Annotated in this window: 54 protein-coding genes and 3 pseudogenes (2 of these 57 only partly in view); 36 read left to right on the forward strand and 21 right to left on the reverse strand. The window is 35.1% G+C overall.

Annotated features, from left to right (window positions below; genetic code table 11):
* The 6 genes from JO40_RS08895 to JO40_RS08920 all read left to right on the forward strand — a co-directional run.
* On the forward strand, positions 1 to 328 hold the 3' end of the coding sequence (locus tag JO40_RS08895; RefSeq protein WP_044979027.1) for a ribonuclease Z. The gene continues 599 nt to the left of window position 1, outside the view; only the last 328 of its 927 coding nucleotides appear in the window; the start codon falls outside the window, past its left edge; its stop codon occupies positions 326 to 328.
* 149 nt (positions 329 to 477) lie between these two features.
* Entirely contained in the window at positions 478 to 1,407 is a 930-nt protein-coding gene (locus JO40_RS08900) for a helix-turn-helix transcriptional regulator (protein ID WP_044979028.1), read from the forward strand.
* Positions 1,408 to 1,586: 179 nt separating this feature from the next.
* Positions 1,587 to 2,339 (forward strand): hypothetical protein, encoded by a 753-nt coding sequence (locus tag JO40_RS08905; RefSeq protein ID WP_044979029.1) that lies wholly within the window; start codon positions 1,587 to 1,589, stop codon positions 2,337 to 2,339.
* Positions 2,340 to 2,546: 207 nt separating this feature from the next.
* Positions 2,547 to 3,335 carry an ABC transporter permease gene (locus JO40_RS08910; protein WP_044979030.1) on the forward strand — a complete coding sequence of 263 codons (789 nt, stop codon included), beginning with the start codon at positions 2,547 to 2,549 and terminating at the stop codon, positions 3,333 to 3,335.
* A complete protein-coding gene (locus tag JO40_RS08915; protein ID WP_044979031.1) occupies positions 3,316 to 4,347 on the forward strand; it encodes an ABC transporter ATP-binding protein in 1,032 nt (343 codons plus the stop codon). The genes JO40_RS08910 and JO40_RS08915 overlap by 20 nt, the downstream gene beginning before the upstream one ends.
* Complete coding sequence (locus JO40_RS08920; protein ID WP_044979032.1) at positions 4,344 to 5,135, forward strand: ABC transporter permease; 792 nt, start codon at positions 4,344 to 4,346, stop codon at positions 5,133 to 5,135. Before JO40_RS08915 ends, JO40_RS08920 begins: the two co-directional genes overlap by 4 nt.
* Positions 5,136 to 5,152: 17 nt before the next feature.
* Here the strand turns inward: JO40_RS08920 and JO40_RS08925 are convergent, their stop codons facing one another.
* A complete protein-coding gene (locus JO40_RS08925) occupies positions 5,153 to 6,100 on the reverse strand; it encodes a helix-turn-helix domain-containing protein (protein ID WP_044979033.1) in 948 nt (315 codons plus the stop codon).
* Between the two features lie 199 nt (positions 6,101 to 6,299).
* Between JO40_RS08925 and JO40_RS08930 the strand changes: the two genes are divergently transcribed.
* The 6 genes and pseudogenes from JO40_RS08930 (at position 6,300) to JO40_RS08960 (ending at position 13,114) form a co-directional block, all read left to right on the forward strand.
* Entirely contained in the window at positions 6,300 to 8,087 is a 1,788-nt protein-coding gene (locus JO40_RS08930; RefSeq protein WP_044979034.1) for an ABC transporter ATP-binding protein, read from the forward strand.
* Positions 8,087 to 9,831 (forward strand): annotated as a pseudogene (locus tag JO40_RS08940) (ABC transporter ATP-binding protein). Before JO40_RS08930 ends, JO40_RS08940 begins: the two are co-directional and overlap by 1 nt.
* A gap of 19 nt (positions 9,832 to 9,850) precedes the next feature.
* Positions 9,851 to 10,450, forward strand: a complete 600-nt coding sequence (locus tag JO40_RS08945; RefSeq protein ID WP_002685735.1) for an MptD family putative ECF transporter S component — start codon at positions 9,851 to 9,853, stop codon at positions 10,448 to 10,450.
* A gap of 3 nt (positions 10,451 to 10,453) precedes the next feature.
* On the forward strand, positions 10,454 to 11,170 hold the full coding sequence (locus JO40_RS08950; RefSeq protein WP_044979036.1) for an energy-coupling factor transporter transmembrane component T family protein: 717 nt from the start codon (positions 10,454 to 10,456) through the stop codon (positions 11,168 to 11,170).
* On the forward strand, positions 11,161 to 12,585 hold the full coding sequence (locus JO40_RS08955) for an ABC transporter ATP-binding protein (protein WP_049992355.1): 1,425 nt from the start codon (positions 11,161 to 11,163) through the stop codon (positions 12,583 to 12,585). Before JO40_RS08950 ends, JO40_RS08955 begins: the two co-directional genes overlap by 10 nt.
* A gap of 97 nt (positions 12,586 to 12,682) precedes the next feature.
* On the forward strand, positions 12,683 to 13,114 hold the full coding sequence (locus JO40_RS08960) for a GNAT family N-acetyltransferase (protein WP_044979038.1): 432 nt from the start codon (positions 12,683 to 12,685) through the stop codon (positions 13,112 to 13,114).
* A gap of 88 nt (positions 13,115 to 13,202) precedes the next feature.
* Here the strand turns inward: JO40_RS08960 and JO40_RS14200 are convergent, their stop codons facing one another.
* The 12 genes from JO40_RS14200 to JO40_RS09015 all read right to left on the reverse strand — a co-directional run bounded on the left by JO40_RS14200 (position 13,203) and on the right by JO40_RS09015 (position 26,873).
* Positions 13,203 to 13,424 carry a hypothetical protein gene (locus JO40_RS14200; protein WP_201771177.1) on the reverse strand — a complete coding sequence of 74 codons (222 nt, stop codon included), beginning with the start codon at positions 13,422 to 13,424 and terminating at the stop codon, positions 13,203 to 13,205.
* Between the two features lie 65 nt (positions 13,425 to 13,489).
* Positions 13,490 to 13,771 (reverse strand): DJ-1/PfpI family protein, encoded by a 282-nt coding sequence (locus tag JO40_RS14205; protein ID WP_201771178.1) that lies wholly within the window; start codon positions 13,769 to 13,771, stop codon positions 13,490 to 13,492.
* A gap of 111 nt (positions 13,772 to 13,882) precedes the next feature.
* Positions 13,883 to 14,245: a nuclear transport factor 2 family protein gene (locus JO40_RS08970; RefSeq protein ID WP_044979039.1), complete on the reverse strand. Its 363-nt coding sequence runs from the start codon at positions 14,243 to 14,245 to the stop codon at positions 13,883 to 13,885.
* A 20-nt stretch (positions 14,246 to 14,265) separates the two neighbouring features.
* Positions 14,266 to 14,463, reverse strand: coding sequence for a thioesterase family protein (locus tag JO40_RS15350; protein WP_420864568.1), 198 nt, complete (start codon positions 14,461 to 14,463; stop codon positions 14,266 to 14,268).
* On the reverse strand, positions 14,436 to 15,434 hold the full coding sequence (locus tag JO40_RS08975; protein WP_044979040.1) for an ORF6N domain-containing protein: 999 nt from the start codon (positions 15,432 to 15,434) through the stop codon (positions 14,436 to 14,438). The genes JO40_RS15350 and JO40_RS08975 overlap by 28 nt, the downstream gene beginning before the upstream one ends.
* Positions 15,435 to 16,049: 615 nt before the next feature.
* The gene (locus tag JO40_RS08985; protein WP_044979042.1) at positions 16,050 to 16,628 is read right to left on the reverse strand and encodes an MptD family putative ECF transporter S component; all 579 of its coding nucleotides are present in this window, start codon (positions 16,626 to 16,628) and stop codon (positions 16,050 to 16,052) included.
* A gap of 226 nt (positions 16,629 to 16,854) precedes the next feature.
* The gene (locus tag JO40_RS08990) at positions 16,855 to 18,813 is read right to left on the reverse strand and encodes an ATP-binding cassette domain-containing protein (RefSeq protein ID WP_201771179.1); all 1,959 of its coding nucleotides are present in this window, start codon (positions 18,811 to 18,813) and stop codon (positions 16,855 to 16,857) included.
* A gap of 12 nt (positions 18,814 to 18,825) precedes the next feature.
* Positions 18,826 to 19,446 carry a TetR/AcrR family transcriptional regulator gene (locus JO40_RS08995; protein WP_044979043.1) on the reverse strand — a complete coding sequence of 207 codons (621 nt, stop codon included), beginning with the start codon at positions 19,444 to 19,446 and terminating at the stop codon, positions 18,826 to 18,828.
* Between the two features lie 112 nt (positions 19,447 to 19,558).
* Entirely contained in the window at positions 19,559 to 21,547 is a 1,989-nt protein-coding gene (uvrB, locus tag JO40_RS09000; protein ID WP_044979044.1) for an excinuclease ABC subunit UvrB, read from the reverse strand.
* A gap of 6 nt (positions 21,548 to 21,553) precedes the next feature.
* On the reverse strand, positions 21,554 to 23,068 hold the full coding sequence (locus JO40_RS09005; protein WP_044979045.1) for a bifunctional ADP-dependent NAD(P)H-hydrate dehydratase/NAD(P)H-hydrate epimerase: 1,515 nt from the start codon (positions 23,066 to 23,068) through the stop codon (positions 21,554 to 21,556).
* A gap of 13 nt (positions 23,069 to 23,081) precedes the next feature.
* Positions 23,082 to 24,953, reverse strand: a complete 1,872-nt coding sequence (locus JO40_RS09010; protein WP_044979046.1) for a ribonuclease catalytic domain-containing protein — start codon at positions 24,951 to 24,953, stop codon at positions 23,082 to 23,084.
* A 48-nt stretch (positions 24,954 to 25,001) separates the two neighbouring features.
* The gene (locus JO40_RS09015; protein ID WP_044979778.1) at positions 25,002 to 26,873 is read right to left on the reverse strand and encodes a hypothetical protein; all 1,872 of its coding nucleotides are present in this window, start codon (positions 26,871 to 26,873) and stop codon (positions 25,002 to 25,004) included.
* A gap of 213 nt (positions 26,874 to 27,086) precedes the next feature.
* Here JO40_RS09015 and JO40_RS09020 point away from each other — a divergent pair, with 213 nt between their 5' ends.
* The 6 genes from JO40_RS09020 to JO40_RS15255 all read left to right on the forward strand — a co-directional run bounded on the left by JO40_RS09020 (position 27,087) and on the right by JO40_RS15255 (position 29,334).
* Entirely contained in the window at positions 27,087 to 27,371 is a 285-nt protein-coding gene (locus JO40_RS09020; RefSeq protein ID WP_044979047.1) for a type II toxin-antitoxin system Phd/YefM family antitoxin, read from the forward strand.
* Entirely contained in the window at positions 27,361 to 27,702 is a 342-nt protein-coding gene (locus tag JO40_RS09025; RefSeq protein ID WP_049992356.1) for a type II toxin-antitoxin system RelE/ParE family toxin, read from the forward strand. Before JO40_RS09020 ends, JO40_RS09025 begins: the two co-directional genes overlap by 11 nt.
* 117 nt (positions 27,703 to 27,819) lie before the next feature.
* The gene (locus JO40_RS09030; protein WP_044979049.1) at positions 27,820 to 28,077 is read left to right on the forward strand and encodes a type II toxin-antitoxin system Phd/YefM family antitoxin; all 258 of its coding nucleotides are present in this window, start codon (positions 27,820 to 27,822) and stop codon (positions 28,075 to 28,077) included.
* Positions 28,070 to 28,330 (forward strand): Txe/YoeB family addiction module toxin, encoded by a 261-nt coding sequence (locus JO40_RS09035; RefSeq protein WP_044979050.1) that lies wholly within the window; start codon positions 28,070 to 28,072, stop codon positions 28,328 to 28,330. Before JO40_RS09030 ends, JO40_RS09035 begins: the two co-directional genes overlap by 8 nt.
* Positions 28,331 to 28,398: 68 nt before the next feature.
* Entirely contained in the window at positions 28,399 to 28,872 is a 474-nt protein-coding gene (gene coaD, locus JO40_RS09040; RefSeq protein WP_044979051.1) for a pantetheine-phosphate adenylyltransferase, read from the forward strand.
* Positions 28,873 to 28,905: 33 nt separating this feature from the next.
* Positions 28,906 to 29,334 carry a hypothetical protein gene (locus JO40_RS15255; protein ID WP_044979052.1) on the forward strand — a complete coding sequence of 143 codons (429 nt, stop codon included), beginning with the start codon at positions 28,906 to 28,908 and terminating at the stop codon, positions 29,332 to 29,334.
* Here JO40_RS15255 and JO40_RS09050 read toward each other — a convergent pair.
* From JO40_RS09050 to JO40_RS09075, 7 genes and pseudogenes are all read right to left on the reverse strand, one after another.
* Complete coding sequence (locus JO40_RS09050) at positions 29,312 to 29,683, reverse strand: type II toxin-antitoxin system HicB family antitoxin (protein ID WP_044979053.1); 372 nt, start codon at positions 29,681 to 29,683, stop codon at positions 29,312 to 29,314. The two genes, JO40_RS15255 and JO40_RS09050, sit on opposite strands and share 23 nt — an antisense overlap.
* Positions 29,684 to 30,042: 359 nt before the next feature.
* The gene (locus JO40_RS09055; protein WP_044979054.1) at positions 30,043 to 31,827 is read right to left on the reverse strand and encodes an ABC transporter ATP-binding protein; all 1,785 of its coding nucleotides are present in this window, start codon (positions 31,825 to 31,827) and stop codon (positions 30,043 to 30,045) included.
* Positions 31,824 to 32,872: pseudogene (locus JO40_RS15355) on the reverse strand (DUF4135 domain-containing protein). Before JO40_RS15355 ends, JO40_RS09055 begins: the two are co-directional and overlap by 4 nt.
* A 38-nt stretch (positions 32,873 to 32,910) precedes the next feature.
* Entirely contained in the window at positions 32,911 to 33,381 is a 471-nt protein-coding gene (locus JO40_RS12895; protein ID WP_049992359.1) for a hypothetical protein, read from the reverse strand.
* 622 nt (positions 33,382 to 34,003) lie between these two features.
* The gene (locus JO40_RS09065; protein ID WP_044979055.1) at positions 34,004 to 34,651 is read right to left on the reverse strand and encodes a YoaK family protein; all 648 of its coding nucleotides are present in this window, start codon (positions 34,649 to 34,651) and stop codon (positions 34,004 to 34,006) included.
* A gap of 26 nt (positions 34,652 to 34,677) precedes the next feature.
* Positions 34,678 to 35,229 (reverse strand): DUF2764 family protein, encoded by a 552-nt coding sequence (locus JO40_RS09070; protein WP_002671416.1) that lies wholly within the window; start codon positions 35,227 to 35,229, stop codon positions 34,678 to 34,680.
* Between the two features lie 3 nt (positions 35,230 to 35,232).
* Positions 35,233 to 35,850, reverse strand: a complete 618-nt coding sequence (locus JO40_RS09075) for a V-type ATP synthase subunit E (RefSeq protein ID WP_044979056.1) — start codon at positions 35,848 to 35,850, stop codon at positions 35,233 to 35,235.
* A 144-nt stretch (positions 35,851 to 35,994) separates the two neighbouring features.
* Here JO40_RS09075 and JO40_RS09080 point away from each other — a divergent pair, with 144 nt between their 5' ends.
* The 3 genes from JO40_RS09080 (at position 35,995) to JO40_RS09090 (ending at position 40,724) form a co-directional block, all read left to right on the forward strand.
* Positions 35,995 to 36,348 (forward strand): ArsR/SmtB family transcription factor, encoded by a 354-nt coding sequence (locus JO40_RS09080; protein WP_044979057.1) that lies wholly within the window; start codon positions 35,995 to 35,997, stop codon positions 36,346 to 36,348.
* Entirely contained in the window at positions 36,349 to 38,631 is a 2,283-nt protein-coding gene (locus JO40_RS09085; RefSeq protein ID WP_173402614.1) for a heavy metal translocating P-type ATPase, read from the forward strand.
* A 257-nt stretch (positions 38,632 to 38,888) separates the two neighbouring features.
* A complete protein-coding gene (locus JO40_RS09090; RefSeq protein WP_044979058.1) occupies positions 38,889 to 40,724 on the forward strand; it encodes a methyl-accepting chemotaxis protein in 1,836 nt (611 codons plus the stop codon).
* Here JO40_RS09090 and JO40_RS09095 read toward each other — a convergent pair.
* A complete protein-coding gene (locus JO40_RS09095; RefSeq protein WP_044979781.1) occupies positions 40,713 to 41,630 on the reverse strand; it encodes an RluA family pseudouridine synthase in 918 nt (305 codons plus the stop codon). The two genes, JO40_RS09090 and JO40_RS09095, sit on opposite strands and share 12 nt — an antisense overlap.
* A gap of 61 nt (positions 41,631 to 41,691) precedes the next feature.
* Here JO40_RS09095 and JO40_RS09100 point away from each other — a divergent pair, with 61 nt between their 5' ends.
* The 15 genes and pseudogenes from JO40_RS09100 to JO40_RS09170 all read left to right on the forward strand — a co-directional run.
* Complete coding sequence (locus JO40_RS09100) at positions 41,692 to 42,180, forward strand: divergent PAP2 family protein (RefSeq protein WP_044979059.1); 489 nt, start codon at positions 41,692 to 41,694, stop codon at positions 42,178 to 42,180.
* A 5-nt stretch (positions 42,181 to 42,185) separates the two neighbouring features.
* The gene (locus JO40_RS09105; protein WP_044979060.1) at positions 42,186 to 43,643 is read left to right on the forward strand and encodes a hypothetical protein; all 1,458 of its coding nucleotides are present in this window, start codon (positions 42,186 to 42,188) and stop codon (positions 43,641 to 43,643) included.
* Positions 43,640 to 44,926, forward strand: a complete 1,287-nt coding sequence (locus JO40_RS09110; protein ID WP_044979061.1) for an SLBB domain-containing protein — start codon at positions 43,640 to 43,642, stop codon at positions 44,924 to 44,926. The genes JO40_RS09105 and JO40_RS09110 overlap by 4 nt, the downstream gene beginning before the upstream one ends.
* A complete protein-coding gene (locus JO40_RS09115) occupies positions 44,923 to 45,957 on the forward strand; it encodes an RnfABCDGE type electron transport complex subunit D (RefSeq protein ID WP_044979062.1) in 1,035 nt (344 codons plus the stop codon). Before JO40_RS09110 ends, JO40_RS09115 begins: the two co-directional genes overlap by 4 nt.
* Entirely contained in the window at positions 45,950 to 46,447 is a 498-nt protein-coding gene (locus JO40_RS09120; protein ID WP_044979063.1) for a hypothetical protein, read from the forward strand. The genes JO40_RS09115 and JO40_RS09120 overlap by 8 nt, the downstream gene beginning before the upstream one ends.
* Positions 46,448 to 47,041: a hypothetical protein gene (locus JO40_RS09125; RefSeq protein ID WP_044979064.1), complete on the forward strand. Its 594-nt coding sequence runs from the start codon at positions 46,448 to 46,450 to the stop codon at positions 47,039 to 47,041.
* Entirely contained in the window at positions 47,038 to 47,583 is a 546-nt protein-coding gene (locus JO40_RS09130; RefSeq protein ID WP_044979065.1) for a hypothetical protein, read from the forward strand. The genes JO40_RS09125 and JO40_RS09130 overlap by 4 nt, the downstream gene beginning before the upstream one ends.
* A gap of 83 nt (positions 47,584 to 47,666) precedes the next feature.
* Entirely contained in the window at positions 47,667 to 49,550 is a 1,884-nt protein-coding gene (locus JO40_RS09135; protein WP_044979066.1) for an alpha-amylase/4-alpha-glucanotransferase domain-containing protein, read from the forward strand.
* Between the two features lie 47 nt (positions 49,551 to 49,597).
* Complete coding sequence (locus tag JO40_RS09140) at positions 49,598 to 49,996, forward strand: hypothetical protein (RefSeq protein ID WP_044979067.1); 399 nt, start codon at positions 49,598 to 49,600, stop codon at positions 49,994 to 49,996.
* Positions 49,987 to 51,129 carry a nucleotide-binding protein gene (locus JO40_RS09145; RefSeq protein ID WP_044979068.1) on the forward strand — a complete coding sequence of 381 codons (1,143 nt, stop codon included), beginning with the start codon at positions 49,987 to 49,989 and terminating at the stop codon, positions 51,127 to 51,129. The genes JO40_RS09140 and JO40_RS09145 overlap by 10 nt, the downstream gene beginning before the upstream one ends.
* 11 nt (positions 51,130 to 51,140) lie before the next feature.
* Positions 51,141 to 53,318: a FapA family protein gene (locus JO40_RS09150; protein WP_044979069.1), complete on the forward strand. Its 2,178-nt coding sequence runs from the start codon at positions 51,141 to 51,143 to the stop codon at positions 53,316 to 53,318.
* 12 nt (positions 53,319 to 53,330) lie between these two features.
* Positions 53,331 to 54,332 (forward strand): annotated as a pseudogene (gene lgt / locus JO40_RS09155) (prolipoprotein diacylglyceryl transferase); the annotation flags it as partial.
* A gap of 5 nt (positions 54,333 to 54,337) precedes the next feature.
* The gene (locus tag JO40_RS09160; protein ID WP_044979070.1) at positions 54,338 to 56,326 is read left to right on the forward strand and encodes an NAD(+) synthase; all 1,989 of its coding nucleotides are present in this window, start codon (positions 54,338 to 54,340) and stop codon (positions 56,324 to 56,326) included.
* A 10-nt stretch (positions 56,327 to 56,336) separates the two neighbouring features.
* Positions 56,337 to 56,960, forward strand: coding sequence for a DedA family protein (locus JO40_RS09165; RefSeq protein WP_044979783.1), 624 nt, complete (start codon positions 56,337 to 56,339; stop codon positions 56,958 to 56,960).
* A 177-nt stretch (positions 56,961 to 57,137) separates the two neighbouring features.
* A protein-coding gene (locus JO40_RS09170; RefSeq protein ID WP_044979071.1) for an ATP-binding protein crosses the window boundary here: on the forward strand, positions 57,138 to 57,671 show its beginning. 744 nt of this gene lie beyond the right edge of the window; 534 of the gene's 1,278 nt are visible here — the first part of the coding sequence; the start codon lies at positions 57,138 to 57,140; its stop codon lies off the right edge, out of view.

Here is a 57,671-nt window from a genome sequence, read left to right on the forward strand (position 1 = left end):
AAGAAAGGGCAGAAAATTCAGCTTTGTAACCGATACAAAATATTTATCCTCCATTGCTCAAGAGGTCAAACATTCCGACTTTTTTGTTTGCGAAGGGATGTTTGAAAAGGGAATGGAAAAAGATGCAGCCGAAAAAAAACACATGACATGCACTCAGGCGGCTCAAATAGCTAAAGATGCTGAGGTAAAAAAGATGGCCCTAATTCATTACAGTCCGAGGTACACCGATAATGAGCTTAAAGTTCTTTTAGATCATGCCAGAGAAGTTTTCCCCGAAACAATCCTTTCAAAAGACAGAATGAATATTCAACTGGAATATGAAGATTAGAAGTTTGTTAAAGTATGCGAAGTTTATCAGTTTTCTTTAGATTTAATTTGCAATGCTTTTAAATAAGTCATTGACAGTTTAAAAATGGTCTCTTGACAACAGTATATTTTTCTTATATTCTGAATGCGTAAAATTTGCATATTTAGAAAATGAAACTTGAACGCATCCTCGAAATAATCATATATTTATTGAATCATGAAAAGGTTTCCGCAAAATATTTGGCAGAGTATTTTGATGTGTCGGTCAGGACTATTCAGCGTGATATGGTAAGCATAGCCGAAGCCGGTATACCCGTATATACCTTGGGTGGAAGGTACGGCGGCTATGCCGTTTTGGAAAATTATAAAATAAAAAACATCAACATCAAAAACAGCGAACAGCAAATTATTATAAGTGCTTTGGAAAGTCTTGCAACTTCATATACAAATGACAAGCTCAATTCCTTAATCGAAAAATACAATGCCATTATCGAAAAAGAGGGCGGGCAAAAAGTTTTTTGGGATTTTAGTGTTACAAAAGAAAATAAAAAAGCGCAAGATTCCAATATGCTTTTGGAAAAAGCTATCGGCGGTAAGAACTATATGGTTTTCGATTACCGCAATTCCGAAGGAAAAACTTCGCATGTTTGTGCGGAGCCCCTTGCAATTCATTATAAATGGTATGCATGGTATTTGTTTGCATATGTTAAAGAAACAAAAGAGTATCGAACCTTTAAGGTTGCTCGGATGCAAAACCTGGTCATCTCAAAAGAAAAATCTTTTATAAAACACGGCGATATACAACAAAGAATGAAAGAAGCCGAGCTGGCGTATTATAAAACCTGCATCGATATAGAAATTATTTTTTCCGAAAAAGAAATTCCGCTCATCGAAGAATACTTTCCCGACTCCGTTATCGAAAAACTGCCGTCTCAAAAATGTAAAACCCATATTCATGTTCCTGCAAAAGAACGGCTGTGGAAGGCCTTACTCCTTAGCTTCGGAGATGCTGTAACCGTCGTTTCTCCAAAAGATTATAAAGAAGAGCTTATAAAAACCGCTGGAACTTTTTTATCTAATTACGACAAAAATCTTCTTTGAACTCTGTGTTTTGCTGAAAATAAATAAAAAAGTACTTTTTTTAGATTTTTAGATTTTTATATTGACATAATAGGAAAACTATGAGACAATTACAAAAACTGGAAATACTTAATTCTTTTATTTTATGGTAGACACTTACCGTAAAAATCATTTTTTTCATTCTTCATAGGAGGAAAATTATGAAAAAAAAGATAATACTAATATTTGTAATACTTTTATTTTTTATGTTGTTTTTTGTAAATTTGAATGCTGAAGAACAACTGCTCGTGTTATATCCTGATTCCAGCGATGTCAATTTATTTAATTTATATGAGATTTTGTATAAAGATCTTACTGAAAACTGGTTAGAACCGTATATGAAAGCGAAAACGGAAATTGAGAAAACAGAGACAGAAAAGAAACGGGCAGAGCGTGAGTTGGGTAAAGCAAAGTCGGAGAAACAACGAGCCGAACAAGAATTTAAAAAAGCAGAAGCAGAAAAAAAACGGGCAGAGCAGGAATTTGCAAAGGCTCTTATCGAAATTGAGGCTCAAAAAAATATGAAATTGTCTTTAGGTAGTATTAATAATATTCTAAAAAACTACCATACATTAACTTCAAAATTGGATAAAACCGACTGGTCTTTATTTTTTAAGAATAAAAACATTAAAGATATTTTACAGACACTGGAAAATGATTCGCTTCCGGCTGAGGTTACATCTATTTTTTTAGAATTGAAACTTGATGTAAAAAAAACTGCTTTACAATTAGCTGTATTACAATATTGTTTTTTTGTACTAAAATGTGAAAAAATATTTGGGGATAAAATAAAAGAAACAGATCAACCTTCAATAATGTCTGAAATAAGAAAAGCAATAAGTATACAGGATTTTAGATTGGTAGAAAAAAATTATTATAATATTGAACGAATTTTAGATGCTGCTAAAGAATAAAATATAGATTTTTTCTAAAACTCTAATTGATCTTTACCATATAACCTTTAGCTCTATAATGAAAAACTTAAACCTTGTACCTGCCAAAGAGTATCTGGCGGAGCTTATACAAATTTCTCAAAAGTTTTTATCTAATTACGACATATAGCTGTCGCCGTCCTGTGATAATGTATTTGGTATAGATTATTTTTGGACGGATACAGTGTGATGAAAAAATATCTTTTAATATTAAAAGCCTATTTTAAAGGTTCTCTTATGAACTTGATGGAATATAAGTTCAATTTTATAAGCGGCGGAACCTTTGAACTCGTATGGCTCTTTATGTATCTCATTTTTATAGATACGATTTTTATTCATACCGAAACGGTAAACGGCTGGGATAAGTACCGAATGCTGATGCTGACCTTTCAAGGCGGACTTATGGATGCCGTTTTTACTTTTTTGATAGTGCCTGGATTAAAAAGATTGCCCGAAATGATTAATACCGGCACCTTGGATTTTATATTATTAAAACCATTGAATCAGCGTTTTACTATTTCATTTAATGAGTTCGATATTCCGCAAATAAAAAATATTATCATAAATATTACCGGTTTGATGTATTGTTTTATAAAACTGAATATACGGATGACTCCTTTAAAATTATTACTGTATATTTTACTTTCGTTGAACGGCTTTTTTTTGATTTATTCGATTATGTTTATATTGATGAGTTTGGCTTTTTGGTTTATGCGGATGGATATTGTTATGGGCATAGGTTCCGAGCTGATTACCATCGGAAATAAACCTATGCAGATATATCCGCGGCTGCTTCAAAAAATTCTTATCTTTGTCATTCCGCTGTTTGTATGTTTTAATTTTCCTATTTTGTTTGCCGTTAAAGACTTATCCATTGGTTATATTCTATATTCTTTTGCGGCAAGTTTTATATTTTTTTTATTATCGAATTTTATTTTTAAAAAAGGAGTAAGGCGTTATGTCGGATCGGGCAGTTAGTAACGAAAAAATTATTGTTGCAGAAAATATCTGCAAAAGTTATGCATATTATCAAAAAGATGCGGGACTTAAAGGCAGTATTAAAAATTTGTTTAAACGTAAAAAACTATATAAACCTGCGGTTAAAAATCTTTTCTTTGAAATTGCTCAAGGTTCGATAACGGGCTTAATCGGTTTAAACGGTGCAGGCAAAACGACAACACTTAAAATGTTATCCGGTTTGATATTGCCGACAGAAGGAAGCCTTACCGTCTTACAGCACAATCCTTTTGAAAAGAAAAAAGAATATCTTAGGCAAATTTCGATGGTGATGGGAAACAAGAGTCAGCTCTGGTGGGATTTGCCTGCCGTTGATTCTTTTGAGCTTAATAAAACCATTTACGAGGTTGAAGATGCCGATTACAAAAAGACGCTGCACACAATGATTGAAATACTCGGCGTACAAAAACAGGTGAATGTTCAGGTGAGAAGACTGTCTTTAGGAGAGAGAATGAAAATGGAATTGATAGCGGCTTTAATTCACAAACCGAAACTTATTTTTCTTGATGAACCGACAATAGGCCTTGATATAATTACGCAATATAACATAAGGGATTTTCTAAAACATTATTGCAATAAATATCATGCAAGCCTCATACTGACAAGTCATAATTTTAACGATATTGTTTCCCTTTGTACGGAATTGATTTTAATAAATAAGGGAGAAAAAATATATTCCGATTCTTTTATTAACTTTAAAAATGAATTTTTAAATAAAAAATATTTTATATTAAAATTAAAATTCTTGCAAGCGGATAAAATTATAAAAACCTTGCAAGAAAAAGGTAATTTTTTTGCAGAAAAAACTGCAGAAGATACGGTTAAAATTTCTGCTGACTCAACTGCGAGTTTGGATATATTAAAAAATATTTCCAATGATTTTATTGAAGAGTTAAGTGATATTACCATTGAAAATATTTCGATGGAAGATGTTATCAGAAGATTGTATACATCGAGTGAGGACATACTATGAGCTCCTATTACAAAGTTTTTAAAATAAGTTTGGCAAATCGATTGGAATATAGAGTTAATTTTATTTCCGGATTTTTATTTTCACTGTTTCCTTTTACAGTTAATGTATTGTTATGGATTGCCGTCAGTTATCAAAGTAAAGATATACCTTTTAAAGCAAACGGTATATTATCGTATTACTTTTTGACTTTGATAACCTACAATATTACTTCAACGGTTTCCGTATTTAAAATTTCCGATGATATAAGGCTCGGCACACTCAATCAGTATCTTATAAAACCGTATAATTATGCACTGTATCAACTTGCTTCCGATTTACCTCATCGTTTTATTTTCATTGTTATGAATGCAATTCCGATTACGGTTTTATATTTTTTGCTGCAAAGATATTTTGTGTTTACACTATCATTATGGAAGGCTTTATTTTTTGTCTTCTTTTTGATCGCAGGTTATCTCATCAATTTTTTAATCGATTTTTTGATAGCACTCTATAGTTTTTATTTTTCGCGTGTTTCTTCACTCTATACATCGATACGGGTACTTAAAAATATTTCTGCCGGTATTATTTTTCCGCTTGTCCTTTTACCCGAATCGGTGTTTAGTCTTTTAAAGAACTTACCCTTTGCCTTTATTTCCCATATTCCGGTAAGCCTTTTACTCGATGATGTTCCGCTATGCACCGCTTTTATTTCCTTATGTAAAAGTTTAGGCTGGATAACGCTGCTTGCTATTTTCTGTACAATAGTATGGAAAAGAGGAATGAAAATCTATTCCGCCTATGGAGGATAGTATGTATAAAAATCAAATTACAAATCCCTCCGCATCCGGCTTGGAGTAATGCCGTAGGTTTCCTTAAAGGCTTTTTGAAAATAGCCGTCTCCGTAATAGCCGACCGCTTGTGCTATTTCTATAATGGATAAGCTATCATCATAAAGGAGTTCGAGGGCCTTTGTCATTCTTATTTTTTGAGTGTATCCGTTTATCGTCGCGTTAAAACAATCTTTAAAACCGGTTACCAGTTTTTGCTGATTGATGGCAAACTTTTTGGCAAGTTCGGCAATCGTAACATGATCTGCAAAGTGTTCTTCTATAAAAGTTTTTACTTCTTTAAGGACGGCCTTGTCTTTTTGAGAAAGGTGCACATTTATTGCCGGTTTTGCTTTATAAATATAATCATATAGAAGAGAAAAAACTTCCAAACATTTACCTTGAATATAGAGCTTTAAAGCTCCTCCTTCCAATGTACATTCTTTAAGACTGTTGCAAATTGCGGTTATTTTCGGAATGACAATCGGTTCGGGATTAAGTACGCATGCTGCTCTTTCAAAAAAATCCTCTTCCAATGTGATAGGCAAAGAAGAAAAAAACTTTTCCCGAAAGCCGAAACCTATATTGATAAACCGTACATGAGGTTCAATCCTCTTATATCCGTAAAAACTAAAAGTATTGACATAGGCATTAAGCCCGTATTCAAATTCGCAAGACTTTTCTTTTTTTTCATAATAGGAGGCGAGCCCGGTGTAATATTGCCCAAGTTCGATAATTCTTTCATTTACATTATCCGCCTTGATAACAAGAGGCCGGTACAGTGTACAATCGGAAATAGTCGCCACAGCCGTTTCGGTATCTCCCAAGATGGAAAAACCGCCTGAGCCTTTTTCTTCATCCAATATATAATCCCTTCTTCCATCTTTTAAATGCTTGATAAAGCCGAAATGTTCAAAGTCCTCCCAATAATCTTCAACCGTACGCATGTTTACCTCTTCTCTTTTTAAAGTTTTTCTGTTCTATTTGAAGATTATAATAGTATATTTGACTTAAAAAGTCAAGTATTTTTATATTTTCTTTCTTATTTGAAGAAATTCTTGTTGACAAAAATTCTTATAACGGCTAGAATAAGGTAGTAAAATAAGTTAGCGATGACTAACCGAGTTTTTTGAAATGGAGCATTTTGTGAATAAAAAATCAAAAGGAATATTCGACAGTGTTTTTTATTATTCAAATAAAGGAAAACCGTTTCTTATTGCAAGCATTTTTTTATCTACGGTAGGAATGTTATGCAATGCCGTTCCCTATATATCGGTATATTTTATAGGCAAAATATTTTTAACCGGCGGAGAAAGGGACGGCGTTTTCTTTTGGATAATGGTTGCAGGTGCTGCCGTTTTATGTAATTTAATTTTTTCATTTTTAGGCAGTTTGGGCTGCCATAGAGTGGCATTTAAAATTTTATATGGGTATCGAATTAAGCTGATGGAACATTTAGGAAAATTACCGCTCGGCTTTTTTTCCAAAAACACAAGCGGCTCCATTCAAAAAATAATGGATGAAAATATCGAAAAATTAGAAGGGGTTATCGCTCACATGCTGCCTGATTTGACGGGTTCCTTTGTTGTGCTGGTGTTACTCTTATTAGGAATTGCCTATCTTAATTGGCTTATGGCAATTACGGTGCTCATTTCGGTGGTGCTTGCCTTTTTCTTTCAGGCTTTGATTTTTGGCGGAGAAAAAGCAAAAGAAAGATATGCAAACTATATGAAACTTTCGGCAGATATTACCGGTCATTTTTCAGAGTATGTAAAAGGAATGGCGGAAGTAAAACTGTTTGGACGGGCAGGCGGCATATCAAAAAATTTGGAGCACAGCCTTGACGGATGTCTTGACTGGGAAATAACCAATTATAAAAGATCCGCTTTTTTTATGAGCATGTATAAAAGTATTATCCTATCTCTTCTTAGCTTTGTCGTTCCGGTCGGCGGTTTTTTGATTTTTAAAAATCCTGCAGGAGATACGGTTTTATCGGTTATTATGGCATTGATTATCGTACCTGCACTGTACGACCCGCTTTTAACCTGTATAGATTATGCAAATCAAATCAACTTTGCAAAAGCAGGCCTTGTGCAGATAGACGGTATTTTAAATGAGCCCGTTTTTAAAGCAAAAAATAATGAGGAAAAAGAAAAGGGTGCGGCGGTGCATTTTGATTCGGTTTCATTTTCGTATCAAAGTGAGGCAGACCCCTTACGGAAGCAAGCTCTTGATACCGTTTCATTTACTTGTAATGAAAATGAGATGACTGCTTTGGTCGGAGAATCGGGAAGCGGAAAATCCACCATAGGGCAGTTGCTTTTACGGTTTTGGGATGTGCATGAAGGATGTATAAAGATCGGCGGAAAGGATATAAAAAGCTTTGATACGGAAGACTTAATGGAAAAAATCGCCTTTGTTTTCCAAGACACTCATATCTTTTCGGATACGGTACGAAACAATATTTCGATGAATAAAAACTGCTCCGATGAAACAATAATCGAAGCGGCGAAAAAGGCGAGATGCCACGATTTTATTATGAACCTTCCCGATAAATATGACACCCTAATTGGTTCGGGGAATATAAAGCTGTCAGGCGGAGAAGCTCAACGGATTTCGATAGCACGGGCTTTTTTAAAAGATTCTAAAATAGTTATTTTGGACGAAACCTTGGCCTATACCGATGCGGAAAATGAAAACTTGATACAGGAAGCAATTAGAAATCTTATTAAAGATAAAACGGTCATTGTCATTGCGCACCGGCTGAAAAGCATTATGGATGCGGATAAGATTATCGTTTTAAGAGAAGGAAAAATTATAGAAGAAGGCACGCACAAAAGCCTTATGGAAAAAGACGGAGCATATAAAACGCTGTGGAATTTACAGTTTGAAGCGGAAACATGGGAAATAGCAAGCAAGGGAGGTGAACTGTAATGAAAGAACTTATAAGAAAATTTACAATGGGGCATCCCAAACAAATGACGGAACCGGTGATATGGTATTTTTTGGAAGGCTTCACCGTCGGTTTTCCGGCAGTAGCGGTTTATTTTGCAATTAATCTTTTTATTACATATTTTAATAATCCTGCAATCATCTTTGATAAGGGATATTGGAATATAGCCCTCTGGCTTGCAGGTTTTTTCCTTTTGCAGTTGACGGTCAGTACGGTTACCTTTTTAAAAACCTTTCTTCCCGGTGCCCGTAACTCTGCACAGAACAAAAAAGACTTTATTCAAAAAATAAAAAGATTACCGCTCGGTTTTTTTCTAAAACCCGTTCCGGAGAACTTATCAATACATTTACCGGAGATTTTTTAGCGATTGAGCAGGGTATGGTCGGCACTTTTACGGGATTGTTCGGTGTTGTTTTTTCCTGCATCTTAACATCGGTTTTTATGTTTTGGTTTAATTGGAAAATGGCGCTTGCCTTTTATATTGCACTCCCGATTTCCGCAATTATTATTTTAATTTCTTTTAAGGTATTGGGAAACTTAATTGTAAGCTCAAGAACGGCAAAAGATAATACTGCAGAAGCGCTCAATGAATATCTTTCCGGTATGAAAATTCTTAGGAGCTACAATCAAATAGGAAAGGGTTTTTCCAAACTTGAAGATGCCTACAAAAACCTAAAAGATATCAGCATAAGGGGAGAAACATTGGGCGGCTCCTTTTTAGGTTTTGCCTTAACATTTGCACGGGCAGGGCTTCCGCTTATGTGTTTTGCCGGAACCTATCTTATTGTCGGCGGCGAAATAGGCTTAACCGAATTTTTAAGTATCATTATTATCGGCACCAAAATCATAAGTCCGCTTCTTACATGGATTCGGTACACCGCCATTCTTAGAATGCAGTATGTCAGTGCAACAAGAATCGACAATGTTATGAGGAAAAAAGAATTAGGCGGTGAAAAATCAATAGAAATAAAAGATTTGGGCGATATTGAGTTTGAACATACGGGTTTTTCATATTTACAAGGGAAAAATGTTATTGATGATATATCCTGCATTTTTAAGAAAAACTCTCTTACCGCCATTGTGGGGCCGAGCGGCGGAGGAAAATCCACCATATTAAAACTTATCGCACAGTTTTGGGATGTAAACTCAGGAAGTATAAAAATCGGCGGTGTTTCACTCAATGAAATAAATCCCGATCACTGGCTTAAACATATTTCAATGGTACTGCAAGAGGTCTATCTTTTCCATGACACCATAAGAGAAAACATTATGTTCGGAAACAAAAACGCAACGGAAGAAGATATGATTCGCGCTTCCAAACTAGCAGGCTGTCATGAGTTTATAGAAAAACTGCCTGAAGGATATAACACCATTGTAGGTGAAGGCGGTTCTACCTTATCGGGCGGTGAAAAGCAAAGGATTTCAATTGCCAGAGCAATTCTTAAAAACGCACCGATTTTATTACTTGATGAACCTACAGCGAGCTTAGACTCAAAAAATGAAGTATTGGTTCAAAAGGCCATATCAAACTTGGTTAAAGATAAAACCGTCATCATGATTGCCCATCGCTTAAAAACCATAAAGAACGCTGACAAGATTATCGTTTTGGATAAGGGCCGCATTGTGGAAGAAGGCAGACACTCCGAATTGCTGGAGAAGCAAGGACTGTACGCACGGCTGTGGCATTTACAAAATAAATCAAAAGAATGGAAGATTTCATTATAGAGCTTCGGGAGGAATACAAATGAATAAGAAAATCGGATTAAAGGATATTGTCCTTATTACATTGCTTACCGCCATTATGATCGGCATACAAACGGTAGTATTAATGCCGTTTATAACAAATCTAAAATTTGTTATTTGGTTTGTAGGCGGAATCGATGGGGTATTGTGCGGCATCATTTATTGTTTGATGATAGCAAAGGCTCCTAAATTGGGAACGGCTTTTATATTCTCGTTTATTTTTGCCGTGTACTATTTTTTTGTAAATAGTATGATTATTATCAGTGCAATGATAGCCGGTGCAGGCTTGGTTATGGAACTTATCCTGTGGAACAACGGCTATAAGAATAAAATAAAAGCAACTATTGCATATGTACTGTTCGGTTTGACGATAATGCTGGCTCCCAATGTGCTTATTTTTTTGCAAAAAGATGCGATGATTGCAGGATTACAGGCAAATGGATTGACACAAGAATATATTGATTCGATATTCGCAGTTTATAGTGCTGAAAATATAGGCATCGGTATGCTTCTTACTGCTATCGGCTCCATTGCGGGTACGCAAATCGGGTATCGAGCATTGAATAGATATTTTATTTCCGGCGGAATGGTAGAAAAATAAGGTATGCCGGCAGAAAACAAAAAATATATTCCCGATATAAGAGTAAACCTCTTTCTTGCCGTTGCCGGCAGTATAGCCGTTTTGACATATAAAAATGAAATTACTTTTATAGCAGCGTTTGCTGTTTCCATAGTTTTTATTTTAGTTCAAAGAGAATACAAAAAGGCATTCACCTTTGTTTTAATTTTTTTGCTGCTCTTTTTGTTTTCTCACCTTACGGTCGGAATAACAAAACTTCAAACTTTATGGCTATTCGCAGCCGTTACAAGGCATCTTTTAATCCCGCTTTCTCTTGTGTCGGGAATTTCGGATAGACCTCCGGGAATGCTTCTCGAAGTTTTTCATCGGCTGCATTTACCGAAAGGGTTCGGTATTTCAGTTATTGTGTTATTACGATTTTTACCCACGATTAAGTATGAATTAAAAGCGATACGGGGTGCCTTAAAGTTTAGAGGAGTAGGAATATCGCTATTAAACACGATTTTTCACTTACCAAAAAATTTTTATTTAACATTGATACCACTGCTTATCAGAACCGTGCGTATTTCGGATGAAATAACAGCGGCAGCACTTACTCGCGGAATTGAGGTGAACAATGCTATTGTCAGTTTTTCGGAAGTTCGGTGGACAAAAAAGGATAGCGTTGCATTGGTAATGTTATTAGCCGGTTTTATCTGCCTAAAAATTATAGAAATAAAATGGGGTTGGAAATGGCGGTAGAACTGCAAAATTATTCTTTTTCCTATGACGGTAGAACACAGATTTTGAATAATATAAATATAAAAGTCAATCAAGGTGAGTTTGTTGTCATTACCGGTCTTTCAGGCGGCGGAAAAACGACCCTTATACGTGTATTAAACGGACTGTGCCCGCATTTTTATTCCGGTACGGTACATGGAAGATATGAGTTATATGGTAAAGATGCCAAGAATATGAGCATTGGTGAGCTTTCAAAATATTGGGGCTCTGTGTTTCAAGATCCGCGAAGTCAATTTTTAGCAAGAAAAGTGAAAGATGAATTAGTCATTGCTATGGAAAATGCTTGTGAAGATAGGGTTTTGATGAAGAATAAGCTTGAAGAAGCCGCAAGGGAGCTCGAAATAGAAAAGATTTTAGATACTGATATGATGTATCTTTCAAGCGGAGAAAAGCAAAAAGTTGCAATAGGTTCCGTATTTTGTACACAACCTAAAGGCTTTGTGTTAGATGAACCCTCGGCGAATTTAGATGGTGCGGCGACAAGCGGATTAGCCGAATTTTTAAAAAGAGTCAAAGAAAAAGGCTGTACGGTTGTTATTTCCGAACACCGTTTACATTATTTAAAAAAATTAATAGATCGCTTAATTATAATGAAAGACGGACAAATTATAAAAGACATTTCAAAGCATGAAATACATTCTTTAAATAATTTTGATTTGAGAAACCTTGGACTGAGGCAATTTAATTTACCTAAAATAAATGTAGATAAAAAGGTTAATGGGGATAATTCTTTCGCTGCTTGCAAAGGGATTGTTTATATAAAAAATTGTTATCGCATATTAGAAACTGTTGACCTCAATTTAGAAAGCGGAAAGGTTCATGTTATTGTAGGAGAAAACGGAGCGGGGAAAAGCAGTCTTTGCAAAATCATTACCGGTTTATACAAGCAAACGGAAGGCGGTATGTATATCGATACGGCACCGGTAAAGAAAAAAGAGCGATTACAAAGAACCTTTTTTGTAGGACAGGACATAGATTATCAGCTATACGGTTACTCCATAAGAAACGAATTTCAAATCGGAAATAAAAGGCTTACCGATGAAAAAATAAAAGCCTGCCTTGATGAACTACATTTAAAAATTTCCCTTGATACAAATCCTCAGGTTCTTTCAGGAGGGCAAAAACGAAGATTGCTTATTGGAATAGCTTATCTGAGCGGACGGGATATTATTGTCTTTGATGAGCCTACCAGCGGGCTTGATGGGTTCCATATGAAAATCATTGCTGATTTGTTCCGGTATCTTGCAGAAAAAGGAAAAACTATTATTGTTATCACACATGACATCGAGTTTACCGCAGAAGCCGCTGATACCATTATATACATGAGTAAGGGGAAAATACAGTATCATAAATATATTACGAATGAAAATCGATGATGTAAGTATGTTCAACTTGCAAAGTGCTTTAAGTTTTCATGCGGACGATAAAACCTCGTCTTGACAGATATATGTTTTGAATATATAGTAAGATTCGATGATTAACTTAAGAACAATTGATGAGAATAATTTTCAAGCATGTATAAATTTAAAAGCAACCGTTGATAAAGATGAATTTGTGGATTCGGTTGTATATTCACTTGCTGAAGCTTGGTTATATAAAAATGATAGTAAACCTTTTGCCGTTTATAATGATGATCAAGTTATCGGCTTCGTTTCTTTGTATGTCGGTGAAGGGCATTATCAAATAATAAATTTCTTGATTGACGATACATTTCAAAATAAAGGTTACGGTAAAGATGCTGCAATCTTGTGTATTGAATATTTAAAATCGGTCTTTAATGCAAAAACAATTTCGGTGCCTGTTTATGTTGAAAACCTTAAAGCTCAAAAGTTTTGGGAAAAATTAGGTTTTTATATTTCAGATAATATCGAAAACGGTTATATTTTTATGAGGATGAATTTATAAAAAAATGATTAAGCTTTTTTAAGATGTTCTAATAGTTTTACTTTCATATCATATAATTCTTCTGATGTAGGATAGATAAAAATATTTACTACAATCCAAAAGTTTTGGGCGCTATGTCAAGGTCAAGCATTTTACAAAATTGAAGTCCAAACTTTATAAAATTAAATGCAATAGAAGTAACTATTTTATCTGTTATAATATATCCATCTTCTACAGGATTTTTTATACAATCGTCCCACCCTTTCATTTTGTCAAGCTCTTCGGCTGTAAATCCTTCTTCAAATAAGTCTTCTTTATTCACTCCTGCCATAAATGGTTTTCCGTTAAGTAAGTCGGCCTTTACGAGTAAGATAGGTGCAATTGATATTGCTCCAATTATTTTATTTTTAAATTTTTTATGAAGTTTAAAATATCTTTATCTTCTATTGCAGATCTGATATCAGTTGCACCGGGTAATAGAAGACTGTCATATTCATCAATAATTATTTCATCAATTGATTTATCCGGGGATACAGTTAAACCTTCTTCGCTTTTAAATAAATCTTTCCGCTTGGCGAATACTACTATTTCTTTATTTTTTAAAGCTAAACCTTCAAGAGCAACACTAATTTCAAAGTTGCAATATGATTCATAAATCAATACAGCCGTTTTTTTCATTTATTTTCTCCCATAATGCGATGTTTGCCGAAAGGCAAACTCGGCAGATAAACAGAGGGGCACCATTTTTGTCGAACTGTTTATCATACCTCCTTTATAAATTATCATATCTTATTTAATTGCAGTTCCTATTTTCATATCAAGTCTCCATTGAGGAGGCTTGCCGTCATCTCCCCAATATTCATCCATTGAAACAATCTTATCATCTTCAATTTTTATAAAGGATGTTGCGTGAACAGATGTATCGTTGCCGAATACTTTTACGGCAGTAATGATTAGATTCTCTATTTTTTGGATCCTCTCAACTTCCGCTTCCCATTTGCCGGGATATTCGCAATTAGCTTTGATAAATTCTTCTAAAGTAAATTGCTCATTTGTATTATGCCATCTGATAGTTGCGGTTTTATTAAAATAAGAGCGTATCTTTTCGGCATCTTGTTCCGCAATTGCTTTCCAAAATTTTTTTATATCCAAATGTGTTTTCTCCACAATAGTTACTGTATCTTTTCATTTGCTTTTTTTTGAAATTTTTCATTGTTGTCTATAAAGCGTTCATGAGTTCCTTCTACGATTAAGCCTATTTTGTCATAAACCTTTACCGAAAAGATACGTTTTTTCCATTCTATGTCTGTAAGTTCACTTTTACAATATACCTTAACATTGCCTATATCTTTAATATCGGATTTAATAATAACTCATCAAACATCGGATGATAAAGTACTGTATCATCAAGCTTCAAAATACTTGTAATTTTATTACCTGCATCTTTTGAAGAACCTCCGCAATGATATATTGCTTCATTTTTTGTGTTATAATCTATTGCAATATATCTATCATGATATTTACCCTTTGTCTTTTGAAAGGAAAGAGAAATATTAGGATACTCAATTTTAAAATCCTTTAAAATTGAAGCAGTCAACATAGTACGATGTTTAATATTATCAGTAAAAATTTTGATAGTGATATTTTCCTTTGTTTCTCTTAATAATTCTAAAGTTTTTAATCCTATGTAGTTATCTACTACGTAAACAGTATGCTTAGCCGATTTATATATTTTTTGATAGGCTATATCAGCTTCTATTTTCTTTCCATCCATAATCAAAAAGTGTTTATAGGTATCGGGATCAATAAAATTATCCATGACCTTTTTTAACTCTTCTTTCGTAGCCATTTGTGATTTTATTTCAGATATATTTTTAGTGTTTTGGTTTGTTTGTATTGCTATTTGTGCCAGTTCCTTAGAGTTTATAAAATCTTGGTTTTCAATTAGATAGTCTTTCATTTGCTTAAACATTCTTATTAAAGCCTTGCTTTGCTTTATTGCAAGATCTCCTTTTAATACTGTCATAAGCATATAAATACCTTGTTCCGTAAAGGCATAAGGATTATATTTGATATTGCTTCCTCTTCCCCTTATTTTGTTCAAGGTCGCAAAATGCGACCTTGAAAGTATCTGTACTTCTTCATCGGTTAATTGAAACATGAAATCATCTTCGAATTTCTCGATATTTCTTTTGACTTGCTCATTAAACCTTTTTGTTTCATATCCATATATTTCAGCAAGGTGGAAGTCAAGCATGACCTTTTGTCCTCGTATAGTGTAAATTTTTTCTTTAATTATTTTTTGATTTACTACAATCGGTTCTTTTTGTAATTTTGCCATATTAACATCCTATAAATTATAGATAAATAGTGAGGTCGAATTTATGTCAAACTGTTTATAATATCCTCTTTATTTGGTATTTTATATTATAAGTTTTAATTTTTCAAGCAGTTGAGAGTTCCCAATCCTTTATAAATTCCATTTATAATCCAAAGCATGATTATTCCTGTCAGTTTAATATTAATGATACTGAGCCAAATAATCATCGCTGCCGGTATAATTAGATTTGCCGTCATTTCCGGTAATAAATGTGCTGGAGTTTTTATCAAAATATCCCATGGGTACTCTAATAAATTTATCGCAAACTGCACATCTTATATCTTTTAGTGTTAAATATGCTGCCTTGTGTGATATGAGCGTGGAAAAATTTAAAAAAATCACATTTGCTGTTTTGCATATTATTACTAAGACTAAAGTAATCAATGTATTTTTATCGCTTGCTCCTCTAAAGATATGGCTGCTATTATGCCTATAAAAGAATAAGATAATAATTCACATAACACGGAAAATGAACTTAATAAAACCGATAATATTTTTTCTTATACGGTTTTATAAACTCTTTCATCTCTTTAAAAAAGCTGTAATTTTTTTCAGATTTCATTTTTTTACTCTTTACTAATCAATAGATTTTTCTAAAATATGTTTTCTTACTATTTTTTGTCCTATATAAGCTCCGATTATTGCAGAAAAAATTACTAAAATTAATAAAATCAGTGCACCCCATGAGGAAATTAATTTTCCTGCTTTTGTAATATTTCCTATCAGTTCTTGTTCGTTCATCTTATCCAGAGTCTTATTTAATGCAATTGTATAAGGATAAATTACACTCCCTATAGATGCAAGTGCTTGTTGAATTACATAGCTTATTCCGATATACTTTAAATTTCCATATCCTTTTTTATAGAGTAATAATTCGGCTATTAAACCGGAGAGGATAAACATTAAAATATAAGGCGGATAAAATGAAATAATGCCTTGAATAAAAGAATAGATTATAAATGCTCCTCTTTTTTTTACCTTTACTCCAATAACATAAAAAACTACTCCTTGTAATAGGGAGTATAGTACGGGCGTTAAAAGAATGGTGATTGGTGTCGCATACATAAATGTACCCAATGAAAATATCAAAATATTGCATAATGATAATAATGTAACTGTGATAACGTCCTTTACTTTTAATTTGCCGTTGTTCATCTTGAATCTCCTTTTTATTTTAAAAATATACTTATAACTGAAACTGAAGCTAAGACTATCATCACAAAATAATCTTGTACTCCGAATTTCAATCCAATATATGAAGTTTTTTTATTTTTCATACTTATGCCCCTTGTTTCTGCAGAAGCGGATAATGTTTCTGCTATTCTTATTACTCTAAATATAATTGAGGTAATAAGAGCTTCGCAATGCAGAAAAGTTTTTTTTAATATGTTTTTTCTTCGTAATTTTTTCTGTTCTTTATTGATTGTTTTAGTAATTTAAAATCATTGTTGAGTACCGGAAAAAATCGAAACGAAACAGAAAGAATCAGTATCAACCTTTCCGGTACTCTGATTTTTCTTAAACCTGCCAGCATATTGGTTGCTCCTCTTCCTCCAAGAAGAACAGGGAAGATCATAAATATTAAAATATATCTCGGCAATAGATTTGCCATAAATATGGTGGCTGTATTGGGAAATAGTATTTCAAGTCCGTAAATAAGACATAAAATAATTAAATATATAAAAAAAGTTTTATATCTTTTGTTGATAAGCGAAAATATTAATAAAACTAAGCTGTATGTTTGAATTAGGATCTTATTATCTATTCCGATTGAAAACATACAAAGACCTAAAAAGAACAAGCTGACTCGCGAATCTAATAGTTTGTCCTTTTTTAATTTGATTTCACTGTGTTGGGAAGATCTGTTGTCTAATATTGTTATAAGAGTTTTTATATCTTTTAGCTTGCATGTTTGTTGTATTATGCCGTCTTCTATTTTTAAATATTGTTCGGCAACGGCTGCAACGAATTCCAAATCATGGCTTATCAATAAAACAATTTTTTCTTTTTTCATTTTATCGATGAGCTTTACACATAAATCCATACTCCATTTATCAAGTCCTGAGGTTGGTTCATCTAAAATAATCAGTTTTTTGCTTGATAAATATGCTGTCATCAATGTAAGTTTTTGCATTTGTCCGCCTGAAAGCGAAAAAGGATGCCTGTTTCTAAGGCCCCACATGTCGAATTCTTTTAATAAGGGTTCTATCTCATCGTATTTGGAACTGTCTATACCGTATTTAAGTTCTCCGATTACCGAATTTGTAAAAAATTGGAATTCCGACTCCTGCATTATAAAAAGGCTGTTTCGATATAAATCATCATATTTCATAGCCTTTCCATTAAGGTATATTTTCCCTTGTGTAGGTTTTAATAAACCGCACAAGCATTTTCCTAATGTTGTTTTTCCTGCACCGTTTTGTCCTATAATACAGGTAATTTCATTAGAATTAAGTTTAAAAGATATATCATTAAGGATTCTTTTTTTGCCGTATTTAAAAGAAATGTTTTTAACTTCCAATACATTTTCTTGATTATAAAATTCCTCTTTTTTTGGATGCATTTCTATTTGATTTATGTCATTAACTCTTAAACCGATATTTTTTAAATCGTTTTGTGAGAGTTTTAAAAATATATCTTTATCATATTTTTCAAAAATATAACCGTTTTTTATAAGCCAGTATTCATCAGCTAAATCATGCAGATAATATAGCCTGTGTTCACTTATAATAAGAGTCTTGCCTTCTTTCTTTAAGAGTAATAAAAGTTCCGTTAATTTTTTTATTGCCGTATAGTCCAAATTTGCAGTGGGTTCGTCCAGTAAAATAATATCGGAGTTCATAGCCCATGCTGCCATTATTGCAATAAGTTGGCGTTCTCCGCTTGAGAGTTTAAACACCTCTCTATTTCTTAAATATTCTAATCCGAATTTTAAAAAAGCATTATCGACTCTTTTTTTTATCTCGTTTGAATTTATGCCTTTGTTTTCTAAGCCGAAAGCAATTTCAATATCGCTTTCTAAAGAAAAAAACTGACTTCTGGGGTCTTGAAAAACCGATGAAATTTTATTTCCTACTTCTCCGATTGTTTTGTTTACACTGTCTTCCCCATCTATCTTAATAAACCCTTCAAATATTCCTTCATAAAATTCCGGAATTAAATGATTTAAACATCTTAAAATTGTTGATTTACCGCAGCCGCTTTCTCCGCAAAGTACAATACACTTTCCTTTTGGTATAATTCCCCGTATATCCTTTATTGCTTTTTCGTTTTTTGCATTGTAGGAAAAAGTGATTTTAAAATCTAAAATAGGTTTAAGTCCCTCATTTATATCGTCCATACCTATGATTCCTTATTTTAAAAGATTTTTGAAAATCTTTTTCCAGCCTGCAGCAATAAATTCTCCCATTGTTTTTATATACTCAATAGTTTCTTCTTTACCATATCCTTTTTTTATGATCATCGAGTATGCATTGAGTTGCTGCTGCATTACTAATTCTACAAAATCTAATTGCACATCACTGATATTTGAAGATGTGTTTTTTTTGATAAATTGTTTTGTTTCAGTTATTTTATTGTTTATTATCTTATGAAGCTTTTTTTCTATAGAACTGCCGTTACTGCAGCATAATAATAGTTTACATTCGTCATAATAATTAAACAAAATATCTATATAGTCGGCTGTTTCTTTTAATATACTCTTAATAAAATTATTAAAATTTTTATCCGTATAATAGTTCATATATGATGATTTGTTTTTTAATCTTGTGTCATTTATCGATTTAAAAAAATCTTCCATAAGGCTGCAAAAAAGTTCATCTTTGCCCTTATAACGCGTATATATTGCTCCTGTTGTAACTCTCGCTTTTTGGGCAATTATATTGATAGAGGTTTCTTGAAATCCGTTCTTTAAGAATTCTTGTTTTGCCGCTTCAATTATCGGCTTATCCAATTCATGATTTTTATTAGCCATATATCTCCGGATACTATAATCAATAATTTTGTTATCGATTATAACATTATTGATTGTTTTTGACAAGCCCCTAATCGTGTTTTATATTATAAGTTTTAGATTTTATTTCTCCTTAACTTCCTATCCGCCTTACTTCTTCTATTTTGTCTCTTATGACTGCTGCTTCTTCAAACATGAGCATGTCGGCATATTCGGCCATTTGAGCTTCAAGTTTTTTGATAAGTTTTTTTCTGTCGGCAGGGTTTAAAATGTTTAGGCTGTTGATAAGGGGGCCGGCTTCTGCAAGGGCCGCTTCTTTTTTAATTTCATTTTCCCGCGTTAAAATATCTTCAATTGCTTTTTTTATTGTCTTGGGTGTTATACCGTGTTCCTTGTTATAGGCTTCCTGAATAGCACGGCGGCGGTTTGTTTCTTCTATGGTTTCTTTCATAGCATCGCTTATTCTGTCGGCATACATAACTACTTTCCCGTTTTCGTTTCTGGCTGCCCTGCCTACAATTTGAATAAGACTTGTAGTAGAACGCAAAAAGCCTATCTTATCTGCATCGAGAATTCCGATAAAAGAAACTTCCGGTAAATCGATTCCTTCGCGCAATAGGTTGATTCCTATAAGCACATCAAATTCTCCTGCACGCAAGCCTTTTAAAATCTCGACTCTTTCAATCGTTTCAACTTCGCTATGAATATATTTTACTTTAAGACCGAGCCCTGTAAGATAATCGGTTAAGTCTTCCGCCATTTTTTTTGTGAGGGTTAAGATGAGGCTCCTTTCGTTTAAGGCAATACGTTTTTTTACCTCACCGTAAATATGCTCCATCTGGCCGTCGCTTTTATGAATTTCTATAATCGGATCCAAAAGACCAGTGGGGCGTATTACTTGCTCGACTATGCGGGTAGAGTATTTAAGCTCTTTCGGCCCCGGCGTTGCTGAAACAAAAACGGCCTGATTCAGCATCTTTTCAAACTCTTCAATTTTTAATGGGCGGTTATCTAAGGCACACGGAAGACGGAAGCCGAAGTCTACAAGATTTTGTTTGCGGCTGCGGTCGCCTTCGTACATTGCTCCTACTTGAGGAAAGGTTACATGGCTTTCATCCATGAATAATAAAAAGTCATCGGGAAAATAATGGAAGAGGGTAGCGGGAGGCTCTCCGGGCTTTCGGTTTGCGATTGGGGCAGAGTAGTTTTCAATGCCGGGGCAATAGCCCATTTCGGAAAGCATTTCGATATCGTATTCGGTGCGGGTTTTTAGCCTTTCCGCTTCAAGGAGTTTTCCTTCTTTATTTAAAACATTCAGTCTTTCTTCCAATTCTTTTTTTATCCTTTCAAGAGCATTTGGAATTGCATCTTCGGGCATTACAAAGTGTTTTGCAGGATAAATTGAAAGCTCTTCATATTCCTGTATTACCTCACCCGAAATCGGATTGAATTTTCTGATGCGTACAATTTCTTCCCAATCGAATTCAAGACGGTAAGCATCTTCCATGTAGGCCGGAAAAATTTCCATTACGTCTCCTTTGACGCGGAAGCGGCCTCTTTCAAGGACTGCATCGTTTCTTTCATATTGCAAACTTATCAATTGTTTTTTTAATTTTTCGATTTCGATGTTTACGCCCTTTTCTATGGTTATGCGTAAGTCCCGCCACGATTCGGGAAGCCCCAAACCGTAAATACAGGAAACGGTGGAAACGACGATTACATCTCGGCGTTCCATAAGGCTGAAGGTTGCCGATAGGCGGAGGCGGTCGATCTCGTCATTTATTGAAGCGTCTTTTTCTATATAAAGGTCGCGTGCGGGAACATAGGCTTCAGGCTGATAGTAGTCATAATATGAAACAAAATATTCGACGGCGTTTTCCGGGAAAAAGGTTTTAAATTCTCTGTAAAGCTGGGCGGCAAGGGTTTTATTGTGGCTTATGATTAGGGTCGGCTTTTGTACGGCTTGAATAATATTTGCCATTGTAAAAGTTTTTCCCGATCCCGTAACACCTTTGAGCGTTTGAAATTTGTCGCCTGCAATTATTCCTTCTGAAAGGGCCTTGATAGCTTCTCCCTGATCTCCTGAAGGTTTATAATCCGAAATAAGTTTAAATTGCTTCATCTTATTTTACCTGTCATGGTTTTGATTTCTTTTTAATAATTGGGCATCTTCCAATTTTTCCAAATTTTTAATTAGCTTGCTTGCCGTTAAGCTATAGCTTGCTTTTGAGTTTTGAGAAGCTAGGCTGTGGGCGAGGTTCCCTGTAATTGCAGCATCAAGGGGTTTATAACCTTGGGCCAAGAGGGAACATATAAGGCCTGTCAGCACATCTCCTGAACCCGCCTTTGAAAGAGCCGGGGAACCCAGCGAATTGATAAATATTTTTCCGTTATGGGCTATCAAGGTATTAGCTCCCTTTAGCACGAGCACAAGTCTAGGAAATTTTTTTGAAAAACTTAAGGCCGTGATAAAGCGTTTTTTTTGTATTTCTTCAATGCTTAAATTTCCCAAACCGGAGATATTTAAAAGCGAAGAAAATTCTTTTGGGTGAGGGGTTAAAACGGCAGAGCTTAATTTGGGTAAGATTGTTTTTAGTTCGGTATAATAAAAAGCATCCGCATCTATGACTATGGGCATTGATTGCACTTCCTTTATTTTCAAGATAGAAAAAAGTTCATCATTTTTTCTTCCAAGGCCTTGACCCAAGGCGAGGCTTGTAAATTTACTCAGTTCAAATTTGCCGGCTTCAAAGCCGGCTTTGAAGCCGACTTTGAATTTGCCGTCATACATAAAATCGGCTTTTAGATTTTTAGGTCTTTCCCCGTTTTCTCCTATCAATGTTACAAGGCCTGCACCGAATTCTAAGGCGGCAGAAGCTGCCAAAAGTGCTGCCCCGTTTTTTTCGCCTATAATTATTCCTGCATGACCGAAAGTTCCCTTATTAGTGTTTTGTTTTTTTCTTGAAGGGAGAAGCATATCTTCTTTTTCGAGTAAAAAAATATTAGGCTTCTCGTTTTGCTCATAAGAGGAGCGGGGCAGGCCTAGGTCTATTACTTCGATTTTTCCCGTAATATCCTTTGCTTCATCCGAATAAAAAGCCTGCTTTAAGGCTCCCATTGAAAAGGTCATATCACATATAACTGCATTAGGGCTTGCTTCTCCGTCAAGGTTTAAACCGCTCGGTATGTCGCAGGCAATTTTAAAAGCCTTGACCTTGTTTATCTTTTCAATTGTTTTTTTATCCTCGGCTTTTAAAAGCCCTTTTAGGCCGGTGCCTAAAAATGAGTCAAAAAGAATATCCGATTCGGGTAAGATGTTTTTGGCTGTTTTTATATTCAAGGCTTTTAATCTTTCGTATTGTAGTTTACATAGTTCCGATTTCGGTTCTTTTAAAATTACGATGTGAAGATTAAAATCATCGGCCAAGATTCTTGCAAGGGCAAGCCCGTCCCCTCCGTTGTCTCCCGAACCGCATACAATCTGTAAAGTTTTTTTTGCTTCTCCTTTTTTTACGGGAAAAAGATTTTTAATTTTTTCTGCGGAACCGCGGGCTGCGTTTTCCATTAAGATTCCGTTTTTTAAATTAAAATCTTCTTCGGCTCTTTTATCCAATTCTCTTAAAGAATAAAAAACATTTTGCATAAGTCTTTTCCTTTTATACCTGCACAAATCTTACAGTCAGATTCGGAATATCTATGTCCTCCGCTTTTACGTTTATGCGTTCATTGACGGATAATTCTTTTTTTAATCTCATTTCGGTTTCATAGCCGATAGACGGAATGGAAATGCGGGCCGTGTTTTTTATGGTTTCTAAGATTACGGCTTCTCCTTGCCAGTTAGGGTTTTGTAAAAGATAGATCAGAGTCCAGTGTTGCCGCGAGGCTCTTTCGGCATAGGAACAATTTTTGCCTGCAATGTCTCCTGCCGCTATTCTCATAAGAAGGTCATCGGTTTTCATCACCTCTTTTCCGTCGATAAATTTTAAAAGCTGTTGATGGGCGACCAAGTCTCCGTAGCGGCGGAGGGGGCTTGTAACTTGACTGTACGTTGCAATTCCGAGGGCTGAGTGCATTGCAGGAATTGTGCCCACATTCCTCGGCCTCATAGCTTTTCTTTTTCGGTATTCGCCTGCAAGCCCCTCGGGAAGTTTTTTCGGTAATTCTGGAGCTTCCTGACTTACATACTGAAACGGAATATTATTTTTAAAAGCAAAGCGGGCAGCCGCCTCTCCTGCAAGGAGCATCATTTCTTTTACCATCAAAAAAGATTTCGTAAAGTTATACGGGCTTATAAAAACTTTTTGATTTTCATTTTCGGTTTCTACTTTGATTTGAACTTCCGGCATGTCTATCGAAACTGCCCCGGCCGCTTCCCGTTTTTTTCTGTTTTTTTCGGCTATTTCAAAGAGGGGGCTCAGACTTGCACTCATCTTTTCTTCATCGGCCTTTTCAAAACTTATGCAGTTGACTTTTATCTTGGTACGCAAAATATCTACATCGAGAATTTCTGCCGATTCATTTAGCTTAAGTTTAAACGACAGTGCATAAGAGTCATCATGCAGGCCGAGGGCAAAGGCATCGACTGCCGATTCTCCCAACATTCTGGAAACACCTTCAGGGATGTACAAAGTCGCCCCTCGCTTTCTTGCATCCATGTCGCTTTTGGAATCGGGTGTAATGATGTCGGCCGGATTTGCAATATGAATCCATAAGTGTTCTCCGTCAAAGCATACGGCATCGTCGGGATCAGTGCTGCCTTCATTGTCGATGGCATAGGCTGTAAGATGGGTAAGGTCTTCATATTTTTTATTATGCTCAATGGGCGGCAATTCAAGCTTAGGAGAATTTAGCGGATGCTTAAAACGGGTGGGGTAGGGATTTTTTTCTATTTTCCAATATCCAGTCTTAATTAAAATCTTATGGGCCGATTCCGGAGTTTCTTTTAAGTGAGCCTCGCTTAAGAGTTTTGACTTGTCTGTTTTTTCTAAGGCTAGGGCTTCTATTTCCTGCAAAAAATGAGAGTATTTTATTAAGTCGAAAATTTCTTCTTTTTTTTCTTTTATAAATTTTGATAAGCCGGTTATAAATTCTTTACGCTCTTTTTCTTCTGCCTGCTTTTCGGTTTCTTTTTTTAGTGCAGCAGCGGCTATGGCCTCAGCTTCTTCTTTTGTTCTTATTTTAATCGGAAGGTCAGGGCTTTCTGTAATAAAAAGAGGGGAGGCTGAAACTAAAAGCCAAGCCGCCCACATTTGTTCCGGGTTTAAATTTTCCCAAACCAATTCGCTTATTTCAGAGAAGAGGGCGGTTCCTTCTTCAAAAAAATCCGCGGCTTCATTAAAGTCAGGTTCGGGACAGGAAGCGGTTAAAATATTTTTTAATGATGAGGAATTATTTGGAGCCAAAACGGAAAAATCTTTTTCGCGCACCTTTTTGATGCCCGTTTCCGTTTCTATTTCAAATTTCCCGTCAGCCTGTCCTTTTATAAGAGCCGGACGGTTTTTATATAAGACGATTGCATTAGTATTCATTTTTGTTCCTCAAAATAAGCCGCTTAAAATAAGCGGTTTACAATAATTTTACAATTCAAGTTTTGTTATAGATATTTGCCTTATAAATCCGTTTAAATATAAAACCTGAATTTTGTTCGACTTATAAAAATAGTTTTCACAATCTCCTGCCGTATAAATCGGTTTACCGAAAAAACTTTCAAAAGATTTTTTTGTTTCTCCTACCCGTAAATCATTTGGCAATGATAAATTAGAATCTGCAAAAATAGAAATTTTTTCTATGTTATTGTTTGTTGCAGTTGAAATAGAAACCTCGGCATTTAAAAAATCGTAATACCACTTTTCAGAAAAATAATTATACTTTATTCCTGAAGGTTTACCCCAATATTCGATTAAATCATCTGTGGTATCTTCGAGCTTAATATTTTTTAAAATTATGGGGCTGTATTTTTCCATAGAGAAAATTAAATTACGTAATTGTTCTCTCACCTTTAATGCCTTACTTGTTTCTCCCAATCCAAAAAGAATTTTCGCATAGTTAAAAATTAGCAGCCTTGTATCGATTGTAGTTCCTGCAAATAGAAAGAGCGGGTCGTTTTTTATGATTGAATTTTCTTTTATTAAAGATTCGAAAATCAGTTTTGACTTTGTAAAATCTTTTTGCAAAAGGTAGAGGAGGGAAGCATAGTTGGATGCGGCAATCAGGCTTCCTGTTCCGTTTTCACTTAGGTATGCTTTTTCGGCAAGGGAGAGAGCCAGATTTTTATCATTTATGTAAGGAGAATAAAAAAGAAGCATTGAGTATGAGGATTCCAATCCGGATTCTTCAATCGAATTTAGGTAACTTTTATACGCTCTGACAGCTTCATCATAATCGTTTATATTTCCCGGAATTGCTTCGGTTTCTTCATTTGTTTGATTTATTAAAAGGCTTTTGGGATCGAAATTTAAAATCTCATAGTTTTGATTTACTGTTTTTGAATCTTGTGCAGCTGCAGGATAGGCGGTTAAAAGTCCTTCGTTTGAAATACCTGATGCCCATTTTTTATGTGTTATTATGGCGGCCAGTCTTTTAAAATACATATTGTTAGGAAAGGCAGTCCGCAGGGCAGAGACTCTTTGCTTTGCATCTTCGATAGCATTTTCATCATCACTTCTGACTGCATCAAGCGCATAGAAAATTTCATCGGCAATAGCTTCTGCCTCATCCTTGTGTTTAAGTAAGTTACTTATGCGCTGTTGAGGTGAAAAATTTTCGATAAAAAAGCTTTCGAATTTTTTTGTATAGTTAGGGTCATTTTGGATTCTTTTTAGGTCTTCAAGATGATTGTAAAAAAGGTTTAAATCATAGCCTGCAAGTTTTAAAAGAATTAAGGTAAAGCTGTCAGCAGTCAAATTATAGCTTTTTAAAAGTTCGCTGTTTTTTTCTCCGCTTCTCCTTGGATCCGAAAAATAGACCAATTTATTGTCAAGGGCAAAAGATGCAGCCGCATTAGCCAAAAAGACTGAAAGCGTTTTTTCTCTTTCCATATTTAGATTTTTTATCCGGCGTGGCGAAGCTGTTAAATTTTCGGCAATCCTGGCTTCTATGTAATCAAAGAGACCGGTGCTGATTAAGATGGTTCCGTCAGGATAAATTCCGCATTTTATTATTTGGTTTTCTTCTATAAGAAGACGCATTCTTCCGCGATAAAGCTCATTATTTCTTATGAGCATAAAAAGGGAGGCATTAAGCACTTCCTGCCAAACCCCTAAGCTTTCGGCAGATATTTCGTTGATTGAGGCTGTTGCGATTTCATTTCGGTAAAAATCCATGGCTTCGGCTCTTATTTCTTTAATTGACTTGTCATTTTCTTGGGCAAAACTTTGAGCATAGCCTTGAAAAAGCGTTAAAATGAGAATAAAACAACAAAGTTTCCGCATAATTTTTCCTTTTATCATTTTCACATAATAGCACAATATAGGATTTTTAGCAAGATTTCGCATTGATTTTATCGATGTTATTAATTTTTGATTATGCGTAGTTACTGATACCATTGTCTTTGATTATGCGCAAGGTTATAGCCTTTTACTTCGGTTTTCGGCAGTTATTCTGCTTTCTTCTACTTTAAAAATCAGTCTAAATATGGTAATATAAAAAGACTGGGGGCTTGCATGATCACAAATGTTCAGGAATGTATAAAACCGATTTCATACATAAAGACAAATGCCGCTGATATGATGCATTTTGTGAATGACAGAAAAGAACCGCTTATCATTACGCAAAATGGGGAACCACGGGCAGTTTTGATTGATGTTGAATCGTACCAAGAAATGAAAAATGCGTTCAATTTCTTGAAAATAATTCAACTTTCTGAAAAGGATGTAAAATCCGGAAAAACTAAATCGGCTTCGGAAGTTTTTGCAAATTTGAGAAGGCAGTATAATCTTGGAAATTAAAGAAGTTATTGTTTCTCGGTTTGCAGAAGACGATTTGAATGAAATTGTAGGGTATTATTTTTCTTTAAGTCCGAATTATGTAGAGAAAATAGTTTCTGAATTTGAAAAAAATATTATGTCTTTGCAGAACAACCCTAAGAGCGGAAGGATTGTTCCTGAGCTTGAAAGACAAGGGATTTCACAATACAGGGAATTGATTCAAGGGCACTATAGAATTGTGTATGAAATTTCGGAAGATAAACTAATATTTCATACAATTATTGATGGCAGGAGAAATTTTGAAGATATAATAATCTCAAAATTGTCTCGTTATTATGGAAATAAAACCTAAGGCCCGCTTCAACCGGCAAGGTAAATAATACCTTAAAAAATTCAACAATCAACATCAATAAATATACCTTGATTTTTTCTCATAAGTACGATATATTGTACTTATGAGGAGTTTTGTATGGATGCAATTACATATTCGGATTTACGCCGCAATCTAAAAGCATATATGGACAAAGTTTACAATGACTATGAACCCTTGATAATATCAAGGAAAAATTCGGAAAATGTGGTTCTTCTATCGGTACGTGAGTATAATAGTCTTATTGAAACCGATTATTTGCTTAAGAACGAGGCGAATGCAGCTCATTTAATGAAATCAATTGAACAGCATAGAGCTGGGAAAATACAAAAACACGAGTTGCTGCAAGATGAATAAACTCTTTACAGATGAGGCTTGGGCTGATTATATCTATTGGTTTAATACGGATAAAAAAGTTCTTAAAAGAATAAATGATTTGATAAAAGAAATCGAAAGAACGCCGTTTACGGGCAAGGGAAAACCGGAACCGTTAAAATATTCTTTGTCAGGATATTGGTCAAGGCGGATAAATCATGAACATAGAATAGTATATCAAGTAGAAAAGCAGCAGTTAGCGTTTATTTCTTTTAGGTACCACTATGAAAAATAGTTTAATCTATTTCTATCTTTTCTCCGGTCTGCTTGATTAAAGGTGCTATAATATGTTAGAGTAGGCCAATGGTAAAAGCTGTTTTTGCAGGGTCCTTTGATCCGCCCACCTTCGGGCATTTAAATGTAATTGAAAGAGCTCAAAAGATATTCACCGAGGTGCATGTAGTAATCGCCGTAAATAACAACAAAAACTATTTGTTTTCGGGTGAAGAGCGTAAACATATGATGGAAGAACTGACCCAAAAATGGGATAATGTTTTTGTAAATACTTGGAATTCGCTGATAGTAAACTATGCCGAAAAAATCGGTGCCAATGTTTTAATCCGCGGTGTACGGAATGTTTCCGATTTTTCTTACGAATTCGATCTTGCCGTTATGAATAAGGGCTTAAATCAAAAGATAGAAACCGTTTTTATGGTTCCCGACACAAAGTACTTTGTGTTGCGTTCAAGCTCCATAAAAGAATTGGCAGCCTTCAAGGGCAATCTTTCCGGCATGGTTCCTCCTATAGTCGAAAAAGCCTTAAAGGAAAAAATATAGGAAATATAAAACCCTTTGCGTAAGGAGGTATAGATGTTTATTATAGAAATTTTAGTTCCCATTTTCCTTTTGGTGTGGTCTATTGCATCTTTTTTAGCGTATTTATACACCCGTTATTTAATAGATAAATACGATAGGGCTTGCTTACCCGGATGTCGTATTAAGGCCCAAAAATATCAATGGAGTTCAAAAGAGGTATGGGAAAAATCTTTTACCCTGCTTTCCGGCTTGTGGTTAAAATTTTTTAGTATCTTTGCACCAATAAGCCTTAGTATTGATAGTCTTTGGCTCTTCCTTAAATCCTTCCGCTTATATATCTCGATAGCCGGAGGCCTGTTTTTTCTAATTTTTATGCTTATATTTATAATAAAGGGAATAAAAATACACAAGTCTTTTTGCTCAAAAGGGTGGTTTTGGACTTCTTATAATACCAATTCTTTTAATGATGTTTCCAAGACTTGAGAAAATTTATGCCTTGTTGTTCTGCTTTTAGCTTTAAACCATATGGGATAGTACAGTTTGTCCTAACACGCCTGCTATCTATTTCATTTTTTACAAGGTCAGGGTAAATAGTAATAGCACAAACTATATCTCCATCGTTTGTCTGTATGCCTGAAAACTCCTCAACAGGCAGTTTTTCTCCGTCTTTTTCCATTCCATATATATGAAGTTCTAAAGCTTCTTTTGCCATTTTTTGTGCATCAATAAAGTCTTTTCCATAGCTTACACAACCTAAAACATGCGGAAAATACACACTATATGCTCCATCTCCTGCCGCTTCAAAAACAGCCAAATATGTTTTATTTCTCATTTTATACCTCTTAATTTTCAAGTGTTTTAATTGATAATGTGAACCTTTAGTTTCACAAATATACCATCCGTTTTGTTTTAAGAGCTTTAACACTTCCTTTGCTGTCATATGTAAATTATACGTATAAAAAATGCGTATGTCAATGGTTGAAATTTATCTTATTTTACAACTTACCGTCAGGTGTTGAAACACTATGATAATGTCTATATAATAAACTGTGGAGATAAAAAGGTAATGAATGAAAAACTAAGTATGAGAATAAAGATGCAGACAAAGGGAAAATATCGTCAACATTAGGTGGTGAGTCTAAAATAAACTTAAAACAAGCATATTATTAGGTTAAATATTAACATATTTTCTTATTCAAAGTTTTTTCTTTGAGACTCGTATAATTCAGTGAAAAGACCATTTTGTTTGATTAGAGAATCAAAAGTTCCTTTTTCAATAAGCATTCCCGAATCAATAACAATTATTTTATCGCAGGATTTTACGCTGCTCATCCGATGCGTTATGATAAGTACAATTTTACCCGCACTCTGTTTAAAAATAGTTTCGATAAATTCATTTTCTGAAATTGGATCTATTGCAGATGTTGGCTCATCAAAAAATATACAATTACTTGTCCGTGTAAATGCACGCAATGCAGCAAGTCTCTGTTTTTCACCTCCGGATAGTTCTTCGCCGCCGTATTGCGTACCAATATAAGTATTCTCTTTATTTTCAAGCCGTTTTTTAAATTCAATTCCTAAAAATTTTAGTTTTTCTTTTTTTGTTTTTTCTTCTTCTTTAGAATGTTCTGGCTTTATAAAAATATTTTCATCAATCGTGTATCCTGCATATATTCCAAAATCTTGAAACATGGCAGATATACCTTGACGATACGTTTTTTTATCTAATTGTGAAAGATCGTATTTACCGTTTATAATTATGCTTCCCCTTTGAGGAGTGTAAAATCCAAGTAGAAGTTTTACTAATGTTGTTTTACCGCTTCCATTTTTCCCAACAAGTGCATACGTTTTTTTGGCATCCAGAAAAAGAGATAGGTTTTTTATAATATATTCTTTTTTATCGTATGAGAACCAAAGGTTTCTTATTTCCAACGATTCAATTTTTTCGGTAAAAATTATTTTTTCATTAGTGGATACTTTTCTCGTTTCTCTCTTTTTCCAATCAATAATATCAAAAAAGTTTTTAAAGTATCCCATTAAAATAAAATACCATTTTCCATATGTAGCTAAATCTTGAATTTCATATTGGGAGTACATAAATGCTTGAATATATGCTGCGAGTGCTCCGACAGCGATTCTTTTTTTTACAATAATAAAAATTACGGCGAAAAATAATGCTGCCATAAGTACGGCTGATACGAAACTTATAAATATGTTCAATGCAGCTCCTCGGTGTGCAATATGAATAATTTTTTTTAAATACTCATCCCTTGTTTTGATATATGCACTCTTAAAATTTTCCGTAAAACCGAATAGTAAATTATCTTTTGCTTTTTCACTTTCAAGTCCATGTTTAATATATGTTGTCAGCTTTAACTTTTCTTGTTGCATACTTTGAGTTTTTAGCCATTGTTTTTTCCCACTGATTTGTGAAATTATAAAAATAGGAACCGTAGAACAGAGCATTAAAATCGGTAAAAGATAATCAACCGCTAATAAAACACCAACCATGCTTATCAAGTTTACTATTTTTTGTAAATTGATACTTATATTGAAAACGTAGTTTTGAGGGCGTATATGTATCTGTTCTCTTATCATATCAATTTTTACCAGATTTTCTTTATTTTCAAAAAAACTTACATCATCTAAAACTATTAATTTTTCAGAAATGGAATTTAAAATACTGATAGAAAATTTTTCAGTTATTATGGTATTCAGAGTGTTTTGCAAAGTAGAACTTAATTCGGATACAAGTGTTACCATTACCCAAATTGCAAGGAGGTTAAATATTTCTGAAAATTGCAGAGGTATAGATGTTTGTATGCTTTCGGCGATAATATTAATTAAGTTCATAGAAATAAAAATACGAAGAGAAGGTAAAATGCCTGAAAGTATGGTTATGGTAATAACTGCAATTACCCGTAAAGGAGATGCTTTTAGAAATAAAGTAAAAGTCCTAAAAAAAATATTTTTCATTCAAGCCAGCCTTTATTGAAAATGCTCTGTTTTATGTATTTTGAACTATTCAAACAATTTTTTAGAGCAAGTAAATTTTTATTTATATAATTGTTGTCAATCATATCTATTTTCAATTGAATATTATCAAAAATCGAACTTGAAAAAGCATTTACGATTTTTAAATTCCTATGATCAAATAGATCTTTAGAGCATGCATCCCTATAAAAAAAAGGTATTAGTCCTTGCTTTAAAGCTAGTATTTCGCTATCTATTATCATATTTTTAGTTTTTTGATCAAAATGAAAAAGAAAATCATTATTTAGTTTTGTTTTTATAGTATCCCAATATTTCTTTTGATTTTTCAATTCATATGGCTGAAAACTTCTAACATATATAAAATGGTAGAATGCAGTAGATCTTATAATATGTTTATATTTGAATTGATTAATATACTCTCTATTTAAAGTATTTTTAATTTGATGTTTTTTTGAATAATTTTTAACAATGTATTTTTGAATGCATTTTGAATAATATCTGCATAATCTTCTGCATAAATAATTCCATTAGCATCATATGCTCTATTGTGGGACTTATAATTACTTAGTTTTCTATACTTAACAAAAAAATCATCAGTACCATCATTTACTACAAAAGGATATAGATAACTTTTATTTCTAACCTCTCCTCCTTGTAGTGCAGAAACAAAACTTCTTTCTGTTTTTGCTTTATCAAAATGTTCTATAAACAGAGTTGCTTCAATATCTGTTATTTTTTGATCTATATGAACCTTAGACCTGTTATTTTTCTTTAGATCTGATTTAAATGTGAATAGCGATTCGAAATCAAGAATTACAGGATAGTTGGCGTTAACAAGTAAATTTTCTAAATGCACATCAGTTAAGTTTAATGATGTTGATACTGCCATTAATCTACCGGTATGTTTATAAAATTCTAAAGGTGTTTTTACAATAGGTTCATAATCAAGAAAATCATAAATTATATAGTTATTTGTTATTCCTAATATGTTCTTTCTAATATATTTAATATCAAGAATATTGCATATTTTATAAAAACAATCAGCGGGATTGCAAGGTGAGGGTTTTAAAAAAAACTTTTTTTATTTTTTAAAGTTATACATAACGGCATAAGCGATGTGGAATGTAAATCTCCAAATCCAAGAGTGATTTCTTTAATGTCATTATCACAAACTATATACGCAATTTTTTTTAGATCAACTATCGCTTTATTAATGCTATTACTTGTTATCTTTATAAAAGCTGTAATATTTTCATCAATTATATCTAATAAACCATATTTATTTATATCACTTAGTAGATGTTCATATGGCTGTGTAAAGTAATTTTTATAAACGTTTTTTTCTTTTAATTGTTTTTTTTTGAAAATCAACAAAGCTATGGACGGTATCATAAGCGTTTCAAGTTGTTTTATTAAAAAATTCTTATAGTTATTAATAAATTCAGAAATATAATTTATTTCATTTTTCCAAAAATTATGTGATAAAATAAATTGATTATAAAAGTCAAGCCTATTTTCCTCAATTTCTCCGTGCATATTCCACTTCCAATAGCTTTTATATATACATATAAATTAAAAACACATTGTCACTAGTGTCTATATATAATTATAATATTCCATTCCAGAGACAAAAATATAACGAAGTGCTAAAACATCATTATAAATTAATAAAGTATACATGATATATTTTAGCACTTACTAATCAACTAGATTATACATCGAATTTAGTGAAGTGTTTATATATAATTAAACAAAACACTACTAATATAATAATTAGATATTTAATCTTTAATTATTATATTATCACATGTACCAGTACCACAATCCTTAGATGAATTTTCCAAAAGATTATTTGAAAACAACTCTTCAAAAAATGAAAAATCGAGTTCAACTAATCCGGTTTTTATTATATCATTTTTTTTATAAGTTGTCTATTTTAAAAATGTAATTCTCACGGAGAGTAATTTTCAGATATCTTATGTCTATAATTCTTCAGTAAAATGTTGTTTTCACTATTTTTACAAATTTTGTAGTAGGAAATAGTAGAAAAAATTTAGAAAAATCGTAATTTTTTCTAAAAATTTCATGAAAACTATTCAGCACTAATATAATTTTTCAAAAATTGATTATAGTTAAATATAATGATCTGCAAATTTTATTAAAAAGTTTTTCTCCTCATCATAAAATAGTAAAGGCCCGCGATAAGATAAAGACAGGCAGAACTTATAAAAAATGAATCGGTTTTGATAAGGCCCGCTGTAATTCCTCCGGCTAAGAAAAAAAGAATGTTTAGGCTGTAAAACAAAAAAAATCGGAATTTGTCTTTTTTGCCCCTAAGGCACATGGCTAGGGCAAAGGCTGCATCTGTAAGGTAGCCTGTTATGTGGGTGGTTCTTACAAGGATATCTCCATAGAAGATAAACATGGCGTTTTGAACTCCAGCTGCGAAGCTTAGGGCAGATATTTTGAGGATTTGGGGTGTTTTAAACAGTGCTAAACTTAAAAATATTATAGCCAGGCCCATCAGCAAAATGCCGTATCTTTTTTTTAATCCGAATTTTCTTTGGTGGAATAAAAGTCCCGAAAAAAAAGCTCCCGCAAAAAAGGCAAGAATCGCCGAAGCAATCATAAAAACTTCCGCTATATTTTTGTGTGCAATTGAAATGGCAAGATGACTTACATTCCCCGTATGGTGGCTTACAGGCAAAGAAAAGCTGCGGATTGCTCCTACATTTATAAAACCCGACAAGAAAGTTAAAAAGGCTATCCAGATTTTAAATCGCCGGTCTTTTAAGGTGTCGGTCATAATCAATCTATCAGCCTAAAATCTGCTTATTTTTCTTCATCGAGGATAGTGTTATATATTGAAGAATATTCTTCTTTCCCTTTTTCCATTTCGAATTTAGAGGCTCTTTCCCTCAAAAGGAGCTTTACAGCGTAGGCAAAAATTCCGTCGGAAGAGAAATTTTCGGCCCCTCTTACCGTATCGGCAGCCTGAAACCTCGCATTATCCAAAAAAGTTTCAGCCTCAAGAGGATTTTGAATTGAAGCTGCTGTTCTTGCAATTTGTACCGGTGTGAAAGCCGAAGAAAGCAAAACTCTTTCGTCATAGGAAATAGGAGCTTCCCATTTTAGCTTTGCCGAGCGTACCTGCTCAAGGGCTATTCTAAGAGAACGCTCAAACTCATACCACTTATCCAAATAGGCGGAACCTGTGCTTTTTTCTTCTCTTGGAGGCTCAAGGGATAGATTTTCCAAAATTTGAGCATCTTTTTTTGAAAGAGAACGCAAAGCCAGCTCTTTAAAGGCTTTAAAGCTCATAGGAGGCTGTAGATTAGGAAAAATTGAAGGCAGTTGAGCCGTCAAATAATAGTAGGAGGCCACCTTTTAAAGCTCCTTTGCCGCATTCTTTAAAATTTCGGCTGTTTTGGGGCTTAGATATGACGAAAATAAATCTGCAACGGCTTCTGCCGAGAAGTCATAATAAGCAGCTCCGTCCTTAGTTCCGATTCTAAATCCGCCTGCTATCTTGCTGTCGGCTTTAAGCTCCAGTCCTTTAGCAATATGCTCTTTTAAGGCAGCACTTAAAGAGGCCTCAAGCTCTTTAAGGTCTTTATCTGCAAGAATTACGGATAAATTCTCGGTATTGCCGGTTTTTACCCAGCCCTTTACTGCTTCGGGAATCAGATTTTTTAGAACCGCTGAATCGTAATTTTTAGCTGTTTCAGCCTTTATAATGGCATTAAGTTCATTTAAAAGACCTTGTCTAAACGAAATAAGAGTATTTCTGCCTGCCTGATCTATAGAAGATTCGGCTGCTTTTTGGAATCTGAGAGCTTCGGCCTCTGCTCTTTTTATACTTTCCTGAGCTTCCGCTTCCGCCTTTTCAACAATATCTTTTGCCTTTTCTTCGGCCGCCCTAATTATTTCGGCAGCTTTTTCATCGGCAGCGGCAACTCCGTCTTTTTTGATTTTATCAACAAGCTCTTGTAATTGAACTTCCATATATGTCTCCTTAACAAAGTTATGCTTTCATTATTGTAACAAAAAAAGAAATTATTAGCAAGATGGGCCTTGACAAATTTTTTAAATTTATTATAATGATAGATGAACATATGAGCATTTGTTCATATGAATAGGTGATAAAATATGATGGAAGATGATGAAATAGGTATTTCGGATGAAGAAACCGTGGCTCATGCAAGGGCTAAGATGCCTGATGAGCAGACAATGAGCGATTTAGGAGACTTTTTTAAAAACTTCGGCGATTCTACCCGTATTAAAATTGTTTCCGCTCTTATTTCAGGGGAGCTCTGTGTTGCTGATCTTGCTGAAGTTTTAGAAATGTCGGCTTCGGCCGTTTCTCACCAGCTTAGAATTTTAAGGCAGGCTAAGATAGTAAAAAGCCGCCGTAACGGAAAACAGGTTTATTATACAATCGATGACAACCATGTCGGAATTCTATATTCCGTAGGTTTGGAACACATCAGGGAGGGCAGGTAAATGGATTTTAAAAAAGAAAATGAACACAAGCATGAAGAACATCATGAACATTGCGGACTAGGCCATGAAGAACATCACGAGCACAACGGCTGTGACGAACATGACCATAGCGGACACGGCCACCACGAGCATGACCACGATGAACATTGTTCCTGCGGGCATAAAGAAGAAAAAGATTGCCGTATGCGTGGACATGACCACCACGATCATCACGAACATGACCACAGCGGACACGGCCATTACGAGCATAAGCACGATGAGCACTGTTCTTGCGGGCATGACCACCACGATCATCATGGACACGATCATTCAGGCTGCGGCTGTGAACATCATCACGGCTCCTCAAAAGAGATGGTAGTGCAGTTCGGTATTTCGGCCTTGTTTTTTGCTGCAGGTATTCTTGGCCGAATTTTTTTTGACGAAGCCGGAATACAAATTAAAAATTTCTATGTTGCCGTTTCGACTGTTTTATTTGTTATAGCTTGGTTGGTTGCAGGTTATAAAGTCTTGTTGACTTCGGTAAAAAATATTTTAAAAGGTCGAGTTTTTGATGAAAATTTTTTGATGTCGGTTGCAACAATCGGTGCCTTTATTTTAGGAGATTGGACTGAGGGTGCCGCCGTTATGCTTTTTTATAATTTAGGTGAAGTTGTTCAACATTCTGCCGTCGAAAAATCGAGACGTTCAATCATAGATCTTATGGACCTCCGCCCGGACTTTGCCCGCCTTTATGATTCCGATTCTAAAGAAAAACTTGTAGATCCTGCAAGCGTAAAAATCGGTTCCTTGGTTCTTGTAAAAGCAGGTGAAAAAATCCCCTTGGACGGCATTATTTATGAAGGAAGTGCCGAACTTGATACTTCATCTATGACGGGAGAAAGCCTTCCGCGTACTGCAGAAAAGGACAGCCCCGTACTTGCAGGCTTTGTAAACTTAACTGGAGTCATAACGGTAAAGACAACAGCTTCCTTAGAAAATACCGCTGCCTCAAAGATGCTTGAGCTGATTGAGTCCGCACAAAATAGGAAGGCTAGGGTAGAACGTTTTATTACCTCTTTTGCAAAGGTTTACACTCCTATCGTTACGATAGGCGCTGTTCTTCTTTCGGTTTTACCGCCTCTTTTAAGTGCACTTATTTTTTCATCACCTATTAACGGCTGGGAAAGTTTTGCTCCTTGGGTTTCACGAGGCCTTGTATTTTTGGTAATTTCTTGCCCTTGTGCCTTTGTTATTTCTGTTCCGCTGGGCTATTTCGGAGGAATAGGAGGGGCAGCAAAACGGGGCATACTGATTAAAGGGGCCGATTACATAGATTCTCTTTCGAAGGCCGATGCCGTTGTCTTCGATAAAACCGGAACTCTTACTAAGGGTGTTCTAAAGGTTATGACCTTAATGCCTGCGGAAAATGTAGAAAAGTATGAGTTTTTAAGATTGGCCGCCCTTGCCGAATTTAATTCTCATCATCCGATAGCTAAAGCCGTTCAAGATTGTGCCCTAATTAATTTGTCTGAAGAGGTAACAAAAACTTTTGTAACTACCGAACTTACAGATTATTATGAAAAGGCCGGAAAAGGCATCTCGGTAAATTACAAGGGAAAGATTCTTTTAGCCGGCAAAAATTCCTTTATAAGCGAAAACATAGGAAAAGAAATTCCTTTATACGGGGATGAGATAGGCGGAACTCAAGTTTATGCCGCTTATGACGGTGAGTACATAGGCTGCTTGATTTTAACCGATACGCTTAAAAACGAAGCAAGGGAAGCTATATCCGATCTAAATAAATTGGGGCTTTCGAGGGTCGAAATACTTACCGGCGATAATGAAAAATCGGCCAAAAAGATTGCAGAAGATTTGGGTATAAAAAATTACACCTCAATGCTTTTGCCGCATGAAAAGGTTTCAAGATTTGAGGAAATTTCCGATGAAGTAAAAGCTAAGGATAAGAAGGCTTCGGTTATCTTTGTAGGGGACGGTATAAACGATGCCCCCGTATTAGCCCGTTCGGATGTAGGCATAGCTATGGGAGGCATAGGAAGCGATGCAGCCATTGAAGCGGCTGATGTTGTTCTTATGAACGATAATCCCCGCCTTGTTGCCTCCGCCATAAAGCAGGCAAGGTTTACCCGAAGAATAGTTTGGCAAAATATAGCCTTGGCCTTCGGTATAAAAATCGGCTTTTTAACCTTGGGAGCTCTAGGTCTTGCAAATCTTTGGGCAGCCGTATTTGCGGATGTCGGAGTTGCCTTATTGGCCGTATTTAATTCTTTAAGGGCAAAAAGATAGACTCAAGCCAGGCTTATGCCATGCTTACGCCACGCTCACTATAAAATAGATTAGGAAAAAACCGGTTTGAGATCTGTTTGGATTTTGAACCGGTTTTTTATTGTTCTATAAAATGAGTCTGTTTTATAAACTCGAGAATTTTTATGATACCCTTTGCAGTGTTTAAAATAAGCATTATTAGACTCTTGCAGAACTTTAAAAAATGGTTTAAAATCGGATTATATTTAAATATTGTGTTTTTAATTAAGGAGAATTTTATGGAAAAAGTTAGTGTAAAGGTTCCGCCTCCGCCAAAACAAATTCTGATTTTGGATTTATTTACCAATATTGGCTGGATTGCAGGCAATTTTGCTACCTCTATATTTGTTGGAAATTCCGTTAATTTGAGTTCCATTGTTACTTCAAAGACTTTTATAATAGGAATTCTTATTGCAATTTTAAGCCCCTTTGTGAAACAAAAGATTTTTTTTCCTTCAATTATAGATTGGGAAAAAAATCCTGAAAGAGCAAAAAAAAATATATTGATGTATGAAACCTTTTTATTGGTGATTCCCTTACTTTTTGCCTGTATCGTACCTATTATTTCTTTGGAAATTGGAATTATAGACGAAATGGGGCTTTTTTTATCGTCTCTTTTCAGTACCGTAGGAAATATACTTTTGCTTGGAACTATATTTTCTTCAAGCACTATCCGAGCTTTTGAGAAATGGGTTTCCTTTATTCCCGTAGAAGAAAAGTATTTATCCTTTTCTATGATAAAAAAAATTACTATTGCGACTATTACTTGTATTATAGCCGTCATTCTTCTTGTTCTAGCTCCTATAGTCAGATTCCAAAATCAAAATATTCATATCCGGCTTATAAATTCCGTTTTGCCCTTGTTTATTTACGGACTGATTTTGTCTGTTTTGAGTCTGGGCATTATAGTAAAATCTATTGAAGTTCGAATTTTTTTGATTCAAAGAATAGTAAAAGATTTGGCTGATGGAAATTATAAACGTGAGCCTGTTGCAAGCTGGAATAGGGATGAAATAGCTGTTTTGCTTGTTGATATAGGGAAACTTTTAAGCTTCAATAAGAAGTTTTTTACAGAGCTTAATGAAAGTGTTAACCTTTCAGGCGAAACAGCTGAATTTCTTTCAACTAACATGGATAAGACTTCAGTTGCAGTTAGCAAGATTACCGATAATATCTTGTCAGCCAAAAATCATATTCAAACTCAATCTTCCGGTGTTTTAAAAATGCAGGAGACTTTAAAACAAATGGATGCTGGTATAGAAAGTTTAGGAAAGAATATTGAAAGTCAATCAGCTGCAGTTACGCAGTCGGTTGCAACCATAGAAGAAATGGTTTCAAATATCCAGTCTGTAACAAAAACTGTAAAAGATAATGTAGAGTCCATCGAAAAATTAAATGCTTCTGCAGATTCGGGTAACCAAGCAGTCGTGACGGCACATACGATAGCTAAAAATATTACCGATGATTCAGACGGCCTTTTAGAAGCGTCCAGCGTTATTCAGCATATTGCAAGTCAAACAAATTTGCTTGCGATGAATGCAGCTATTGAGGCAGCCCATGCAGGAGAATCGGGAAAGGGCTTTGCCGTAGTTGCAGATGAAATTCGCAAACTTGCAGAGGAGTCCAGCGTTCAAGGTAAAACAATTACCGCCGTATTAAATAACTTAAAAGCTAAAATTGAAGGGCTGAATTCTGCTGCTGAAACAACAGAAATTCAATTTGCAGAAATAATGAAAATTCTTTCAACGGTAAATAACGGCAGTACTTCCATAATGCATGCTATGACAGAGCAAAGTTCGGGAAGTAGCCAGGTTTTAGATGCTATAAAAGAAATAAGCGATATAACTTACGATGTAAAAAACGGATCCTTGGAAATACTTAAAGGCAATACCGAGGTCAGCAAAGAAATTTCAAAACTGGTGGAAATTTCACATATGATAGACCACAGTATGAGCAGCATTGGAAGTGATACAAGTCAAATAAATGAAATAGTAAGTCAGGTAAGTGCAATAAGCGGAAAGAACAAAGATGCTGTTGCTAAGGTTATGAAGTACTTGTCAGAGCTAAGTTTTTAGGTTTGTTAAATCCAGCTTGAATAAACCTTTGGCCGCCCTCCTAAAGTTTTCAGGAAGGGGGGCGGTAATCTCCTTTGGTAATTTATCCGAAAATGATTCTTTAAAGGTTAGCTTATAGGCGTGTAGAAAATATGTAATTTTTTTCGGCAAATTTTCCGAAAATACTTTTTGCTGCTTTGATCCGTATTTTTTGTCGTTTAAAAGAGGGGTGCCGAATTGGGAGCATTGTATTCTTATTTGATGCTTTCTTCCGGTTATAAGATTAAAAAGCACAAGGCTTAAATTTTCTTTTTTTGAAAATTCAAGAACTCTTATAAGGCAAAGGCATTCTTTTCCGTCAATTCGGCTTTTAAATTCGTTTAAAGCCGGCTTTCCCTCGGTTATTCCTATGTATAATTTATCTATCTTTCCTTCTTGCATGGCCTTTGAAAAATCTTGGGCGCCTTTTAAACTTTGGGAAAAGGCTAGAATCCCGCTTGTATCCTTATCCAGTCTATGAAGTGCTCCTGTTTTAAAGGAAAGACTTTTTTCTTTTGGAGGAAAATATTTCGAAACAGCTTCACAAAGGCTTTTTTCCCCATGCACAAGCTCTCCTGCTTTTTTATTTATAAAGAGTAAGTCATCGGTTTTTAATAAGACATCAGGTTTTGAAACTAAAAAATTCGTATGAGACTCGCCGCCTGAGCCGGTTAAAGCAAATAGGCTCAAATCCATTTCAATTTTATCGCCTTTTTGGGTTAAATAGGCTCCTTTTTCTTTTTTACCGTTTACCCTTATTTTGCCTTTGCGTATTGCCGAGTATATGAGTGAAAGGGATGCCTTTTCTAAAAATTTCCGTATTACGCGGTCCAATCGCCTGCCTGAATCATCTTCATCTATATAAAAAATTTTATTTTCTTTACTCATTTTTACATTATATACCATTTATAGACTTGACAAAAGAGCTATTTTGTAGAGAATTAGTGATATGTTGGAAACAATGTATAAAATGCAATGGACACTATTTTTTTCCAGTCCGATTTTTTTGTCTGCTATAACAAGCTGGATGGTATGCCAGGTTATAAAGACTATTTTTGCATTATTTAATGCCTCAATAAAAACCCCAATTGATTTTATAGAGCTGGTGCTTTGGAAAACAGGCGGAATGCCTTCAAGCCATTCTGCTCTTGTAGCTTCGTTAACGGTAAGTATAGGTATAAGGCAGGGCTTTGACTCGGATTTATTTATTTTTGCCTGTTTTATGGCTCTGATAGTTATAAGGGATGCTGTGGGCGTAAGGAGATCCAGCGGTTTACAAGCCAAGGCATTAAACGACCTCGGTGCAAAGTTTGCCGAAAAAAACAAAGAATATGATTTTAAGGCTGTAAGAGAAATTCAAGGTCATAAGCCGATTGAAGCTGTTGCAGGAATAATTCTGGGTATTATTACTTCAATTTTATTTGCTTATTTTGGATAAAAGTTATGAATAAGCCTAAAAAATACATATTCGGCATTGATATTGTAGCAGGTTTTTTATTGATTTTCTCTTTTTTCTTGATAATTTTCATTCCGATGAATTCAAAATCTACATTGTGGAAGGACTACCGTATTCTGTTTTTACCTATGGAGGCCGATGAACCTGCAATTTTACAGGCTGCCGAAGAAAGCGGAATCACAGGCATTATTTCCTCTCAAACAATAGAAAGCCGTTTTACCGATTTTGAAGAAAAAGGCTATACCGGTTTTCCCTTTACCGATAAGGAAAGATATGCTCAGTGGTTTATCAATGACCAAGAAAATATCAGATATATGTATATTCCTTCAGAAAAATATATAACTAAGACTTTCTTTAGATTTTTAAAACAAAATACCGAATTTTTTTATATAGAAAACAACTCTCCATTTTCAATATTTCAGTTTGGAACTGCTTTAATATTTTTTATTTTATCTTTTTTTTACACAAGCCGAAAAAAAACTTACCTTACTGCAGCCCTCCCTTTTGTTATTTATGCGGGCTTTCAAAAAGGAATCTTGGCCCTTTCATCTTCTATTTTAATTATGTATACAATCGCATTTTGGATAGAAGCTATAGGTTCTTCTTTAAAATTTACAAGGGAGCAGCTTTTATCCAGAATAAAAAAGAATCCTCTTTTAGTCTTTTTTCCTTTTGTTGCTCTAATAATTGCAAAATTCAACAGTAATATTTCTTTGGTTCTTTTTGCCTTTGCTTTGTCGGTTTCAGCTTCTATGACCTATATTATTGAAAGGTTAAGCTTTTTTATTGAAGAGCGGATAGATACACAAAAAATTCATAAAACAATACGGGCCTATGTAATGAATCCCGAATCTGTTGCAAAATTTTGGCATACAAGGCATCTGTTGATTGTCTCTTCTTGTGCAGTGCTTTTTATCGGTTTTTCGGCCTTATTTTTATACTTTAGTTTTAATAAAACCTTAAAGGCCTATAAAAATATACTATATTTACCGGTGCCTGAATCCTCTGTTGGAATTTCGGGCTTCTCAAAAAAAGCCTTTGATGAATTAAAAAATATCCGCACAGGAGATGAATTGCCTGATCTGGGAAACCTTATTTCGGATGTGTGGAATGCTAAGGTTATTCCATTTACACGGGTTGATCTTTCTCCACAAGAAAAAGATAGGGTGAGTTTTAACGATTTTTCTGTAGATGAAAAAGGGGTAGTTACCGAGCAAACCGGTCTTGTATTTAGTCTTGATGATGAGTTTATAAAGAGTGTTATATCTTTTAGGGCGAGTCCATCCATCGAGGATTTGCTTTACAGTCAGGGAAGGTTTATTACCGCTTCTTATGCGCCTAAAAAATTCCCTCTTAACCGCTATAATAGTGCGGCGTTGCTTGTTGCCCTTGTTTCTGCTATAATGCCTTTAATGATTATATTACTGCGAGTGTTTGAAAAATGACTGAATTTTTAAGATTTAAGCGAGGTAAAGAGATTTTAGAATATCCTAAAATTTCAGCCTTATTTGAAGGAAATGCGTTTTTACCCCAAAGGGCTTTTATCCCCATAGCTTTTGACTCTAAAAAGCCGCCCGAGACTATTGTAATGAGGGGTGAAACTGTAAAGGAAGGTCAGATCATAGCACGCACTGAAAAGCCTTTTTCGATCGGCATATATTCTTCCATTCCCGGAATCGTGTATGACTTTGTTGATTTTACCCTCCCTGACGGAAAACATATTCATACAGCGGCCGTAAAACTGGAAGGATCTTTTGATATTTTAGGCCGTCCGTCGGCCGATTACCCATGGAGAACTTCTTCTTATTCTGAAATCATCAGAGCAATAGATTATTCGGGAATTTTAAATACGGCTGAGATTTCACCGGTACCTCTTGCTTACCGGATAAGAAATGCTTTGAAAAAGGGCGGGGCTGATATCTACATCAGCCTCTTTGATAAGGACCCTTCTTCGGGAGTTGATTCAATTCTGTTTGACAATTTTTTTGAAGAAGTTGCTGAGGGATTGGGCATAGCGGCAAAAGTGCTTAACGCAGCTTCGCTGACCTGTATTCATAAGTTAGTTAAAAGCGATCTTTATAAGCTGGAAAAAATTTCTGAAGTCTGTGAACCTTTTTGTAAGGTGAAATTTATAAATGCTTCAAATTATTATCCACTTGTTCAAAATAATTATTTTGAAAATAAGGAAAATACTTTTTTAATCGATATACCTACAGCTATATATACATATGAGGTTGTAAGGACAAATAATCCTATCACCTCAGTTTATATTCTTGTAACGGGCAAGGCTATCAATGAGCCCAAAGTTCTAAAAGTTAAAATCGGTACTCCTATAGGAAATCTTATAGAAGAATGCGGAGGCTTTAAGACAATGCCCGCACAGATTATATTGAATGGCCTTATTGGCGGTATTCCTGTAGACAGTTTGGATATTCCTGTAACAAGCACTTTGAAATCCATTCATATACCCGGAAAGGACAATATAAAAAAATATTCTACCGATGATTGCATAAATTGCGGTCTATGTTTTAGTTCTTGCCCTCTTTATTTGGAACCTAAAAAAATTGTGACGGCTATTGAAAGGTCTGCCTTAAATGAAGATATCCTAAAACAAATAGAGATTTGCAGCGGCTGTGCTTGTTGCTCTGCTTGCTGTCCGTCACGCATTCCCCTATGCTCTATTATTTTAGAGATGTCAAAAAAAATTAAAAAAGGAAGTTCTATATGAAACCTTATTCAAATATGTCTTTGACGGCGGCTCCCTTTGTTTATACACGGCTGCCGGTTTTTAAAATAAATATTGCAGTTCTTTCCCTTTTGGGTATCCAAATTTTAATTCTTGCAATAAGTGCGGATTTTTATGCTCTTTTAAATCTTATAAGTGCCGTTTTGGGTGTCATATTTGTAGAAAATTTGCTTAGGTACTTAGCTCTCTCTAAATTAAGTTTCTCCCTCGAAATGATACTTTCAGGTCTCTTGATAGGCTTTTTTATGCCTACAAGTATAGGGTTTATTTTTGTTTTTATTTTAAGCGCTTTTTCGGTATTTATTGTCAAAACAGTTTTCGGCGGTACGGGGCATAATTGGATAAATCCCGTTGCCTTTGCCGTATGTATGGCATATATTTCCCGTCCCGAAGCCTTCCCGGCTATAATTTCAAATTTTTCATTTTTAAGTGAAAAGGGCTCTTTTTTTGCCGTTATGGAAGCAAACGGGCTTTTAAAACTTAAAACCGATTTTGCCGTTACATCGGCTCTTAACTCTCTTTTATTACATAGTGTAGGTGTAACCCTGCCTGAAGGCTATATAAGCCTTTTTGTAAATTCTACATCTTCCATACCGGCTTTCCGGTACAATATAATTACACTGATTTCATCAATAATATTATTTTCTATAAAAGCTGCCGATTATATTCTTCCGGCAGTTTTTTTGGTAACCTATGCTTTTTTAGTTTGGGCATTAGGTATGGTTCCTGTTTCAAATATTTATTTTACAGGGGATATACTTTCGGCTGTTTTAACGGGAGGTATTTTATTTGCAGCCTTTTTTGTTATGACGGAACCGGCGTCTTCTCCCAAAACCAAATATGGAAAGGCTATGAGCGGCTTTTTTACAGGGCTTTTTGCATTTTTTATATGCGCTCAGGGCTCTTCTCCGGCAGGCATTTTCTTTGCTATAATTCTCAGTAATATTATTTCTCCACTTATCGAAAAACTTGAGATAAAAATACAGGCTAAAAACAGGAGGCGTTATGAATAATCCCAATAAGGAAAAAATAAAAAAATATGCCCTGCTTTTTTCTTTTTTTATTGCAGCCGGTTTCGTATTATGGGGAAGCGGCTATATCATCTCAGGCCTTAAACAAGATGCTTATTTACAGGAAGCCGATTATATTCTAAAAAATTCTCCGCTTTGTTTGGAATATAGTAATACCGAATTTATAAAAGCTTTAAACCCTTCATCTTTGAACATGAATTTTTGTAATGCTGTTTTTGAAGTAAAGGTAAAAGAAAAAAAAGGTTATGCTGCCTTTTTAAATATGAGCGGAAAATACGGAATGTATCAAGGCATGTTTTTGTATCTTGTGGAAGAAAATGTAAGTCGATGCTTTTTTTGCGGTTTGGGAGGAGGCATCGCCGATAAAGCGGCGATCTATTACGGAATAACGCCACTGATTATCGGTATTTCCGAAAAAAAATTAGAAGCTGCTTTTGAGCAAGTTGTAATAAAAAATAAGGAGGAAAAATAAATGGCCGCAGATAAAAAATTAACGGTTTTTCTTTTTGGCCTATGCCCCATAATTCCTGCTGCCTCAAATTTTGCATACGGAATTATTTTAGCTGTTTCATTGTGGATTATCTTTTTTTTAGGGCTTTTAGGAAATTATGCGGGCAAGCTGATTGATATAAACCGTTTCAGTTCTGTGTTTGTAAGTATCTTTATGATTACGGGCACGGTTCTATTTAATACTTTGCTGGAAGGTATTTTACCGATAATATACGGCCCTATTCAGATATATACTTATATATTAACATTTTCGTACATTATCTTTTTGGGCTTAAAACAGTATTATGAAGAGTCCGAATCCTTGGATGTACCTATATGGTATTCAGTATTGATTTTACTTGTATCGGCGTTAAGGGAATTTTTTGCTTTCGGTTCAATTTCTTTTCCCGTTTCATCGGGTTTTTTCTCGCTTCGCCTGCCTTATTTTGCATCCCATCCTCCTTTCCGCTTTTTAGGGACGACGGCCGGAGCCTTTATTATTCTTGGGCTTATAATTTGGATTTATTTTTCCGTTACAAAAGAATTACCTATTATTAGGATGGGAGAGCAAGAATGAGTTTTATTATATTTTATACCTTTGTATCTTCGATAGTTTTTGTATATGGCATAGGATTGGACTGCCTCTATGTTTATCTTGAAAGCCCTAAAAAAATATACTTATTTTTTATTAAAAATATTATTAGCTTATACATATCTGTCAGTTTAATTTGGGCATTATGCCATTATGTTTTAAATCCCTTAGGACTTCATTTTTTACTTCCTATCTTGGCTGTAAGTTTTTTAGAATTTTTGAATTTGCTTGTTAAACTTGTCTATCCTAAATTTAGTGTTTCAAAACCTGAAGAAAAAATTTTTAGCTGGGGGCTCGTATTTTTTTGTCTTTACCAAGCCTCTACATATCAAGAGGGTCTTGCTCTGATTGTTGCAGGTTTTTTAAGTCTTTTTGTGTTCTTGTTTATCTTAAATGCAATAAAACAAAAGGTTGAAAGTAATGAATTTTTTAGCGAATGGAAAAAAGCTTCTCTTTTTTTGATAAGCATGGGACTTATGATATCGGCCTTTTATCTTACCGATTTATCGCCGTTTTTTAATTTTTAACTGATAACGAAAAATAGGCAGGATTGACAAGGCTAAAGTTATAATTTATAATCGTAACATTCTAAAAGTGTAAAGAGGTTTTTGTGGAAAAAAACAGTAAAAAAAAGTTGGAGATATGTTTTGCCGTTCATGCAGACTATAACATAATTGATGAGCTTTCAAGAGAAGACTATACTCAAGAATACAAGGATTTTTTTTCAAATTTATATGCTTCTTCTTCAATTCCCTTTACCTTAGTCTTCAGCGGAAGATTCTTGGAGTGGATACAACGCAAAAATTCTCCTTTTTTTGATGTTATTTATGAGATGCACAATAGAAAACAAATCGAAATTTTAGGTAATGCCTTTTATGAGCCTTTTATTTCGATGATTCCCTCATCGGACCTGATAGGTCAAATAGAGTATATGACGGATACTTTGCGCAAACATTCTTACAAGAGGCCCCGTGGAATGTATCTTCCTTATTTTGCATGGCATCCTAATATTATTTCCAATTTACAAAAATGCGGAATGGAGTATTGCTTACTGGATTTCCGTTTTTTTATTAAAGCCGGTTTAAATGCCTTTGCTCCTGTTTGTATGGAAGACGGAGGAAAAATATTATTCGGTATTCCTTCCACTTATGAATTCGAGAACACTAACTTAGAACCTGCTGCCTTTTATGATTTTTTATGCAATTATGCAAGCGTAGTTACCGAGACGAGCGTTGTAGTATTTTTGTCGAGGGAAACTGCCGTCCGCTTTTTAGATAAATCAAAAGGAAAGAAATCATGGATGGAAGAGTTTTTTGAGCGTGTTTCTTATCCCGATTCGGTTATTTCGTTAAATCATGCCGGCCAAATCCTTAAAAATAAAAGGATATATCAAAAAGGTTTTATATCTTCAAATGTAATATTTTCAAATCAGCTTGCAAATACATCGGTTAAACAGCTTTTGTACAATAAACCTAATGTTTACTCTATGTATTCAAAAATGATATATGTTCATAGTCTGGTAAACCAAGTTAGAGGCGATAAGGCCCGTAAAAATAATTCTTTATTGGACTTGTGGAAGGCCGAAAGCGGTATACTTTTTAATTTGGATTATAAACATATAAAATATAACAGAGATTTGAGGCATTATTGTTATCGTAATTTACTTTTAGCGGAAAAACAAACAAGAATTCCCGGTATTTTTGCGGATTCTTTGACCAGTTTGGATTTTGATCTGGACGGTGTTAAAGAGTTTATATCGCAAAGAGAATACCTTAATATGTATGTTCATGCCTTGGGAGGGAAAATTTTTGAGCTGGATGTATTTTCAGCATATAAAAACTATGCAGATATTTGCTCTGAAGAGACAGGCTTGTTTATAGATCATCTTATATCCTCGGATGAACTTGAGATAATTAAAAACGGCGATTTTAAATCGGCGGTTGCCAAGCCTGTTTTTTCCGAAAATCTTTATCAAGATGTAAGATTCGACAGGCTTAAATTTGAGCTTTTAATGAAAACCGAAGGCAGTTTCCGCAGTTTTAATCAGCTGGCCTCTTTGCGTAAACAATACAGCTTTAATGATCAGGGCGTACAGGTTCAATATATTCTAAAAAATGAAAGTCCTTTTAATCTTTCCGCTTATTTTATGGTTGAGATAGACTTAGCCGTAAGCCGCATCGAAAGAAAGGCTCCTTCAGTTTCGGTTTATGCCGATGATCAAAAATATGAAGCCTCTCAGATAAAAAATATTTTTTCAAAGGTGTCTTGGATTCAAATTGAAGAACCTGAAGGAAAAACCGTATTTACTATAGAATCCAATGAGGCCGCTGAGCTTATTATCTTACCTATATACGAAAAAATTTCTGAGGCAAAAAATCCTATAATGGGTTTACGGAATTTGTTTTATTGGAAAGTAGATTTAAACTCAGGCTTTGAAACGGAAAAACTTCTTTTCTTCAAAGTAGATGCAAAAAAAACCGCAAAAGAAAAATAAAGCCTTCCCCTCTTGACCGCAAGGCTTTACTTACGTAAACTGTAAATATGAGACGAGTTTTGCCTTATATGTTTTACATATCAGGGTTGGTAATCGAAATAATCAAAGTTCTCTTGTTTACATATATTGAAAAGGAACAGCCGTGGCCTTTAAGCATTGTTGACTGGGCCTGTTTTGCATTCTTATGTATACCTGCCGTGTTTTTCCTTTTATTACTTCATGATGAAAAAGAATTTCATCTGCTTTTAAGAATGATAGCTTTTATTAAATTTTTATCGATAATTGCATCATGGTTCTTTTTGATAAAAACTGCAAGCTTTGTAAGCCTAACGGATTGGACGGCTGATATGTTTGTTTTACAGACACGGGTAACAAGGTGGTTTTTGTATATTGATACTGTAATATTGATTTTATGCTTAAAAAGGGAGAGGTCTTTATGCAAATAATTCCTATTGCCAGCGGAAAGGGCGGTGTAGGCAAAAGTCTTATAGCGGCAAACCTTGCAATTGCCTTAGGGCAGGCCGGAAAAAAAGTCGTTTTGGCCGACCTTGATTTGGGAGCTTCAAACCTTCACCTAGTTTTAGGTATTCAAGGCCGTAAAAACGGTATAGGTACTTTTTTAACAAAGGCAGCCGAATTTAAAGATATAATAATTGAAACCGAATATGAAAATGTGAGGTTTATTCCGGGGGATTCCGAAATTCCGGGTTTTGCAGCTTTAAAAATATATCAGCGTAATTCTTTGGTAAAAGAACTCTTAAAGATGGAAGCCGATTTTTTGATCTTAGATTTAGGAGCCGGAACTCATTTGGGTATTTTAGACTTTTTTTTACTGTCGCCTAAGGGAATAATTATAACATCGCCTTCAGTTACCTCAACTCTTGATGCCTATGTTTTTTTAAAAAATATAGTGTTTAGGATGATGTGTTCTTCATTTCCTGCAAAATCTAAGGGCGGAGCTTTTTTTGAAAAACTTAAAAATGATGTTCCCGGTATGCAGCGTCTTTATATCCCGACAATAACACAAGAGTTAATGAGCCTTGATCCCGAAAATACTAAAAAATTTTTAAGTAAGTTTTCTCATTTTAAGCCTCGTATTATAATGAATATGATGGATGACCCGAATGATGCGGAAAAAGCCGTGAAGATACGCCGTTCTGCAAAGCAGTATCTAAATATAGATCTTGAGCATCTGGGGATAATATATACTGATGCAGTTCAGGATAAGGCCCTTGCTTCAAGGCTTCCCGTTATAAAGTACAAACCTCAGTCCATGATTTCACAGGCTATGTATAGAATAGCGGATAAACTTATTCAGTCTGAAGCCGAAAATTATAGTGGACAAGACTTTCAAGAGTTTTCGGATTATTCCTTTATGTCGGCGGAAGCTGAGGCTGAAACCGATTTTAAGTCAAAAATGGAATATTTGGATGACCTGATAGGAGGCGAGGTGCTGTCTTCGGGTGAAATGAGTGAAATTATAAAATCTCAACAGTTTGAAATAAATGCGCTTAGGAACGAAAATTTACTGTTAAAAACAAAAATAGCAAAGGCTCTTAAGCAGGGCTTTAAAGTATAGGAAAAAAGTATATGGAAAAGGCATGGACATTAAAGAAAAATAACAGCGGAAAGTGGATTTTAACCTTTACGGAGCTCCTTGAACCTGAAAATTGTCCTTCAGCTGACGATATTTATCTTGAGGCAAAAAGGAACGGAATAAAAAGCTCATCCCTTGTCAGCAAAAAGACTATAGAAGATTATTTAAAAAAACATTCCGGTTCGGGGATAGAGCCTGTTCCTTTGCCTCTTGAACTTGACCCCAACTTTGACGCAAGGATTACGACAAATACAGATAAAACCGAGGCTTACCTTTATGTAAGGAAAGGTGCCGATTCTTCTAATGAAGTAGATATGGCAACCATAAGCAGACTTATCCGGAGAAGTAATATTGCAAATATTGATACTGAAAAAATAAAAGAAAGCTTAAATGAATTTATAAATTCTCAAGAGATGGAATTATCGATACGGATTGCCGAAGGTACTCCTCCCAAAAGAGGCCCCGATAAAAAACTTATAACTCATTTTGAGCAGATACCGGATCATGAAGTACAGCGTCTTGCTGACAGATTAAAAAGACCGGATTTACGTACTGCCGATGTCGAAAACCCTACAGTAGACCAAGATTATCCTCTTTCCGAGGCCGAAACCCTTACAGTTGTCGAAAAAGGAGATCTTATTTACGAGGTTGAAGATGCCGGATTAGGAGAAGCCGGAGTCGATGTTTACGGACAAGCCATTCCGGGACTTCCCGGTAATGATCCCTTTTTCTTGGATTTAAGAAACATAGTACAAAATCATTCCGAGCTTCGTGCCGGAGTAACAGGCCTTCTTTTAATTGCAAACACTGAGCGGGGGTTAAAGATACGCATAGTTCCGTACAGGGATGCAAAGGTAAGAGCAGTTATAAGCCGTGATAAAATGGAAGCTTCTCTTATTTTGCAGCCGGGTCTTGGTGCAGGAGAAAGACTTTCAGTAATAGGCGTAAAAACCGCATTAAATGAAGTCAACCTTCTTGACTCAATTTCAGATGATAGGATAAATGAGATTATAGAATCTGCAAGAAAGGTAAACGATGAATGTGAGTTTGTAATATTAAGCGGAACACCTCCGATCGCCCCCGGCTCCTATAAACTTGAATGGGCTGTAAATTTTACTGAGGAGCTTAGCACTACAACAATAGAAAAAGACGCTCTAATATTGACAGCCCGTCTTTCGCCTAAGGGCGAAAAAGGTAAAAATGTCTTCGGTGAACCTATTGATCCTAAAAATGCCGAACCTTCGGATATACCTGCTAATGATGAAACCATAAAAGTTACCGAAGAAAAACATGTAATTAAGTTTTTTGCAGCCGAAGCGGGAGAGCTTTCTTTCTTTAATAATACTCTGTCTGTTTCATCTCTTAAAACAATTCAAAACGATATAGATGAAAAATTCGGAGATATCAACTTTCCGGGAAATCTTATTATTACAGGTGATATCAAAGATGATGTAAAGGTAAAATCAAAGGGAGACTTGACCATAACCGGCACAGTTGAAAAGGCTCTTATCTATTCTGAAGCTTCTCTTACACTAAACGGAGGAATAAACGGAAAGGGCAGGGGAACCGTTTGGGCTAAAGACAAAACAAACCTTCAATATGCAGAAAATGCAAGAGTTTTTTCCGGAGGAGATATAAGTATAGCTTCTTATTGTTTTAAGTGCCTGGTAAAAACAAACGGCGCCGTTCATTTGACAGGCAGTCCCGGCGTCTTGCTTGGAGGAAGTATTCACGCTGCAAAGGGAGTATCGGTTCATGACTTGGGTGCCGAAAAAACAATAAGAACAATTATTTCGTTCGGGCAGGATTATTTAATAAAAGATGAAATTGAAGTCCGTGAAAAAGAAATAGAAGCCAATAATGCCGAGCTGGCAAAAATCGAAAAAGACTTGCAGGATAATCCTCCTGATATTGACGCTCTAAGGCAAAAAAAAGTTAAACTTTTAAAAAGAAACAGTGCTCTTACGGTGCGTATATTTAATTTAAAAGAAAATTTTGAATTTCATATTCCTTCAAAAATTAAGGTTACCGGTTCCGTTTATCCCGGAGTCGTCCTTGAAAGCCATGGACGCTATTTTGAAGTTATGGAAACTCATCATAATGTATTCTTTGACTTCGATGAAAAAACCGGACAAATTATATGTTCGCCTATCAAAGAAGTTGAATTATAATAGAGGTTGGCGATGCTTTTAGCTATACAATACCCTTCATGGCTTCATCCTGAAATTATTCCGGGGCTGCCTTTTTTACGCTGGTACGGTCTTATGTATCTTGTCGCCTTTGGAATAGCCTATTTTTTGTTTTCTTATCAGGTAAAGCACGGTGAATTTGAAAGATATTCCGGCAGCCAGAAGGCTATGACACAGGATGATATTGCAAATCTTTTTATCTGGGGAATTTTGGGCCTTATTTTAGGCGCACGAATTTTCGGCACCCTTGTCTATAATCCCGAAACCTACTTAAAAGCCCCTTGGCTTATTTTTTGGCCATTTGCAAGGGATGGGGCCGGAAAACTAAACTTTACCGGTTTTCAGGGAATGTCCTATCATGGAGGTTTTATAGGCGGTTTTTTGGGTGTAGTTCTTTGGGCAAAAAGATATAAATTTAAATTTACGGCAGTTGCAGACCTTATGGCTGTTTCGATTCCCTTAGGTTATACCTTCGGCCGTCTAGGTAACTTTGCAAACGGAGAGCTTTACGGCCGCATAACAACTAGTAAAATAGGGATGATTTTTCCTCAAACTCCTATTTCGGACCGGTTTTATTTGGCCGAAAGCTGGGTAAGGGATTTTGCAGAAAAAGCAGGTCTTGCCGTGCAAGAAGGGGCTGCTATGATAAATTTGCCCCGCCATCCCAGCCAGCTCTATGAGGCTTTTTTTGAAGGAATTGTTCTTTGGCTGATTTTATGGCTCATTCGCAAAAAAAAGCCGTTTGACGGTTTTTTGGCTTGTGTTTATACGCTGGGCTACGGTTTTTTTAGATTTTTTATCGAATACTTCCGCCAGCCCGATGCAAATAAGGGTTATCCTATATCGTTGGGATCCGGAGCGGCTAATATTTATGTTTATGAATCGTGGACAAATATATCTACGGGACAAATCCTATGCGCTTTAATGATTCTAGGTTCTATCGCCGCGATGTTCATTCTTTATTTACAAGAAAAAAAATTAAAAGAAAAAAAGGAAAATAGATGGATAAAAAAGGCTTTAACTTTTGTATTGAAGAGCTGGGCTTTTACCGTGTTGCAGTTTCTTCTCCTGGAATTTCCCTTGCAGACATAGAAGAAAATGTAAATCTTCATCTTCAAGAAATTAAAAGAGCGGAAAAAGACGGAGTGAACCTGCTCCTTTTCCCCCAACTTTCGATTACCGGAGCTTCTTTAGGTTCTGTTTTTAAGCAGTCGCTTTTGATCGAAAAAGCTCTTGATGCGGTAAAACTATTAGCCGAAAAAACTAAACAATTTTCTATTTTATCCGTTGTAGGTCTTCCATTTTTGTATAAACAGAATCTTTACACTTGTTCGGCGGTAATCGAAAGCGGAAAACTTATAGCCCTTTTACCCCATCTTCCTTCTAAATTTTTAAGTTCTATTTTTTCAGATTTTGAAGAAAAACCTTGCCTGATTCGGCTTTTCGGGGGAAATATCCCCTTTGGAAAAGAGTTTAAATTTATTGTAAGCCATAAGAATTCTTCCGGTTGTAATACGGATTTTTCATTTTCTTTTGATTTTTCTTCTTTTGCAGACCTTATTTTAAATCCTCTTGCAGAGCCTTCAAAACCTCTTGGATCTTCTGCTATGAGGCTGGAGTATAAGGCTCTTTCAGCCGCAAAAAAATCGGCCATTGCGTTTGCAAACTGCGGCATAGGGGAGTCCGTTTCGGATTATATTTTTGCAGGAGAATGCGGTATCTTTGAAAACGGAAAAGAACTCAAGTTTACTAACATTTTAGAAAAGCCTCTTTTTAAAAAACAGTCTGTTACTCCAAAAGAAGAGCTTTACATCTCTTCCGACATTGATACGGAATTTTTGAAGGGTCAAAAATTAGATTCAAGGTTTTTACAAAATTCTGATTCCGATTGGGAAATTGCAATAGAAAAAGAACGCTCCGACACCAAAAAGACTTTAAATTATCATGTACAAAAAAATCCTTTTTTACCCGATTGCGATAAAATTCATAAAAAGTTTATCTATAAGAATTTCTTTTCGGAGCTTATTTTTTTTCAAAGCTCAGCCCTTGCAAGGCGCCTTCAGTTTATAGGATGCTCAAAATGCGTTGTCGGTATTTCAGGCGGCTTAGATTCTTCTTTAGCTCTTCTTGTATCTGCCTATGCTCTTAAACTTTTAAATGCTGGCCTTAAAAACATCTATGCCCTTACTATGCCTGGCTTCGGCACTACCGAAAAAACAAAGAATAATGCCTTATCTCTGGCCAATCTTTTAGGCTGTACCGTTTTGGAAATCCCTATAGAAAAAGTGATGGTGCAGCACTTTTCAGACATAGGACAGGATATCGATAATCATGATATTGCTTATGAAAATGCTCAAGCCCGTGAGAGGACTCAAATTTTGATGGATAAGGCAAATCAAATCGGCGGTATTATGGTAGGTTCGGGAGACCTGTCTGAGGCAGCCCTAGGCTGGATGACATACGGGGGGGATCAGATGTCAATGTACGAGGTCAACTCTTCAATTCCAAAGACCCTCCTAAAGGACTGTATACTTGCCTTTGCCGATAATAAGGTCTTCTTTGAAGATGAAAAGAAAAATGCCGATTTTTATGATATTCTATTAAGCATTATAGATACTCCTGTAAGTCCTGAACTTCTTCCGCCTAAAAACGGAAAAATATCTCAAAAAACCGAAGATATAATCGGCCCTTATGAGCTTCACGATTTTTTTCTTTATCATGCAATCGGGAACGGTTTTTCACCTAAAAAGGTATATTTTCTTGCAAGTGAGGCCTTTAAGGATTCACGATATTCCAAGGCCGAAATTTTAAAATGGCTGAATATTTTTTATAAGCGTTTTTTCTCTCAACAGTTTAAAAGGTCATGCAGTCCGGAGGGTGCCTCGGTTACGGGCTTTTCTCTTTCTCCCCGAGGACAGTGGCTTATGCCGTCAGAAATATCGGTAAAAATATGGCAAAGAGAGCTTGAATTTTTACTTAAAATTATGTAACATTATTCACATGCTTACAGCGTTTTTGAACTGGATAGGTAACTATATAACCTATTTTCCTCTTGTGGCTTTTATAGGTCTGCTTCTAGGCGGGTTAAATATACCTATTTCAGAAGATGTTCTTGTTGCAATGTCAGCTCTTCTTTCTCAAGGAGAAAAGGCTTCCATTCCCCATTTTTTGTCAGCTCTTTATGCAGGAGCAATTATAAGTGACTGTATGGTCTACTTTTGGGGGCGGCTTATTGCCAAAGGAACCATATCTATCCGGCTTTTTTCAAAGATTATCACAAAAAAAAACACCTACCGCCTTTTAAAGGCTCTTCAAAAACACGGGATTTTTACCTACATTGTTTGCCGCTTTATCCCTTTCGGTGTAAGGAATGCCGTTTCAATGACTAGCGGCTTTGTAAAATATCCTTTTTATAAATTTTTAATTTATGACTCAATCGCTGCAATATGTAACATTACCGTCTTGTACAGCCTTGTTTATTTTTTCGGCAGTAAGGGAGGAGATTTTATGAAGATATTCGGAATAGTCATGTTTGTCCTTTTTTTGGCCGCCGGTGCTTATCTTGTAACTTCGGGGAAGCTTTTTAAATTTGCCGACAAAAAACTTGAAAAAGAAAAAAAATAACACCTTTTTTACTTTGATTTAGCTTATTCTTTCTATAAGTGAAATCAATATGATTAATATTTTAAAATATATCGGATTGGCATTGCAAAATATATGTGGTTAATATTCAAAAATATATAGGACTGGCATTGCAAAATATATAGGATTGGTATATAATTTATTTACTAGGAATTTTATATGATAAAGGTTCAAAATTATATTCCACGTGCTGTAGATGATAAAATAGATTTATATTTGACTCTTTTTGGAGCTGTCTGCATAGAAGGGCCTAAATGGTGCGGTAAAACATGGTCATCAGCCTATCACAGTAAAAGCTCTTTTTACCTAGGTTCACCTCAAGGCTCTTTTCAAAATCGAAAAATGGCCGAGATGACACCTGATATTGTCCTTTTGGGTGAAACACCCCGTCTTATAGATGAATGGCAGGATGTTCCTCTTTTATGGGATGCTGTACGCTTTGAAGTGGATAAGAGGGGCAAAAAAGGTCAATTTATCCTTACCGGTTCGGCCACACCTAATCATAAAGGAATTTTGCACAGCGGTGCAGGGCGGATAGGCAGATTGAGGATGAGACCTATGTCCTTGTATGAGTCAAAGGATTCTACAGGGGAGGTTTCGCTAAAGGCTATTTGTGAGGGAGCGTCTTGTTATTCTCCGATAAAAGAAGTCAGCCTGCTTGATATTATAAATTTAATAATCAGAGGCGGTTGG

Origin of the sequence: Treponema putidum (assembly GCF_000755145.1) — a bacterium.
GTDB lineage: Bacteria > Spirochaetota > Spirochaetia > Treponematales > Treponemataceae > Treponema_B > Treponema_B putidum.

Coding starts and splice junctions, on each gene's coding strand:
- JO40_RS08900 (WP_044979028.1), top strand. CDS start 478: ATGAAACTTGAACGCATCCTCGAAATAATCATATATTTATTGAATCAT.
- JO40_RS08905 (WP_044979029.1), top strand. CDS start 1,587: ATGAAAAAAAAGATAATACTAATATTTGTAATACTTTTATTTTTTATG.
- JO40_RS08910 (WP_044979030.1), top strand. CDS start 2,547: ATGAAAAAATATCTTTTAATATTAAAAGCCTATTTTAAAGGTTCTCTT.
- JO40_RS08915 (WP_044979031.1), top strand. CDS start 3,316: ATGTCGGATCGGGCAGTTAGTAACGAAAAAATTATTGTTGCAGAAAAT.
- JO40_RS08920 (WP_044979032.1), top strand. CDS start 4,344: ATGAGCTCCTATTACAAAGTTTTTAAAATAAGTTTGGCAAATCGATTG.
- JO40_RS08925 (WP_044979033.1), bottom strand. CDS start 6,100: ATGCGTACGGTTGAAGATTATTGGGAGGACTTTGAACATTTCGGCTTT.
- JO40_RS08945 (WP_002685735.1), top strand. CDS start 9,851: ATGAATAAGAAAATCGGATTAAAGGATATTGTCCTTATTACATTGCTT.
- JO40_RS08950 (WP_044979036.1), top strand. CDS start 10,454: ATGCCGGCAGAAAACAAAAAATATATTCCCGATATAAGAGTAAACCTC.
- JO40_RS08955 (WP_049992355.1), top strand. CDS start 11,161: ATGGCGGTAGAACTGCAAAATTATTCTTTTTCCTATGACGGTAGAACA.
- JO40_RS08960 (WP_044979038.1), top strand. CDS start 12,683: ATGATTAACTTAAGAACAATTGATGAGAATAATTTTCAAGCATGTATA.
- JO40_RS14200 (WP_201771177.1), bottom strand. CDS start 13,424: ATGGCAGGAGTGAATAAAGAAGACTTATTTGAAGAAGGATTTACAGCC.
- JO40_RS14205 (WP_201771178.1), bottom strand. CDS start 13,771: ATGAAAAAAACGGCTGTATTGATTTATGAATCATATTGCAACTTTGAA.
- JO40_RS08975 (WP_044979040.1), bottom strand. CDS start 15,434: ATGGCAAAATTACAAAAAGAACCGATTGTAGTAAATCAAAAAATAATT.
- JO40_RS08985 (WP_044979042.1), bottom strand. CDS start 16,628: ATGAACAACGGCAAATTAAAAGTAAAGGACGTTATCACAGTTACATTA.
- JO40_RS08990 (WP_201771179.1), bottom strand. CDS start 18,813: ATGGACGATATAAATGAGGGACTTAAACCTATTTTAGATTTTAAAATC.
- JO40_RS08995 (WP_044979043.1), bottom strand. CDS start 19,446: ATGGCTAATAAAAATCATGAATTGGATAAGCCGATAATTGAAGCGGCA.
- uvrB (WP_044979044.1), bottom strand. CDS start 21,547: ATGAAGCAATTTAAACTTATTTCGGATTATAAACCTTCAGGAGATCAG.
- JO40_RS09005 (WP_044979045.1), bottom strand. CDS start 23,068: ATGCAAAATGTTTTTTATTCTTTAAGAGAATTGGATAAAAGAGCCGAA.
- JO40_RS09010 (WP_044979046.1), bottom strand. CDS start 24,953: ATGAATACTAATGCAATCGTCTTATATAAAAACCGTCCGGCTCTTATA.
- JO40_RS09015 (WP_044979778.1), bottom strand. CDS start 26,873: ATGATAAAAGGAAAAATTATGCGGAAACTTTGTTGTTTTATTCTCATT.
- JO40_RS09020 (WP_044979047.1), top strand. CDS start 27,087: ATGATCACAAATGTTCAGGAATGTATAAAACCGATTTCATACATAAAG.
- JO40_RS09030 (WP_044979049.1), top strand. CDS start 27,820: ATGGATGCAATTACATATTCGGATTTACGCCGCAATCTAAAAGCATAT.
- JO40_RS09035 (WP_044979050.1), top strand. CDS start 28,070: ATGAATAAACTCTTTACAGATGAGGCTTGGGCTGATTATATCTATTGG.
- coaD (WP_044979051.1), top strand. CDS start 28,399: ATGGTAAAAGCTGTTTTTGCAGGGTCCTTTGATCCGCCCACCTTCGGG.
- JO40_RS15255 (WP_044979052.1), top strand. CDS start 28,906: ATGTTTATTATAGAAATTTTAGTTCCCATTTTCCTTTTGGTGTGGTCT.
- JO40_RS09050 (WP_044979053.1), bottom strand. CDS start 29,683: ATGAGAAATAAAACATATTTGGCTGTTTTTGAAGCGGCAGGAGATGGA.
- JO40_RS09055 (WP_044979054.1), bottom strand. CDS start 31,827: ATGAAAAATATTTTTTTTAGGACTTTTACTTTATTTCTAAAAGCATCT.
- JO40_RS12895 (WP_049992359.1), bottom strand. CDS start 33,381: ATGCACGGAGAAATTGAGGAAAATAGGCTTGACTTTTATAATCAATTT.
- JO40_RS09065 (WP_044979055.1), bottom strand. CDS start 34,651: ATGACCGACACCTTAAAAGACCGGCGATTTAAAATCTGGATAGCCTTT.
- JO40_RS09075 (WP_044979056.1), bottom strand. CDS start 35,850: ATGGAAGTTCAATTACAAGAGCTTGTTGATAAAATCAAAAAAGACGGA.
- JO40_RS09080 (WP_044979057.1), top strand. CDS start 35,995: ATGATGGAAGATGATGAAATAGGTATTTCGGATGAAGAAACCGTGGCT.
- JO40_RS09085 (WP_173402614.1), top strand. CDS start 36,349: ATGGATTTTAAAAAAGAAAATGAACACAAGCATGAAGAACATCATGAA.
- JO40_RS09090 (WP_044979058.1), top strand. CDS start 38,889: ATGGAAAAAGTTAGTGTAAAGGTTCCGCCTCCGCCAAAACAAATTCTG.
- JO40_RS09095 (WP_044979781.1), bottom strand. CDS start 41,630: ATGAGTAAAGAAAATAAAATTTTTTATATAGATGAAGATGATTCAGGC.
- JO40_RS09100 (WP_044979059.1), top strand. CDS start 41,692: ATGTTGGAAACAATGTATAAAATGCAATGGACACTATTTTTTTCCAGT.
- JO40_RS09105 (WP_044979060.1), top strand. CDS start 42,186: ATGAATAAGCCTAAAAAATACATATTCGGCATTGATATTGTAGCAGGT.
- JO40_RS09110 (WP_044979061.1), top strand. CDS start 43,640: ATGACTGAATTTTTAAGATTTAAGCGAGGTAAAGAGATTTTAGAATAT.
- JO40_RS09115 (WP_044979062.1), top strand. CDS start 44,923: ATGAAACCTTATTCAAATATGTCTTTGACGGCGGCTCCCTTTGTTTAT.
- JO40_RS09120 (WP_044979063.1), top strand. CDS start 45,950: ATGAATAATCCCAATAAGGAAAAAATAAAAAAATATGCCCTGCTTTTT.
- JO40_RS09125 (WP_044979064.1), top strand. CDS start 46,448: ATGGCCGCAGATAAAAAATTAACGGTTTTTCTTTTTGGCCTATGCCCC.
- JO40_RS09130 (WP_044979065.1), top strand. CDS start 47,038: ATGAGTTTTATTATATTTTATACCTTTGTATCTTCGATAGTTTTTGTA.
- JO40_RS09140 (WP_044979067.1), top strand. CDS start 49,598: ATGAGACGAGTTTTGCCTTATATGTTTTACATATCAGGGTTGGTAATC.
- JO40_RS09145 (WP_044979068.1), top strand. CDS start 49,987: ATGCAAATAATTCCTATTGCCAGCGGAAAGGGCGGTGTAGGCAAAAGT.
- JO40_RS09150 (WP_044979069.1), top strand. CDS start 51,141: ATGGAAAAGGCATGGACATTAAAGAAAAATAACAGCGGAAAGTGGATT.
- JO40_RS09160 (WP_044979070.1), top strand. CDS start 54,338: ATGGATAAAAAAGGCTTTAACTTTTGTATTGAAGAGCTGGGCTTTTAC.
- JO40_RS09165 (WP_044979783.1), top strand. CDS start 56,337: ATGCTTACAGCGTTTTTGAACTGGATAGGTAACTATATAACCTATTTT.